Origin of the sequence: Bacillus sp. FDAARGOS_1420 (assembly GCF_019344915.1) — a bacterium.
Lineage (GTDB): Bacteria > Bacillota > Bacilli > Bacillales > Bacillaceae_G > Bacillus_A > Bacillus_A mycoides.
Genome location: NZ_JAHWJB010000005.1, coordinates 173,015 through 230,685 on the forward strand (window position 1 = coordinate 173,015; position 57,671 = coordinate 230,685).

42 protein-coding genes and 15 pseudogenes (1 of these 57 cut by a window edge) are annotated in these 57,671 nt (G+C 32.9%); 41 read left to right on the top strand and 16 right to left on the bottom strand.

Annotation, left to right across the window (positions count from 1 at the left end):
* The first annotated feature begins 38 nt into the window (after positions 1-38).
* From I6L50_RS35400 to I6L50_RS33310, 4 genes are all read left to right on the top strand, one after another.
* The gene (locus I6L50_RS35400) at positions 39-500 is read left to right on the top strand and encodes an IS6 family transposase (RefSeq protein WP_257475525.1); all 462 of its coding nucleotides are present in this window, start codon (positions 39-41) and stop codon (positions 498-500) included.
* On the top strand, positions 397-690 hold the full coding sequence (locus I6L50_RS35405) for a DDE-type integrase/transposase/recombinase (RefSeq protein WP_257475526.1): 294 nt from the start codon (positions 397-399) through the stop codon (positions 688-690). Before I6L50_RS35400 ends, I6L50_RS35405 begins: the two co-directional genes overlap by 104 nt.
* Before the next feature lie 820 nt (positions 691-1,510).
* Positions 1,511-2,218, top strand: a complete 708-nt coding sequence (locus I6L50_RS33305; RefSeq protein ID WP_219304687.1) for a response regulator transcription factor — start codon at positions 1,511-1,513, stop codon at positions 2,216-2,218.
* Positions 2,218-3,213: a sensor histidine kinase gene (locus tag I6L50_RS33310; protein ID WP_219304689.1), complete on the top strand. Its 996-nt coding sequence runs from the start codon at positions 2,218-2,220 to the stop codon at positions 3,211-3,213. The genes I6L50_RS33305 and I6L50_RS33310 overlap by 1 nt, the downstream gene beginning before the upstream one ends.
* 641 nt (positions 3,214-3,854) lie before the next feature.
* Here I6L50_RS33310 and I6L50_RS33315 read toward each other — a convergent pair.
* A complete protein-coding gene (locus I6L50_RS33315; RefSeq protein WP_219304691.1) occupies positions 3,855-4,898 on the bottom strand; it encodes a tyrosine-type recombinase/integrase in 1,044 nt (347 codons plus the stop codon).
* A 230-nt stretch (positions 4,899-5,128) separates the two neighbouring features.
* On the opposite strand from I6L50_RS33315, the gene I6L50_RS33320 reads away from it, so the two are divergent.
* The 3 genes and pseudogenes from I6L50_RS33320 to I6L50_RS35750 all read left to right on the top strand — a co-directional run.
* Positions 5,129-5,479, top strand: coding sequence for a zinc-finger domain-containing protein (locus I6L50_RS33320; RefSeq protein WP_219304693.1), 351 nt, complete (start codon positions 5,129-5,131; stop codon positions 5,477-5,479).
* A gap of 21 nt (positions 5,480-5,500) precedes the next feature.
* Positions 5,501-6,013: a helix-turn-helix domain-containing protein gene (locus tag I6L50_RS33325; protein WP_219304694.1), complete on the top strand. Its 513-nt coding sequence runs from the start codon at positions 5,501-5,503 to the stop codon at positions 6,011-6,013.
* Between the two features lie 446 nt (positions 6,014-6,459).
* Positions 6,460-6,585: pseudogene (locus tag I6L50_RS35750) on the top strand (ankyrin repeat domain-containing protein); the annotation flags it as partial.
* 556 nt (positions 6,586-7,141) lie between these two features.
* Here I6L50_RS35750 and I6L50_RS35410 read toward each other — a convergent pair.
* Positions 7,142-7,807 carry a DUF4046 domain-containing protein gene (locus I6L50_RS35410; RefSeq protein ID WP_257475527.1) on the bottom strand — a complete coding sequence of 222 codons (666 nt, stop codon included), beginning with the start codon at positions 7,805-7,807 and terminating at the stop codon, positions 7,142-7,144.
* Complete coding sequence (locus tag I6L50_RS35415; protein ID WP_257475528.1) at positions 7,795-8,100, bottom strand: DUF4046 domain-containing protein; 306 nt, start codon at positions 8,098-8,100, stop codon at positions 7,795-7,797. The genes I6L50_RS35410 and I6L50_RS35415 overlap by 13 nt, the downstream gene beginning before the upstream one ends.
* Before the next feature lie 911 nt (positions 8,101-9,011).
* On the opposite strand from I6L50_RS35415, the pseudogene tnpB reads away from it, so the two are divergent.
* From tnpB to I6L50_RS33345, 3 genes and pseudogenes are all read left to right on the top strand, one after another.
* Positions 9,012-10,024: pseudogene (gene tnpB / locus I6L50_RS33335) on the top strand (IS200/IS605 family element RNA-guided endonuclease TnpB); the annotation flags it as partial.
* A gap of 212 nt (positions 10,025-10,236) precedes the next feature.
* Positions 10,237-11,076: a peptidylprolyl isomerase gene (locus I6L50_RS33340; protein WP_219304695.1), complete on the top strand. Its 840-nt coding sequence runs from the start codon at positions 10,237-10,239 to the stop codon at positions 11,074-11,076.
* A 353-nt stretch (positions 11,077-11,429) separates the two neighbouring features.
* Positions 11,430-11,723, top strand: a complete 294-nt coding sequence (locus tag I6L50_RS33345) for an ArsR/SmtB family transcription factor (protein WP_219304696.1) — start codon at positions 11,430-11,432, stop codon at positions 11,721-11,723.
* Positions 11,724-12,145: 422 nt separating this feature from the next.
* Here I6L50_RS33345 and I6L50_RS33350 read toward each other — a convergent pair whose 3' ends face one another.
* Entirely contained in the window at positions 12,146-12,532 is a 387-nt protein-coding gene (locus I6L50_RS33350) for a MerR family transcriptional regulator (protein ID WP_219304697.1), read from the bottom strand.
* A gap of 978 nt (positions 12,533-13,510) precedes the next feature.
* Here I6L50_RS33350 and tnpA point away from each other — a divergent pair.
* The gene (gene tnpA, locus I6L50_RS33355; protein WP_219304698.1) at positions 13,511-13,909 is read left to right on the top strand and encodes an IS200/IS605 family transposase; all 399 of its coding nucleotides are present in this window, start codon (positions 13,511-13,513) and stop codon (positions 13,907-13,909) included.
* An 11-nt stretch (positions 13,910-13,920) separates the two neighbouring features.
* A pseudogene (locus I6L50_RS33360) lies at positions 13,921-15,007 on the top strand (RNA-guided endonuclease TnpB family protein).
* A 204-nt stretch (positions 15,008-15,211) separates the two neighbouring features.
* On the opposite strand, the gene I6L50_RS33365 reads toward I6L50_RS33360, so the two are convergent.
* The 3 genes from I6L50_RS33365 to I6L50_RS33375 are packed head-to-tail and all read right to left on the bottom strand — an operon-like array spanning position 15,212 to position 18,827.
* Positions 15,212-16,303, bottom strand: coding sequence for a Ger(x)C family spore germination protein (locus I6L50_RS33365; RefSeq protein ID WP_219304242.1), 1,092 nt, complete (start codon positions 16,301-16,303; stop codon positions 15,212-15,214).
* A complete protein-coding gene (locus I6L50_RS33370; RefSeq protein ID WP_257475483.1) occupies positions 16,303-17,376 on the bottom strand; it encodes a GerAB/ArcD/ProY family transporter in 1,074 nt (357 codons plus the stop codon). Before I6L50_RS33370 ends, I6L50_RS33365 begins: the two co-directional genes overlap by 1 nt.
* Positions 17,376-18,827 carry a spore germination protein gene (locus I6L50_RS33375; RefSeq protein ID WP_219304244.1) on the bottom strand — a complete coding sequence of 484 codons (1,452 nt, stop codon included), beginning with the start codon at positions 18,825-18,827 and terminating at the stop codon, positions 17,376-17,378. Before I6L50_RS33375 ends, I6L50_RS33370 begins: the two co-directional genes overlap by 1 nt.
* 496 nt (positions 18,828-19,323) lie before the next feature.
* Here I6L50_RS33375 and I6L50_RS33380 point away from each other — a divergent pair, with 496 nt between their 5' ends.
* The 3 genes and pseudogenes from I6L50_RS33380 (at position 19,324) to I6L50_RS33390 (ending at position 22,797) form a co-directional block, all read left to right on the top strand.
* Positions 19,324-20,172, top strand: a complete 849-nt coding sequence (locus tag I6L50_RS33380; protein WP_219304249.1) for a LysR family transcriptional regulator — start codon at positions 19,324-19,326, stop codon at positions 20,170-20,172.
* Positions 20,173-20,493: 321 nt separating this feature from the next.
* Positions 20,494-21,279 (top strand): annotated as a pseudogene (locus I6L50_RS33385) (RNA-guided endonuclease TnpB family protein); the annotation flags it as partial.
* 222 nt (positions 21,280-21,501) lie between these two features.
* Complete coding sequence (locus I6L50_RS33390) at positions 21,502-22,797, top strand: VanW family protein (protein ID WP_219304252.1); 1,296 nt, start codon at positions 21,502-21,504, stop codon at positions 22,795-22,797.
* Positions 22,798-23,103: 306 nt separating this feature from the next.
* On the opposite strand, the gene I6L50_RS33395 is transcribed toward I6L50_RS33390, so the two are convergent.
* Both I6L50_RS33395 and I6L50_RS33400 read right to left on the bottom strand, forming a co-directional pair.
* Positions 23,104-24,540: an IS4 family transposase gene (locus I6L50_RS33395; protein ID WP_219304254.1), complete on the bottom strand. Its 1,437-nt coding sequence runs from the start codon at positions 24,538-24,540 to the stop codon at positions 23,104-23,106.
* Between the two features lie 158 nt (positions 24,541-24,698).
* Positions 24,699-24,890, bottom strand: coding sequence for a hypothetical protein (locus I6L50_RS33400; RefSeq protein ID WP_002090657.1), 192 nt, complete (start codon positions 24,888-24,890; stop codon positions 24,699-24,701).
* A gap of 1,894 nt (positions 24,891-26,784) precedes the next feature.
* Here I6L50_RS33400 and I6L50_RS33405 point away from each other — a divergent pair.
* Both I6L50_RS33405 and lepB read left to right on the top strand, forming a co-directional pair.
* A complete protein-coding gene (locus I6L50_RS33405; protein WP_219304256.1) occupies positions 26,785-27,807 on the top strand; it encodes an ETX/MTX2 family pore-forming toxin in 1,023 nt (340 codons plus the stop codon).
* Positions 27,808-28,036: 229 nt separating this feature from the next.
* The gene (lepB, locus tag I6L50_RS33410) at positions 28,037-28,588 is read left to right on the top strand and encodes a signal peptidase I (RefSeq protein ID WP_219304259.1); all 552 of its coding nucleotides are present in this window, start codon (positions 28,037-28,039) and stop codon (positions 28,586-28,588) included.
* Positions 28,589-28,783: 195 nt separating this feature from the next.
* Here the strand turns inward: lepB and I6L50_RS33415 are convergent.
* A pseudogene (locus I6L50_RS33415) lies at positions 28,784-29,410 on the bottom strand (SH3 domain-containing protein).
* A 390-nt stretch (positions 29,411-29,800) separates the two neighbouring features.
* Here I6L50_RS33415 and I6L50_RS33420 point away from each other — a divergent pair.
* The 10 genes from I6L50_RS33420 (at position 29,801) to I6L50_RS33465 (ending at position 40,816) form a co-directional block, all read left to right on the top strand.
* Positions 29,801-30,154, top strand: a complete 354-nt coding sequence (locus tag I6L50_RS33420; RefSeq protein WP_219304261.1) for a hypothetical protein — start codon at positions 29,801-29,803, stop codon at positions 30,152-30,154.
* Between the two features lie 394 nt (positions 30,155-30,548).
* Positions 30,549-32,048: a nitrate/nitrite transporter gene (locus tag I6L50_RS33425; protein WP_219304263.1), complete on the top strand. Its 1,500-nt coding sequence runs from the start codon at positions 30,549-30,551 to the stop codon at positions 32,046-32,048.
* 183 nt (positions 32,049-32,231) lie between these two features.
* A complete protein-coding gene (locus I6L50_RS33430; protein WP_257475484.1) occupies positions 32,232-32,663 on the top strand; it encodes a hypothetical protein in 432 nt (143 codons plus the stop codon).
* 39 nt (positions 32,664-32,702) lie between these two features.
* A complete protein-coding gene (locus I6L50_RS33435) occupies positions 32,703-33,014 on the top strand; it encodes a hypothetical protein (protein ID WP_219304267.1) in 312 nt (103 codons plus the stop codon).
* 17 nt (positions 33,015-33,031) lie between these two features.
* Entirely contained in the window at positions 33,032-33,328 is a 297-nt protein-coding gene (locus tag I6L50_RS33440) for a hypothetical protein (protein WP_219304269.1), read from the top strand.
* A complete protein-coding gene (locus I6L50_RS33445) occupies positions 33,309-36,989 on the top strand; it encodes a nitrate reductase subunit alpha (RefSeq protein ID WP_219304271.1) in 3,681 nt (1,226 codons plus the stop codon). The genes I6L50_RS33440 and I6L50_RS33445 overlap by 20 nt, the downstream gene beginning before the upstream one ends.
* Positions 36,979-38,481, top strand: coding sequence for a nitrate reductase subunit beta (gene narH, locus I6L50_RS33450; RefSeq protein WP_219304273.1), 1,503 nt, complete (start codon positions 36,979-36,981; stop codon positions 38,479-38,481). The genes I6L50_RS33445 and narH overlap by 11 nt, the downstream gene beginning before the upstream one ends.
* Entirely contained in the window at positions 38,478-39,080 is a 603-nt protein-coding gene (gene narJ / locus I6L50_RS33455) for a nitrate reductase molybdenum cofactor assembly chaperone (RefSeq protein WP_219304275.1), read from the top strand. Before narH ends, narJ begins: the two co-directional genes overlap by 4 nt.
* 194 nt (positions 39,081-39,274) lie before the next feature.
* Positions 39,275-39,985: a respiratory nitrate reductase subunit gamma gene (narI, locus tag I6L50_RS33460; RefSeq protein WP_219304277.1), complete on the top strand. Its 711-nt coding sequence runs from the start codon at positions 39,275-39,277 to the stop codon at positions 39,983-39,985.
* A gap of 669 nt (positions 39,986-40,654) precedes the next feature.
* Positions 40,655-40,816 carry a Spo0E family sporulation regulatory protein-aspartic acid phosphatase gene (locus I6L50_RS33465; protein WP_219304279.1) on the top strand — a complete coding sequence of 54 codons (162 nt, stop codon included), beginning with the start codon at positions 40,655-40,657 and terminating at the stop codon, positions 40,814-40,816.
* A 124-nt stretch (positions 40,817-40,940) separates the two neighbouring features.
* Here the strand turns inward: I6L50_RS33465 and I6L50_RS36075 are convergent.
* A pseudogene (locus I6L50_RS36075) lies at positions 40,941-41,033 on the bottom strand (IS6 family transposase); the annotation flags it as partial.
* 303 nt (positions 41,034-41,336) lie between these two features.
* Complete coding sequence (locus I6L50_RS33470; RefSeq protein ID WP_219304281.1) at positions 41,337-41,741, bottom strand: YobA family protein; 405 nt, start codon at positions 41,739-41,741, stop codon at positions 41,337-41,339.
* A 192-nt stretch (positions 41,742-41,933) separates the two neighbouring features.
* On the opposite strand from I6L50_RS33470, the pseudogene I6L50_RS35425 reads away from it, so the two are divergent.
* The 9 genes and pseudogenes from I6L50_RS35425 to I6L50_RS35430 form a co-directional block, all read left to right on the top strand.
* Positions 41,934-42,249 (top strand): annotated as a pseudogene (locus tag I6L50_RS35425) (DDE-type integrase/transposase/recombinase); the annotation flags it as partial.
* Between the two features lie 600 nt (positions 42,250-42,849).
* On the top strand, positions 42,850-43,221 hold the full coding sequence (locus I6L50_RS33475) for a MerR family transcriptional regulator (RefSeq protein ID WP_219304283.1): 372 nt from the start codon (positions 42,850-42,852) through the stop codon (positions 43,219-43,221).
* Positions 43,222-44,394: 1,173 nt separating this feature from the next.
* A complete protein-coding gene (locus I6L50_RS33480; protein WP_219304285.1) occupies positions 44,395-45,243 on the top strand; it encodes a HesA/MoeB/ThiF family protein in 849 nt (282 codons plus the stop codon).
* Positions 45,230-46,123, top strand: a complete 894-nt coding sequence (locus tag I6L50_RS33485) for a HesA/MoeB/ThiF family protein (protein ID WP_374108452.1) — start codon at positions 45,230-45,232, stop codon at positions 46,121-46,123. Before I6L50_RS33480 ends, I6L50_RS33485 begins: the two co-directional genes overlap by 14 nt.
* A 14-nt stretch (positions 46,124-46,137) precedes the next feature.
* On the top strand, positions 46,138-46,575 hold the full coding sequence (locus tag I6L50_RS33490; protein ID WP_219304289.1) for a DUF441 family protein: 438 nt from the start codon (positions 46,138-46,140) through the stop codon (positions 46,573-46,575).
* Positions 46,576-46,589: 14 nt separating this feature from the next.
* Positions 46,590-47,653, top strand: a pseudogene (locus tag I6L50_RS33495) (alpha/beta hydrolase).
* Positions 47,650-49,038 (top strand): homocitrate synthase/isopropylmalate synthase family protein, encoded by a 1,389-nt coding sequence (locus tag I6L50_RS33500; RefSeq protein ID WP_219304291.1) that lies wholly within the window; start codon positions 47,650-47,652, stop codon positions 49,036-49,038. The pseudogene I6L50_RS33495 and the gene I6L50_RS33500 overlap by 4 nt, the downstream one beginning before the upstream one ends.
* Before the next feature lie 462 nt (positions 49,039-49,500).
* Positions 49,501-50,691: a C1 family peptidase gene (locus tag I6L50_RS33505; protein WP_219304293.1), complete on the top strand. Its 1,191-nt coding sequence runs from the start codon at positions 49,501-49,503 to the stop codon at positions 50,689-50,691.
* 813 nt (positions 50,692-51,504) lie between these two features.
* Positions 51,505-51,984: pseudogene (locus I6L50_RS35430) on the top strand (N-acetylmuramoyl-L-alanine amidase); the annotation flags it as partial.
* Positions 51,985-52,204: 220 nt separating this feature from the next.
* On the opposite strand, the pseudogene I6L50_RS33515 reads toward I6L50_RS35430, so the two are convergent.
* The 3 genes and pseudogenes from I6L50_RS33515 to I6L50_RS35435 all read right to left on the bottom strand — a co-directional run.
* Positions 52,205-52,364: pseudogene (locus I6L50_RS33515) on the bottom strand (IS4 family transposase); the annotation flags it as partial.
* 77 nt (positions 52,365-52,441) lie between these two features.
* On the bottom strand, positions 52,442-52,813 hold the full coding sequence (locus I6L50_RS33520; RefSeq protein ID WP_219304283.1) for a MerR family transcriptional regulator: 372 nt from the start codon (positions 52,811-52,813) through the stop codon (positions 52,442-52,444).
* A 600-nt stretch (positions 52,814-53,413) separates the two neighbouring features.
* A pseudogene (locus I6L50_RS35435) lies at positions 53,414-53,729 on the bottom strand (DDE-type integrase/transposase/recombinase); the annotation flags it as partial.
* A gap of 192 nt (positions 53,730-53,921) precedes the next feature.
* Here I6L50_RS35435 and I6L50_RS33525 point away from each other — a divergent pair.
* Positions 53,922-54,326: a YobA family protein gene (locus I6L50_RS33525; protein ID WP_219304295.1), complete on the top strand. Its 405-nt coding sequence runs from the start codon at positions 53,922-53,924 to the stop codon at positions 54,324-54,326.
* A 420-nt stretch (positions 54,327-54,746) separates the two neighbouring features.
* On the opposite strand, the pseudogene I6L50_RS33530 reads toward I6L50_RS33525, so the two are convergent.
* A pseudogene (locus I6L50_RS33530) lies at positions 54,747-54,998 on the bottom strand (zinc ribbon domain-containing protein); the annotation flags it as partial.
* 220 nt (positions 54,999-55,218) lie between these two features.
* Here I6L50_RS33530 and I6L50_RS33535 point away from each other — a divergent pair.
* From I6L50_RS33535 to I6L50_RS33550, 4 genes and pseudogenes are all read left to right on the top strand, one after another.
* A pseudogene (locus tag I6L50_RS33535) lies at positions 55,219-55,992 on the top strand (HesA/MoeB/ThiF family protein).
* A gap of 50 nt (positions 55,993-56,042) precedes the next feature.
* A pseudogene (locus tag I6L50_RS35440) lies at positions 56,043-56,465 on the top strand (tyrosine-type recombinase/integrase).
* Positions 56,466-56,535: 70 nt separating this feature from the next.
* Positions 56,536-56,664, top strand: a pseudogene (locus tag I6L50_RS35445) (N-acetylmuramoyl-L-alanine amidase); the annotation flags it as partial.
* A 101-nt stretch (positions 56,665-56,765) separates the two neighbouring features.
* Positions 56,766-57,671, top strand: partial view of an NTTRR-F1 domain gene (locus tag I6L50_RS33550; protein WP_219304299.1) — the 5' portion only. It continues 405 nt past the right edge of the window; only the first 906 of its 1,311 coding nucleotides appear in the window; its start codon is at positions 56,766-56,768; its stop codon lies beyond the right edge, outside the window.

Consider the following 57,671-nt stretch of genomic DNA (forward strand, 5'->3'; position numbering starts at 1 on the left):
AGGTGTGTGCTCAGTATGAAACAAGAAAATATATTCAAATGGAAACATTATCAACCGGACATTATTTTATTAACAGTGAGATGGTAGAAATGATGGAGGAAAGAGGAGTATCCTTAGCTCATACAACGATTATGCGATGGGTTCATCAATATGGAACAGAATTAAATGAGCGTATTCGAAAACATTTGAAACCAACGAATGATTCTTGGAGAGCTGATGAAACCTATCTGAAAGTAAAAAGGGAAAAGATGTACCTATACCGTGCGATTGATTCCGAAGGAAACACAATTGATTTTTACTTGAGTCAGAAAAGAGATGCGAAGGCAGCCAAATGCTTTCTAAAAAAGACCTTGGCTTCTTGTCATGTCACAAAACCTCGTTCAATAACTGCTGATGATGATAAAGCCTATCCTGTTGCCGATACGCGAACTAAAGGAAGAAAAGTGTACACCACACGGTACACCACTTCGTGTGAAAAAATATTTAAACAATATCATTGAACAAGATCATCGGTTTGTTAAAAAACGAATTCGGAATATACTTGAATTGAAATCAGTACTGACAGCTACCAAAATGATTGCTGGAATAGAAGTTATGCATATGATCAAAAAAGAACAAACTCTCCAAGGGAAGAAGTCTGTTCAAAAACAGATATATCTTATTCATGAACTCTTTGGTTTAACAGCATAACATTCAATTCCGCTAGGAATCTTTTTCTTTTTTCATAGTCCACTGTTTTTGCACCAGAGCCATTTTAGCTCATTGTGCATTTGATGTATTAATAGAGGATAAAAAGAAAATACTCAGAAAAGAAGTAAACGATTTAATAAAAAAGGAGTATAGAAAAACCGAATTTTAAATGGATGAAAATTCTCTTAATGAAAAGCAATCTTATAAAATTGAATCACGGCAAGTTAATTGTTACAAAATTTAAGAATATGTAGATAAAAAAGGAATGTTGGGTGAAGTGTTACGGCGTGTTATTTAGAGCTTATTTGTTTGTAAAATAGACAAATAAGCGCTTTTTAAATATCAATTGGCGGTCTACAATTGCTGTATCATTTTTTGGAATAAATTTGATGAAAAATTAAGAAATAGCTGTATTTTTCATTTTTATTTCTCAAAACGATACAATATCATAAAAAACAAGGTGATTTTGATATGGATATTATTAATGTTCTGCAATTATTAAATTTTAATAATCATATTCATTCCTTAAAAATCAAAACTGAACCATATAACCGTCGGAATCTATTCTTTTTAGAGTGTGATGAAATGAATAAGGTTATCATATTTTTTGAAAATAATAATTTTCTTTTTATTAATAGTAATGAGATAGAAAAAATAACGTTGTTCCAATACTAAAAATATTAGTAGTTTTTTTACAATCGAATCAAATTTCAATGCTCATAAGAGTACATTATTATAGATTAATGAAATCAAAACAAACTTATATAAAAATAACTATCTCACCAGTTTTAAGTTAGTCTAAGAGAAAGGAAAATAGTATATGTATAAAATTATGATTATAGAAGATGACGAAAAAATTTCAAAATTACTCGAAAGTCATATCAATAAGTATGGATACAAGGGGGTTAGTACTAATAATTTTGATCGTGTCTTTGACCAGTTCGTAGAGGCTCAACCTGATTTAGTATTATTAGATATAAATTTACCATATTTCGATGGATTTTATTGGTGCCGCCAAATTAGAACGATATCTACTTGTCCAATCATTTTTATATCAGCTCGTCATGGAGAAATGGAACAAGTTATGGCATTAGAACATGGGGCAGATGATTATATTACAAAACCATTTCATTATGAAGTTGTAATGGCTAAAATTCGAAGTCATCTTCGTCGGATTTATGGAGAATATGCACCAAGAGCAAAAGAGAGAACCGTACAACAATCAGGATTAATACTATATCCAGAAAAAATGGAATTAAAACTAAAAGATAGGACGAGTATACTGACAAAAAACGAAGCGCTAATAATAGAAATTCTCCTACAAAGGTGTCCTAACATTGTAAGTCGGGAGAAAATTTTAGAAAAAGTTTGGGATGATTTTACATATGTAGATGATAATACACTACGTGTAAATGTTGCACGTGTTCGAAAAAAATTAGAAGAACTGGGAATTAAAGATGCACTGGATACAGTCCGAGGGGCTGGATATCGTCTGAAAATAAACTGGGACAGCGATGGAGCAATATAATGAAGTTATTTTTACGTGAGCACATACCTTTGATTATAACGATAAACCTACAACTCATTACCACTCTTATGGTGTATTGGCTAGATGGATACCATTATATATTAACTGCTTTATATAGTGTATTTTTAGGGGGATGTTTTTTAATTGGGTATTTAATTTATCGTTATTATAGTCATTATAGATATTACAATGCATTGTCCCATCCTAATCAGAAATTCCAGGAATCATTACGAAAGATTGAGTATACGCCTATATCTATTTTTTTAAAAAATTTATTAGAAGCGCAATATAGCCAATACCAAAAGCAATTAAAGATATGGGAATACAAACAAAAAGATCATTTGATATTTATGAATCAATGGGTACATCAAATGAAAACGCCTGTATCGGTAGTGGAATTAATCATACAAGAAGAGCATGGAGAGGCGTTTGAAAGTATAGCGGAAGAAATAGATCGTATGAAATATGGGCTAGATATGGTGTTACACATGGCACGATTAGAAGAACTTGAGCAGGACTTTTGTGTGGAAAGAATCGCATTAAAAACACTTGTCCAAGAGTTAATCCATGAAAATAAAAGGCTTTTTATTAGGAATTACGTGTATCCAAAAATAAAAATTGTCCAAGAATACACTGTAGAATCTGATAGAAAGTGGCTTAGGTTTATTGTCAATCAAATTCTGTCTAATGCGATTAAATATTCTGCTGGAAGTAGGACGAATATTACAATTGCTGTTTTTGAAAAAGATAAATCGGTTGTTTTGGAGATACAAGATTATGGCGTAGGGATTCCAAAGGAAGACCTTCCAAGAGTCTTTCGCCCATTTTATACAGGTGAAAATGGGCGGAAATTCAAGGAATCTACAGGTATGGGATTATACCTAGTAAAAAATATTATAACAAGATTGAGTCACAAAATTGAAATAGAATCTGAATTCGACAAAGGAACAAAGGTTCGGATTGTTTTCCCGTATGCAATTCGTGAATCCCATTGAGTTAGAATATTCAGTACCCTTACGACATTGTTATGAAGTTGTAAGGGAAATAGCGGAAATGGTGGACCAAGAGTCAGATAAATATGGTTTTACTCAAAGCATTTATGCCAAACCAAAAGCAAATTTGCATGATTTGGAACATGTTATTTTATTAGAATAAAAAATAATTTCTAATTTGACAAAACAAGCATTTAAAAAGATATAAAAATTGCGTACAGACATATAATATTTTATTTCGGCATCATTTTCTACAAATTTTAGAGGGAATTGGCGGATGGCAGGGGTATATACGGAGGCCCGTCTTATCGCTATCAATTTAAGAAATTATACGTTCCCCAAAACGAAAAAATGGACTGAATTTTCATGGGTATGTATGAAAAGACCCCACTTTCGGTTTGGGGGTACTTCAAAATGTTAGCCTGAGGGGCATGGGGTAGTAAAGAGCAACCAAACAATTTAGTAAAAATATTCTGAACACTTATTAGCTAGAATAGGTGACCACTGGAAGTGGAATGGGTTAATCCTTAAATAATTCGAATGCGATTGTCTTATTAGAGGCAATCGCATTTGTTGTTTTTAGGGGTATTTCAACCCCTAAAACCGACACATCGTATCGAGATTCTTTCTATTATATATATTTATTAAAATAATGAATTTCCTATGTTGATTGTGGCCAAGTTTTGACGTCTTGTACGTTCTCTTAAATATCGTTCCGTCGTCATAATAGATTCATGCCCTAAATAGTCACGTATTTTTTTTAGCTCGATACCTTTTCCCATCAAATAATTTGCAAAGAAGTGCCTGCAGGTATGGGGAGTAATTCTGTCTTTTCGATAACGTAGAAATGGTAAGTTTGTTTCTTCAATTTTTTCTGCTACATATTTTGATAAATAGTCGGCTCTATAATGGGAGCCATCCGCTTTAGGTAGAAAAGCGGATATACTCGATGTGTCCAATGTACTTGTTTGCTTACGCAATTGACGAAGATAAAATATATCCTCAAGTAAATCCTCAAAGATACGAACTTCCCTCGTTTTATTTCCTTTTCCAACTACACGTAGGAGATAGACATTTAAAGAAGGATGGAACGCAAGGTCAGCCCATTTTGCAGTTGCAACTTCCTCAATCCGGAGTCCAGTAGTCGTAAGAAGGAAAAACAATGTATACATAAAGAAATTTGTTTTCTTCAGTGCATCTAGTATTTCATTTACTTCTTCAGGAAAGAGGTCACGATTGACCAGCTCTTCTTTTTTTACAGATACTTTTTTGAGACGACTACTATAGTCATCTGAGAGACCATTGTTATCATAAACGTATTTTAGAAACTGCTGGACTACCGTTTTCTTTCGACGTAATGTAGTGGCAGCATACTTCTTACTTAGTTGATAGAAGTAGATTTCCATCTCATTATGGGATAAATCGTGAATGGTTCCGATTGTTTCTTTTATGTAGCGAAGAAAATGAGACAGATCATGCAGATAAATCTTTTTTGTTCGTTCACTTCTTTTTTTCGTTAAAGAAGGTTCATCGTGTAGAAATAAATAAACCAATGATTCTTCACTTAATTTAGAATAGTCAATATTTATGATGCCCATACCCATAATTTTTTCAAAATGACTGCTATCAAAAAAATCTGATTTTGATTGTACCAGTTGGCTGCTATGTCCGTAATTTATAATATTCAAATTCACACACAACCTTTAATAGAATGAAATAGTAAACATATATTTTTATATAAATTTTATGATTCTAATTATACCACAATAAATAGGTTATTTATTGTGGTGTAAAATGAAATGTTTAAATATATATATTTATCTTAGTGTTTAACGTTTCTATTTAGATGATTTATAATGGAAATGTTTAATTTGTTTTTTTGTACATTTCAATCCAAGTGCGGTAGGAGGAGATTTTTTTGACTAATCTTCGTCGGGAAATTTTACATGAAATCTATAAGTTAGAAGATACCCATTGTTCAATTTGCCCTCTGAACAACCTATCGGTGAATTGTACAGATGAGCAAGAACAGGCAAAACAAAGAAACTACAAACATTGCAAAGGTTGTCCCATTTTCGATTCCATCCGAGAGAAAGGAGAGCAATTGAATTCTTTATCGAAAAAGAGTACATTTAATAAGGTACGAGAACGTTATATGGAAAATCCATTTAAGTATCTGCAGTATAAGGAGTACTCAATCACAGATGTAGTAAAAGAAACAGGTTTAACAAAGTATCAACTAAGAAAATGTAAACAACAGCTAGAATAAAAGTTTCGGATGAGGTGAGAAATGGACTATTTATCTTTAGAAGAGGTATGCGATAGGGTAGGTTTAACAAAAAATCAATTAGGCTATTTAATTAAGTATAAACACATCGAACCTATCAATCTGGATACCTGGAAAGCAGATGGTGGATATCGTTTTGAGCAAGAAGATGTAAAAAGGTTAGAGGAATTATACAAAGACTCTTTAACATTAAAAGAAGCGGCTGAATTTCTAAATAAATCTAAGACTTACGTTCATAATGCAGCTAAAGATGGGATATTGCCCTTTAAAGAGATTGCTAAAGGGAAATCTACTGAGCGATTGTACTTAAAAAACGATCTAGTAATTTTTAAACAAAAAATTGAAAATACCTCAAAAGAGGATTCGAGAGAAAAAAAGCAGCATTTGAGTCTATATCTTGATCCAAAGGTAGTAGAAGTAATAAAGAAAAAGGCCTCAAAAAAAGGATGTAATGGCTACAAGAAGTTTGTAGAACAAATTTTATACGAAGAAGTAAAAGAAGACATAGAAGAATAGAACTCCCGACAAAAATAGATCTCGAAAATGATAGAAGCATTTTAATGGTTCTATTTTTGTTTTTAAGGACTTTTTTAACTATCGAATCTAATTGTATTAATCAAGTTGTTAAGATGGATTGTGAGTGGATTTGAGAGGTCGTTTTTTGGGATTTACTTTTGGAAAAATGTTAAATTACAGAAAAAGGAAAAAATATCAGGTTTATAAAATTAACCATTAGATGATAAATAAATTTAAGGAGGGTCTATTTTGGATAAAAATGTAAATAAAGAAATAAGAAATGCTATTAAAATTGGCACTCCCACAACAGACCATATAGGTTCGTGGACTTTCACGCATCTTACCATTCTGTAAAATAATTAATAGGAGGATACTAAGATTATAAATACAAAGGCTTCATTTGAAACCTAATTATATATAGCTGTAAAAAAGGAGTTCTCGATATAGTTGAATTTCTAATTGAAATAGATATTTCAATTAAATATACAGGAGAAAGCATTAATAACATGAACTCATATGAATGGGCTAGAGAATTTGGGCAAAGAGAAATCGCTGAATATTTAATGCGGTAGATGATGGAATACATTCAAACTTACATCATCAGAAGATAGCGAATGAAAATAAGATTTGATATGAATAAATCCTTAAATATAGTATACATAATTTTATTATAGTAAACTAAAATAAAATTATATTCCTAAACTAGCAGATTATGAATAGGCTAAAATTGGACGATTTTTCTATTCTAGAGAGTAGAAGAAGTATAGCTGCATATGTGTGAAGGTGGGCATATTATTATTCGTTCTTTCCATTTAGAGGGAAAGAATGAATAATAATATGGGATTTTTGAAAAATCCTAAAGTGTAATAATAAATTTTGACAATGAATTCTTCTGTGTATTTTTTATGACCTTTTTTTAGATCTATATCCCTTTAAAATCTTTGTAGAAAATAGATTTGGGTATAAATCATTTAACATAGCATAAGGGTTTGAATTCCTATATTTTTCCACTGGTGTTTTTAATCCATTTTGATTTAACCACTTGTGAGTATCTATTTTTAATAGCTCTTCCTCCTTAATTTGTTCTTTAACTTCAATCGTCCATTAATTATTAGGAGAAAGTAATTCCTATTCTTTGAATTTTTCGGGGTATAAACTATTTAAATATGCATATGGACTACCTTTCCAAAATTTAATTATAGGTGTTCGTAAATTTTGTTGTTTTAACCAGCCTATACCATATGAATTTCTTATGTCTGTTTCTGATAGTTTTTCTTTGACTTCAATTGTCCACTTGAGTGCCTCTAAACTTTTTTCTTTTGTCCAAAAATTCATAGGGACTTTTTTTAATTGCCATTCTTTGAAGCGGTTAGGATATAGTGTATTTAACATAGCATACGGACTATTTGCCCAGTAGATTTTACACGGGGATGATAAACGATATGTTCTTAGCCATGATTTACTAAAAACATTTAATAATTGTTTATCTGTTAACTGTTCTTTTTCCTCAATCGTCCATTGTAATATTTCTAAAGCTTTTTGCTTTGTCCAAAATCTTTTAGGGACAACTGACAATTGCCATTCTTTAAAGCGTTTTGGATATAATTCATTCAAATATGCATAGGGGCTACCATTCCAATAGATACCACAAGGTGAACTTAATTTATGTTTCTTTAACCACTTTTCTCCATAAACAAGATGTAATTGTTCATCCGTTAACTGTTCTTTCTCCTCAATTGTCCATCTTAAAGCTTCTAAAGCGTTCTCTTTTGTCCAAAACTTCAAAGGTGCCATTCTTTTAATTCCCATTCTTTTATAGAATTAGGATAAGCATCATTCAGCATAGCGTACGGACTTGAGTTATATCTAGAAAGAACGGTTGATAATTTCATTTTAATGATTAGTCTTTGGTTCCAACCTTTTCTAATAGCATCCCAATCCCATAGTAAAACGTGTTCAATTAAATATTTTGTAACACGTTTTGAAAGTTCAAAATTTATATCTTCAGTCCATGTAAATGGAGGAAATCGTTTTCTTTTTCCGTCTAAAATGTCTTGATATATCTGTTCAATGGTAATGGATTTCATTTTCTTTTTCCCCTTATATAATGAATAAATGTATTTTTAAAAAAAGAACATGGGTAATAGAATATCTATTCTATATTTTATAATGATACGTCACCAACTAATAAATTATAATTTGTCTAGACGGAAGACAAAATTGACAAATTAAAAAAGAGGATAGATTCCAGATTAATTTCATATCTTTTCACTATTTAAAGAAAAGGATTTTTCCAAAAAATAATAAATCAACTAAAAACCAATAGAAAATATATAGAATGATAGATTGTTGTTGTACTTAAAAGACATTTTGAACGTTAGTTATCTACTGTTACAATTTGTGGATTTCCCCTACCGAAAAACAGGGATATAACCATGTTTAAACACCTAATTCATCTGAATAATAGACAAATTAGGTGTTTTATTAATATACGGGAATTACTCGTATAATTCATAAGAAAAAATATTAATACAATAAAGGATGCTAGCATGCAATCGCCTTAGATTTCCTTTATTTATAAAATCGAATAGAATTCTTTGCACTAGGGATTTTTTTAAAGTCCTTAAATCTAATTATGATAGGATTTGAAATTACTAATAAGAGAGCACCCGTATAGGGTGTTTTTTATCTACCACTATTCGTGTCTAGTTCACTGTAAGTGTTAAACAGAGAAAAATATATATGAAGCAAGACTAGCCCTAATATGTTTCCTAGAATGAGCATGTGAAAAAATCGATCCTTTGTGTCTTTATAGAAGACACAAAGCACCTTGTTAGTGGCAGTGGGATAAAAGAGAATTAAGTTAAAGGAGATATGATATTGTTATATTTTTAATAACATAACAAAATGAAAGCTCGAATGAATTTGTAGAGAAATGTATGTTAAATAACTTTCCACAAGAATATCCAAATTTAAGAATTATACATAAACGTTCATATTCCTATTTATATGGGATCATGCATATAAATAGGAAATGGTTTGACATATGGTACATGCTCTGCCAAACTTCCTGCCATGAAGAAAGAGTTTGTTTGGTTCAAAGAAGTGGATAGTATTGCGATTCAGTCATCTATTCGCAACCTTACGGATGCTTATACACGCTTTTTCAAAAAACAAACGAGTGCCCCGCGTTTCAAATCTAAGAAAAACAACGCACAATCTTACACCACAAAACAAACAAATGAAAACATTGCTGTTGTAGGAAACAAAATGAAATTGCCGAAACTAGGTCTTGTTCGATTTGCCAAGAGTCGGGAAGTAAAGGGATGTATTGTAAATGCTACGGTTAGAAGGAACCCTTCTGGTAGGTACTTTGTGTCATTTAGTTGAAACAGAAGTGCAATAGCTTCCAAAAACACAATCTTCCATTGGAATGGATGTGGGACTAAAAGATTACTCCATTTTGTCAAATGGAGTAATCTATAAAAATCCGAAGTTTTTTCGATCATTAGAAGAGAAGCTGGCAAAAGCACAGCGTGTTCTTTCTAGAAGAACAAAAGGATTTACTCGCTGGAATAAACAGCGAGTAAAAGTGGCTAGAATTCATGAATACATGGCAAATACTAGACAAGATTGCTTGGACAAAATCTAAACTGAAATCACCAAAAACCACGATGTTATTGGTATAGAGGATTTGCAAGTATCGAATATGTTAAAGAATCATCAGTTAGCAAAAGCAATTAGTGAGGTATCATGGTCACCGTTTCGAGCCATGTTGGAATACAAAGCAAAATGGTACGGTAAACAAGTCATTGTCGTATCAAAAACATTTGCTTCCAGCCAATTATGTTCTTGTTGTGGATATCAAAACAAAGACGTTAAAAATCTAAACCTACGTAAAGGGACTGCCCTTCTTGTCGTACACATCATGATAGGGATAGTAACGCAAGTATCAATCTAAAGAATGAAGCTATAAGGCTTCTAACCGCAAGGACTGTGGAGATAGCCTAAGTAAAGAGTTCGATGGAACTCTTTACTTAGGAATCCCCCTCTTCTAAACAAAGTGAAAGTGGGGGTAGTTCAATAGATGGAGGCATTTATTTTAGTTTATATGTAGTTATTAAAATTAGTTTTTATATTTAATAATTGATTTTCAGTGTTAATTTAAGAAAAGAATCTTGTTTATAAACAATAAAATTGAAATTGGAAAGAGGTAAGATAAATTGAAAAAACGTCAATTATTCTTAGGGACTATAACAAGCGGAATATTGATACTCGCGGCATGTGGTAACTCAAATAATATGGTTACATCTAAAGCCGGAGATATATCAAAAAGTGAATTTGAAGCGGCATTAAAGGAACAAGCAGGAAAACCTATATTAAAACAAATCATGAAAGAAAAACTTATACTTAATAAATATAAAGTTTCAGATAGTGAAGTAATGGACAGAATAAAAGAAATAAAGAAGGAAACAGGTAATAACTTCCAGGTTTATTTATCACGAAACGGTGTTAAAAATGAAGATGAATTGAATGGTAGGTTAAAACCACAAATTGCTTTTGAAAAAGCTGTAAAAAAATCGATTACGGAGGAAGAGATAAAAAACTACTATAAACCTAAGATAAAAGCTAGTCATATTTTAGTAAAGGATGCGCAAGTTGCAAAGGAAATAAAAGAGAAATTAAATAATGGAGAAGACTTCGCAACCTTAGCTCGACAATACTCAGAGGATGTGGATTCAAAAGAAAAGGGTGGAGAAATATCTGAATCTGCGTTCATAGAAAAAACTCCTGAATTTAAGGAAACTACTTATAAATTAGATGCTGGACAAATAAGTGAGCCAGTAAAATCTCCTTCGGGTTATCACATCATTAAAGTAACCGAAAAAGAAGAGTTGAAGCCGTTTGATCAAGAAAAAGAGAATATTCGAAAGGAACTAGAATTAATTCGTTTACAGAACCCAAAATGGGAGCAGAAATTCTTTGAAGAATTAATTAAAGAAACAGATTTGAAAATACTAGATAAGGATTTAAAAGATACATTTAAAGACGTTAAGTTGTAAAATAATCGGTATTCTAAGTGAAAATTATTAGAAGATTTACAACGTTATTAACCGGTTCCTTAAAATAAAAGGTACCGGTTAATTTGTATCTATAATGTATTTGATTGTGCAATTTTATTTTAGGATGTGTTGGATATCTTTTCTGTATAAAAATTACTAGGCTTAATGACTGGTCTGTCTGCTACTGAAGATGGATTATTACTATTTTATGATGCCAAACTTTCGAACATTTTACATAGAAAATGTTGAGTCATTAATTATTAAACTTCTAATTAAATGATTTGAAATAACAAAAGGATGTTCTATTTAAATAGTCGAATAAAAGAATATTTATCCAAAAAGGAGAAGATAGTATGCCAAAAGCTTTTTATATGAATATGGATTATAACAGACCTGCGGATATATTGCGAATGCTTGGACATCCTATACGTTTGATGATAGTTCGAGAATTAATTGCTAAAAATCCATTAAATGTATCTGAGTTACAAAATTTAATAGGTGTTCCGCAATCCACAGTGTCACAGCAGTTAATAAAGTTAAAAGATTTTAAGATGGTTTCCTATGAGCGCAAAGGAAATGAAATTTATTATATAGTGAGTGACAAAAAGGTTATTGAAGTTATTGAGTTTTTGAAGGGGATGGAATAGAATGTTTGCAGCAGTGGACGTAAGAAGACGTTGAGAGTATTATGAAGGACCTCTAAGTTTCTATGTAGTTTGTATAAGGAAAATCGTCAGAAATGGCGATTTTTTTGTTTATAGATGGTAGGGGCAACGCCCCCTTATTTTTGGGTCCATGCGTATCAACTTATGAATTTTATAACACCCCGAAATGAAAATTCCATGTATTTTTTACAGAAAACGGCTTATTTTTTGTTACAAGTTAACGCAAAACTTTGTTCTAGGAGCGCTGTAAAATTTTAACATGATATCGATGATGTATGATGAGTCTTTAGATGTAGTATAGCCATTTTACATCTAAGGGCGTTATTAAAATTACAAAAAAATAATAGACTGATGAACAGAATGCTGTTGGTATTTCATGACATGGTGCAGATAGAAAAATGTCGTTAAATAATAACCTTTTTTTTATTTAATTGAGCTTCCAATGTATCATATACAGCTGATTTGTAATTAATTTTTTCTAAGTGCTTATATGTTTGTGTTATTTCGTTTTCTACTCTTTTTTTATGTTGAAGCATCATTTCTTTTCGATCATTAAGTGTGCTAATACCTTGATAAAATAATTCTATATATCTTTTAATCTCTTTTATAGGCATACCAGTTTGACGTAATGCTAAAAGTAAATTAATCCACTCAATATTATCTTCAGTATATAAGCGATTTCCATTATTATCACGTTTTATAACAGGTAATAATCCTTCATTTTCATAATAGCGTAGAGTAGATGAAGAAACGTTTGTTATTGTGCTTATTTCTTTAATTGTAAATGTCATTTTGTCACTTCTCCTGTTTATATATATTAAATTATAGTTACTTAATGTATGAATCTGCTGTTATTTTTATTTCAACAGAAATTATGCTAAATACTCTTCAACTTAATAATAAATTAATACTAAATGAAACAACAATGGAAATTTATTACACATAAAGGGGTTATTATGCAGAAAACATGTACATTTGATTCGCTATTACAATGTTTTGTCTAGATTCCCTTTGAAAAAATGCTGATAGTGTTGTGATAGAAAGCTTCTCTGGCCATCAAAAAACGACGTATTCTATTTGTAAAATACAACAAAATATTCAAAACAACTGTAAAACAGATTGTACTAGAATACTTTTATTACTACAATGGTGTGCTAATTTAAGAAAATTAAACCATGTATCCCTAAAACCAACGTTTTTGTTACAATATTTTATTTGGTGAATATACACTGCGGTCTCATATATCCAGTTACATATATGCAAGTGGATTTTTTTAGATGAGAGTCAGCTCTCGATACGATTCTCATCTAAAAACTAAAAAAGAAAAATACTTCAGAGCAAAAATTATTAGCAACTTTAATAGAAAGTCGATTGTTTTATCGAATATTTGGAGATGCTATAAAATTTCAGCTTGATTCCGATAACTGTTACTGGGTGTAATGACTGCTCTAACTAATGCGATAAATTTAAGAGGAAATAAAAGTTATTAACAAACTAGATATGGGAGAATAAGAATTATCAATTGGACCACCTATTACACCTTGTAAAATCGATGAACAATTAATAATCGCAATAGATAATATCTTAAACATTTATCAAAATCTCCCTTTAACGAATTCCTCGAAAGAATTCTCCTTCCTCAAGTGCGTGAAGGGCGTAGCCCAACGGTAGGTGAGAGATGAATTTCGGTTTGGCGTAGCCAAAAGGCTTTGCTTTTTATTTCGCCTCTGATATAATCAGCCTTATAAAGTATAAAGGTTGGTATATCAATGAAATTAGACAGCAATAATCATTCAGTGTTCTTGTTGTATTATCATCTTGTGTTGGTCGTAAAATACAGAAGAAATGTGTTCGATGATGATATATCAGACTATGCAAAAGACATGTTTGTCAGGTTATCCGAAAATTACAACATAACACTGATAAAGTGGAATCATGATGTAGACCATGTTCATATTTTGTTCAAGGCACATCCGAATACAGAAATGACAAAATTTATTAATGCTTATAAAAGTGCAAGTTCTCGACTAATCAAGAGAGACTTTCCACAAGTGAAAAAGAAACTTTGGAAAGAGATGTTTTGGTCAAGAAGTTTTTGCTTACTAACAACTGGTGGTTCGCCAATAGACGTAGTAAAGAAATATATTGAAAATCAAGGTGAAAAGTGAGGTGAAATGATATGACAAAGCAGAATAAAGCATATAAATTCCGTTTGTATCCAACAGAAGAACAAGCATATCTTATGATCTTATGCGTAAAACCTTCGGTTGTGTACGTTTCGTGTATAACAGAAGGTTAGCTGAACGGAAAGAAGCGTATGAAAAATACAGAGATGATAAGGGACAACTAAAGAAACAAAAGCTTCCAACTCCTGCGAAATATAAAGCAGAATTTGAGTGGTTAAAAGAAGTTGATTCATTAGCTTTGGCAAATGCTCAACTAAACTTGCAAACTGCCTATAAGAATTTCTTTAGTGGTCAAAATGACTTCCCAACATTCAAAAGTAAAAAAGACAGAAAGTCTTATACAACGAATGTAGTAAACGGAAATATTATGTTGCTTACTGGTCATATCAAATTGCCAAAACTGAAAATGGTACGTATCAAACAGCATAGAGAGATACCACAAGATTATATGATCAAGTCATGTACGATTTCTATGACACCTACTGGTAAATACTATGTGTCCATCTTGACTGAATACGAAAAAGAGATTGTACAAAAAGAAGTAGAAACAGTTGTTGGATTAGACTTTTCGATGGATGGATTATACGTTAGTTCTGAGGATGAGAAAGCCAATTAGCAAAGGCACAACGAGTATTATCAAGCAGAACCAAAGGTTCTATTCGTCGGAATAAACAATGTATCCGTGTAGCTAAGTTACATGAAAAAGTAACGAACCAACGTAAGAACTTCCTTCATCATAAGTCTAAAGAGTTAGCTACTCATTTTGATGTTGTAGCTATTGAAGACCTAAACATGAAAGGAATGTCGCAAGCACTTCATTTTGGAAAAAGTGTCGCTGACCATAGTTGGGGAATGTTCACTTCTTTTTTAGCTTATAAACTATACGAACAAGGAAAACAACTTATGAAAATAGACAACTGGTTTCCTTCCACAAAAGCATGTAGTAGTTGTGGAAATGTGAAAAATATGACATTGTCTGAACGAGTATATTCTTGCATATGCGGTGTAAATCTCGATAGAGATTATAACGCAGCTATCAATATCAAAAATGAAGCAACACGCCTATTAGCGTTAGCATAAATAGCAATAAAATAACCTTTGGAACAAGGGAGTTAGCTCGGCTGTCTTAGGACGAATTCGTTAGCTATCAAAAGTAACGACTAACCGAGAAGCCCCCACTTCAAACGGTCCGTTAGGACGTTAAGTGGCGGGTAGTTCACTATCAGGACTAAATGTTATCTTTATGATATTGTTTTTTGAATTCATACTTCTTGACTACTATAGTTATTTAATACTCCCTACATCTCTTACCTTTATATTTACTTTTATATTTATTTGTGATTTCGATAACTCATTGCCCCAATTTTGTCTATGAGATACCCAATTTTTATATTGAAATGCACGAGCATATAATCCTAAGCCAATGGGATCTATTTTCGCTTGTTTAAATTTTTTTATAAGTTGTGTTATTTCTTTTGTTAATTGCTTCGAAATAGCGTTTTCTAATTCTCTACCATCCATTGATGTGTCTGAATAAGGAAATTCCTCGATAATTTCTGTCCCCATATCAATTTGTATATTAAAAATAAAACGGTTAGTATATGATACTTTTTGGTCAACTTCAATTCTTTGTGCAGAAATACTAAGCCATTGTTTATTTATTGGATTATTTATTGTAAATGGATAATCGCCTTGGACCTTACCCTGTAATAAGGTCAATAATTTATTTTCATTTGGATTTAAGGTTGATTGAAACAAATTTTGAGAATCTAAAAGCATTGTTCCTGTAATTTTCACTTTGTTATTTTCCATTTTTTTTATACTAGAGATACTGGGAGTTATCCCCTTATCCTTAACTTGTCTATGTAGTTCTTTAAAAGTTGTTTTAACAGTAACGTTTCTTGCATTTCCTGTTCTAATTAATTTAGTCAAATAATCTGCAAGAAAGTTATTTTTATGGGAGCGAGAGTAGATAATATCAGAAACTTTTCCTTCTACACCAATAACTTTGGCAGTCATAGTATTTTGGGGATCACGATAAAAGGGTTCTAGGTATCTTATCCAATGTTTTTTTTTGAGAAGGTTTTTTCCCAAAAGTATAATCTGTATTTTACTGCCAGAAATAATTCCTGGATCTACAGTATCAAACTTATCTCTAGCCTTTCGAACTGTAGTATCTGAGCTATAATGTTTTTCCTCATTTCGTTTCTGATCTTTATTTATTAAGGGGTTTACTACGTATATTTGTAGATTATTTTGTTTATCTAAATCAATTCCTACAATTAATGTTGCGGCAACATCCTCAACATATATTTGATCGTAGCAACCCGTAAGCAATATTAGACATGAGAGGAAATATATTATTTTTCGTATCATTAAGCATCCCCTTTTAATTTTATTACTACAAACATGAACATAGGAAATAAATAAGCTGTTACTAATCCTATATATGAAATTAAGTTCTTCCAACTTTGTGCCTGACTCCATGATGGATGAATCAGAAAAACACTTAAAATAATAAGAGAAAATAAAATAGAGATATGAATATTGTTTTGTGGTTGGTTAGTTAAATTACTGATACATAATAAATTGACATAAATATATGGAGTCCATGAAGTAAAAACCACAAATAAGTATAAAGTTATAATGATTAAGTCAAATCTTTCTAAAAAGCTAACTTCAATAATTTTTAGTATACTTAGTACAGGTTGGTTATATGATGTTATTTCATCCGGACTAAAAAATATAAAACATGAAATTGTCATGAAAATATAAAAAAACATTGTTATACTGTTAGCAATTATCACCCCTTTAGTCGCATCCTGTTTTCTTTTTAAATATGGATACATAAAAAATACTATTTCAAATCCTGTAAACGGAAAGATAGCCTGAGGAAAAGACTTCAAAATTCCACCAATACCATTTTTAAAAAGAGGCAACATATTTAGTGTGTTCCCTTCTTTTAAGGGAATTAAAAATAATATTAAAATCCAGATTGTAAGATAAAATACAACCTCACAGTAACGTCCTAATACATATACATTTTGAGAAACGACAAGATAAGTAGGGACTAAAAATAATAATATTATGAGATAATCCGGTGTTTTAGGAAGTAAATTACCCTTGATGTAGAGCATTCCGTTTAGTAACACCACCCAAGCATAAAATGAAAAATATGCAGTATAGATAAAGGTGAAGCATATCCTTACAAAATTATTTATTCTATTATTCATCAGCTGTCTGGAGTATCTTTGAGCTATTTGAACCCAAGCTATACTGGCTAATGTAGAAAATAAAAAACAAAGAGGCAGCACTAGCCATCCGTCAGTACCCGATTTTTCTGCTAATGTACGGGGGAGAAAAAGAATTCCCGTTCCAACTTGAGCTCCATGAATAGTAAATATAAATTGGCCTAAAGAAAGTGTACCCGCATTATTGATTTTAGACATTATATGTCACCTTTTGCTCTATTTTTATATTTAATAATGAAATCTTTAAGCTTACAAATATTTATGGGTAAAAATGAAACACCATATGGGGTACCTATAGAACGAATACTTAACATATGTGCTAGTAATGTCATAAGACCTATAATAATACCTACAACTCCAAACCAAGTGGCTAACAGCATCATAGGAAAACGTAAATATCGAACTGCTAAACTCATATCATAATTTGGGACAGTAAACGATGCAATCCCTGTTATAGAAACGATGATAATCATGATGTTGCTTACAATCCCTGCTTGTACAGCGGCTTGTCCTATAATAATACCTCCAACTATGCCCATGGTTTGTCCAATAGGAGCAGGTAAACGTAAAGCCGCTTCTCTCATCATTTCTAAAGTTATTTCCATAATCATAGCTTCTACAATAGCAGAAAATGGTACATTTTCCCTAGATTCTGCTATAGATAAAAATAAAGGGACAGGTATCAGACTAAAATTAAATGAAATTAGAGCAATATATGCAGCTGGTAAAATAAGTGCTAAGAAAAAAGCGATTATGCGTAATATTTGAAGAATAAAATTTATCATCCACCTAGTACTGCGGTCATCTATATTCCTAAAAAAACTAAGAAAATTCGTTGGTCCAATTAATACATTCGGAGAATGATCAACAACTATTACAAATTTCCCTTCTAATAGATGAGATACTGCAGTATCAGGTCTTTCAGTTAGTAAAAGTTGTGGGAAAGGAGAATACGGGTTATCTTCAATGTGTTTAACGAGTTCTCCAGTATTCACTATAGAATTAACTTTAATATTTTTCAATCTACTTTGTATCTCCTCAGTAATTTCAAAATCAACTTTTTCTATTAAAAAAAGCACATAAATTTTTGTTTTTCCTTCTTCACCAACTTCTGCAGACTTTACATTTAATTTAGCTGTTGGCAAATAATTTCGTATTAAAGCAATGTTTTTAGTCGCAGCTTCTACAAATCCTTGATGTGTCCCTTTTATAGATATTTCATTTTTAGAATCGGAAGGTTCTCGATTGGGTCCACCTTTAATCTCGAGTTTATATGCAATAGGGGATTTGTTAACAAGAAGAATTGCATTTCCCTCTAATAGACTTTCTTGAATTTGACTAAGATATTGAACCTTAGAAATATTCCCAAGAGGTATAATTAGCTCTAATTCAGCTTTTAAATCCTCCTTTAACAGAGGTTTAAGAATATTATCATTAACGTCTTTTTTGTCAGTCAATTCCGATAAATAAACCAATGCTAGGGTTTGATTATTTTCTTTCCGAATTCTTCTTATTACAAGATCCGGAGCATCCCCTAATTGATATTTTATAAACTCAAGGTTTTTATCCAAAGAAGAATTTATTTGTACACTAATACAATTTTTCTGATTAGTTTTAGATTCTTTATCTAGAAATGTAAATGTTTTCATAAACCAATCCCTCATAATAAATAAATTTATAGACTTATTATTAAATAACTACGCATAAATTATGTACCGAAAATGTCTATTTTTAAGACAAAACACCCTTATACAATAACGCTCATTTTTCCTTATAATTGGTGAGGCCCACAATAGCCAACGCATTCTACAATAGAACTATACGATTTTAGAAGTTGAAACAATTATTAGTACAAAGGAGTACAGATAATTATCATCATCTATTAGCATATTTTCTCTGTTACAGGGTGTTTTAGTATTCTTAAGACCCATTTTAAAGGTCTAAGGAATGATAATCTATCTATATATATTTAAATAACTGTATAAATATATATAATTGTCACGTAAAATTCACGTGTATTTAAATGTTTAACTTTTCTCTATTTAACATATTCTAAGTATATATATTTTATTATGTTAAGAAATAAAGAATAAACATATAAATAATTTCAAATACAGTTAGAACATAATCAAGGTGGAGATAATTTTGGAGTTTAGAGATTTAAAAATTTTTCAAACAGTAGCTAGAATTAAAAATATTACCGCGGCTGCAAAAAGTTTGAATTATGTGCAATCCAATGTAACTGCACACATAAAACAATTAGAACAAGAACTAAATACAATTTTATTTCATCGGCATGCTAGAGGCATTTCTTTAACAGGAGATGGACAAAAATTTCTTGAAAAAGTGGATAAAATTCTTAAAGAATTTGAAGAACTAAATAATATGTTTAAGGACGAATATTCTGTTGGGATTTTAAACATAGGAACAGTAGATACTGTACATCCATTACCTATGATATTAGCAGGATATTATGCGAAATACCCTAATGTGGATATAACACTAAAAACCGATGTGAGTAATCAATTGATGTTAGATGTACTAAATTACAAGTTAGATGGTGCTTTTGTAACAGGACCTATAAAAGATTCCTCATTTGATCAATATGAGGTTAGCAGCAAGACACTCACTTTGGTTACAAATCAACCTACATTTGAAATAAAAGATTTAAATCATGAAACATTTTTAGTATTTGGACAAGGCTGCGGCTATAGAAAAATGTTAGAAAAATGGCTTGAAAACGAAGGTTTTTTCAATAATAAGTTTATGGAATTTAATATGCTGGAAATGATTTTACACAGTGTGTCCCTCGGATTAGGCATTACACTATTGCCTGCAACAGCTGTGGGCTTATTTTCTAGTATTCCCAATATTTATTGTCATGAAATCCCAAAGGAATTTCATAAAATCACAACCATTTTTATTAGAAATAAAAGCATAAATGTGGGACTTACCATGAGGAATTTTATAAAAGAAATTCAAGTATATAAATAATAAGGAAGACCTATTTGTGTACCGTATAAATTAGTGGTTAAGTCTATGTCTGAATATAGATTGAAATCCATATCCAGACATAGACTTAACTTTTTATCATTTTTAGCCCAGAAGACTCCTTCCTCAAGGAACATGAAGGGCCACGGCCCAGTGAGTAGGTGGGAGCTGAATTGGCTTCGAACAAGGGATGGCATATTGCCATCTCAATTGTTCGACATATACATATATCTTATTATTGGATAATTTGTCATCATCATTTCACTACATACCGAATGTACGTTTGTTGTATAATGGAGATATATCGAAATGGGGGTGAAAGAAATGATGATCAATCGAGCATATAAATTTCGTATCTATCCAAATACAGCACAAGCAATTTTAATCAATAAAACCATTGGCTGTTCTCGTTTTGTATTCAATCATCTCCTATCCCTATGGGATAATACATACAAAGAAACAGGAAAAGGTTTGACATATGGTACATGCTCTCCCAAACTTCCTGCCATGAAGAAAGAGTTTGTTTGGCTCAAAGAAGTGGATAGTATTGCGATCCAATCGTCTGTTCGCAACCTTGCGGATGCGTATACACGCTTTTTCAAGAAACAAAACAATGCCCCACGTTTCAAATTTAAAAAGAATCCTGTGCAATCTTACACCACAAAACAAACGAATGAAAACATTGCTGTTGTAGGAAACAAAATGAAATTGCCGAAACTAGGTCTTGTTCGATTTGCCAAAAATCGAGAAGTGAAGGGACGTATTGTAAATGCTACGGTTAGAAGGAACCCTTCTGGCAGATACTTTGTGTCCTTGTTAGTTGAAACAGAAGCGCAAGAACTTCCAAAAACACAATTTTTCATCGGAATGGATGTGGGACTAAAAGATTTTGCCATTTTGTCAGATGGAACAATCTATAAAAATCCGAAGTTTTTTCGGTCATTAGAAGAGAAGTTGGCGAAAGCACAGCGTGTTCTTTCTAGAAAAATAAAAGGATCTTCTAGCTGGAATAAACAGCGAGTAAAAGTAGCTAGAATTCATGAATATATGAAGAATGCTAGAAAAGATTACTTGGACAAAGTCTCAACTGAAATCATCAAAAACCACGAGTTCAATCAAAAAAACTATATGCACTTATTAATAAATTTCACATAAGGTAATAACTAAAATATTTACTCTGATCCATTTCATAATGATACAAACCATCATTTTAATTGATGGTTTGTATCATTTGTTTGAATTTTACACTGTATCCTCATTTAAGTAGAATGAGATAGGAATCGGTTCCGAATCCTCTTATTTGAGAAATATTGTGTAAGGATAGTGATCAATATGCCAGAGAAAAATAGTACTTTGATTTTAAAAAAGAAAATAAAAAGAACCAAGTTTTTAATTTTTATTTTCACAATATTATTAATAATACTTATTAGTTTGAAAATAATATTTTATATTTCTGCTGTTAATCAGCTTTTAAATGAAGTTGTATTACCAAACACTCAAATTGAGGCAATAGATGTAGGGGGATTAAATAGAAAACAGTTAGAAAATACAAATCAAAAACATATCAACTCTTTAATGGAAAAAAAGTTAACATTTATATTAGAGAAAACCAAACAAACTTATACTTATCAGGACCTTGGAATTATGTATGATTCTAATTATGCAATACAAGAAATTTTTGATCAACAAGTGGAAAATAAATGGAGTGGATGGCTCAAAGAATTAACAGCAGAGATAGGCTTTCGAAAAATAAATTATAAGTTAGAACCTAAAATTAATAATAATAAATTACAGAATTTAATCTCTAACCAATTTACTAAATTTCAAGAAAATCCCACTAATGCATCAATAAAGATGAGTGATACGAATTCTGGAATATATTATGTAGATGAAAAAGTAGGTAAAAAAGTTAACATAACTATGTTACAAAAAGATATAATTGAAGCTATTTATAAAGGAACAGATAGCGTAGTCGTAAAATATACAAATATCTATCCTGATATTTCCAATCGAGATTTTAAGAAGATAAACATGAAAAAACCTATGTCTGAATTTAAAACAGATCTTATTGGTCGTAGTGAAAATACAAGAGAAAATATAGAAAAAGCTGCTAATAAATTGAATGGTGTAATAATACCTTCAAACAAAGAATTTAGCTTTAATGAAATTGTCGGAATTACCGATCAAATCCATGGCTATAAAAATGCACCGGTTATTCTAAATAACAAGTTAATTCAGGCAGCGGGCGGCGGGGTATGTCAAGTTTCCAGTACCTTATACAATGCCGTTTTGTTAGCGAATTTGGATATAGTATCTAGAATAAATCATAGTCATCAAGTAAATTATGTACCTGTGGGGTTAGATGCGACAGTAGCTGATAATGGTCCAGATTTTAAATTTAAAAATAATACTGATACACCGATATATATCAAAACAATATTACAAAATGACCAACTTATTGTTAGATTATTCGGAAAGACGAGTGATGATATTGTTAATATATACACCAATACTATACAAAAAACAGATTTTATAGTAAAGGTAAACACTTACCGTGAAGTGAAAAACAGAGACAATACTTTAAAAGCAAGGGAATTGATTAGTACTAGTACGTATAAAAATAAATAAATTAGCACTTCAAGATGGCGTACTAATTTAACGATTAGATTGCTATTTAAAAGAAAATTAGTTTATCGAATTGTTGTTTGTAACCATTAAAGATCATATTGTGTTTAGTAGCCTTGGGACAAAACAAGTTTCCCCTTTCAAAAAAGTTAATATATTAGCTGTGTTAGGGGTACAGCCGCATGCCCATCAACTTAAGAACCCAAACAAAATGAACTTTCGTTCATATGAACGGAAAAACTCTTAAAATACTTTGTGTCCTTAAAAATGAGCATACTAAATAAACCTCAATCGACCCAATTTTAAAAATCATGCAATTTCCCTTTGTTTTTCCAATCCACTATACTCATAAATAACACCCAGGATATCAAAGACTGTTTTCTTCTCATATCGGTGAGACTTTCTTCCATTTTTCAGTAAGAGGTTGAATAGACGGCACAAGATTTTGGTTATTTTTTGAGTGTTTTGTTGTATTGCTTGATACAAGATGTATAGATGATCTTGTATCATTCCAATGGCTTTATATTCGCTTAATTCCTTTTGTTTCTTTTGTAAAATTAATTGTCTCATCTTAAACATAGTAGAAGAACATAGAAAAATAGCGATGAGTTTTCCATAAATGTGGCATTCTAATCGCTCTCGTTTGATATTTTGCCAATTATGAATTTGAAATAAGGATTTCCAAGTTTTAAAGATAATTTCAATCTGCCAACGAAGGGAATAAAAATCATGTATTTGTTCCATCGGAACCCATTCCAAAGGTGTATTGGTGACATAAATATTCATACCAGCTAATCGTTTGCTTTTCTCTGAGTACGTAATACCCTTTTTACTTTCCTTATACACTTGTTTTTTCTTACGTTCTCGAAGTTGCTTTTCAGTTAACCGATATATAATAACGCGTGTAAATAGTTTTTTATCCTTTTCAATATAAGGATCTGCTATTTCATAGACCTGTCCCGGTTTTAAGGTATTCATAATGTTTTCTAAATCAATCTTGATGTACTGAGATTGTTTTTTAGCTGTCCCATTTCGAAAGTATTCAGGAAACTCATTTTTGATATACACCATATTATTTAATTTCAGCCGCGATATATAATATCCCCCACATTGATCCATCTGATCTAAATCGTCCAGTGAATAATAACCTAAATCTCGAATACATAGGTCGCCAGGCCGTAATGTCGCTAAACATTCTGTTCCAAAGGTTTTATCATTATTCTTCCCTGGTTCAACTTGAAAATTTAAAAACTGTCCACTATGTAAATCATATTCTAATTGAATCTTTATACCTGCTGTTTGTGCACAACCACCCGAGCCAGGATACACACTAGCTAAGTGTTTTGGTACTTGAAAAATTGTTGCATCTAAAATGCGAATCCGTTGAAAATGGGTAAGTGAAGAACTGGGAATCACTGAGGTTTCACAAACTTTATTTTTTAATAATGCAGAGAAAACATGTTTTAAAAAGCAAACAGCTTTTTTATTGAAGCGTTTATTTAGTCCTTCTGGACTAATAAGAGTTCCTGTAGCTGCATGTAGTTGACTACACAGTCTAACTAAAGAATCACTCGCTATCCGTTGACTCACCCAAACACAGATAGTGGCTAAGTCATGCCCTGAAAACTTACGCTTTCTTTGAACAAAATCTAATTCTCTAGCAAGCTCCTCTAAGAATGAAGGAGTAAAATATTGATATAATTCCTCAGCAAATAATTGGAGTTCATCTTGAATCGAAAGATTCATAAAAAATGCCATCCTTTCTGTATATTTCTACAAAAAGAATAGCGATTTTTTTGCTATATGGATACAAATTTATTTTAATTTGATGGTGATGGATGGTGACCACTATTAAAAAGATACTAACATACTTTATAAAATATAAGCATTTAAGAATCAAATTTTTAATTTGAATTACGCCCTTTTCCCTTAAGGGTCTTTACTATATTAATAAAGAAGATTAGTCCTACGGTAAAGAATGTAAGTGGATGTAGCCATGTTCTAAAATTAACCAAAGTTACAATAATCATTATTATAGAAGCTATAAAGCCTATAATATCAATGCTAGAAGATAGTTTCCCTTTTGTTGTTTTCATTTATAACATTTCCTCTCCAAATACAACTTTAATTTTAAATTCCCTATATAATAATAACACGGGCTTAGATTTTTAACTATTTTTTACATTAAATTACTTTCGTTGGTTCTGGTGCAAGAAATACTGTCATTGTGTACACTGGGGTATCTACCACATCGCCATCAACCGGAAATTTTATAGTACCCCCAGAACGAAATTTTGTGCTAACTTGTCATTTTTTCGTTTTGGGGTAATTCTAAATTCTTAAGTTGATGGGCATGGGGTACAGCCGAGATACGTGTAAAAATAGGTCATAGATTCACTTTTATTTCCATGTTTGATTTATTGAGTTTGTAGATATTGTTTCTGTTGTTTCGTCTATTTTTAATAAGGAAATTGTCTATTATGGGTTAACTCTAATCATTCATTGGTTAGTTACTGAAATACTTTATTTCGATTGTGGGTGTAGTAATAAGTTCAAAAAGAAAAAGCTGGATCAATGCCAGCTTTTTTAACAATTATAATTATCCATAAATATAAAATATTATTTTTGATGTTGTTTTTCTCTTTCATCTACAACCCAAGCTAATAGTAAAATAGAACTAGTTGCTAACAATGATGTAAAAACTCCCATTGAACATTTCTCCTTTTTACAAACAGAATTATCCATATTATACCACATCAGTATAAGGCTTAACTGTAACAACAAGGAACATTTATGTTGCAAATGTCCCGGGAAAATAAATTTTGGTAAAACAAAGAAACTCCATGCATACTGGAAAATACGCATGGAGAAGTATAAAAAAGATAGTGAATCTGGAGTTGATATTGATTTTAAAACGTTTAATGAGATGCTAACTCCAAACTCTTAATATCTATTTCTCAAAATAAAATCTCTGCCGCCTTGTTCAAAAAAATGACACTGACAAGGCTTGTTGTCATGCTTTCATTTTATCTATATCTTCGAGTTCAATTATTCAAGTAGCTAAACTTAGTCGTTAGCCCGTTATCATCCTGATTTCAATCCAAATCATCCGTTTATTATTACTCTATTGAACAAGAAATTGAATAAGAAACAATCTCGAATACCTTGTGATTGAAGGTAAGATGTGTCAAAAATGAGTTCTAATATATTTAATGGTTTAAATTTTTTAAAACAGGGTTTTGTTAAAGAAAAGCATTCTTATTCTTAATACAAATGAATCCGTATTAAAAACACGACAGCCCATCTTATCAAGTTGATAAAGGCTTTATTCACTGTCTTGTTCCCATATCTTATTCGTTACTAACGTTTGATTCCTGCTTTGATTCAAACGTTAGTAACGAATTGTTCTATAACCCTGTAAATATTGCTAAAAGGACCTCCAACACATAAGTACGAGCATAACGGGAAATCGATGAGAAATCCGATTAGCTACTTTACAAGAACATTCGAAAATATGGGCTATAACTAGATCGATAGCTTTAGAGAGATACATATTATGGTACGGCGTAGGGAAAATGCATGCACTAGTAGTTTTATATAATTTATTGATGGATAAATTTATCTTTTAAACAAATAAAACACTCGATATTCATTATCGTTTTCACAACATAAATATTACTTTAAACCTTAAATATATGTGACGTTTACTTAGATTGTAATATACCTAAAAACAATCAAGAAAACAGACATCTTAAATATTCATAATAAAATTGATACGATCCCTTAATTTATCGAATTTTGACTTTCTAATTTTTACAGTTATAATCCTTCAAAAACATATTAAGCCCCAAACTAAAATTACCGCACTAGTCAAAGTCATTTTTCGTTATATGCAGCATATTCATACCACCTATAATTAAACCATCATTTCTTTACTTGATATGATACAAATGTTGACAAAATAATGTAATTGGAAAGGAAGAATTACGTATGATGTACAAAAATCGAAAAGATGCAAAGCGCAAATACAAACAAGCGCTTCTTGCAACAACTACAGCCTTTACCTTAGGTCTTACTGGTTTAGGAACGACAGGAATTCTACAGAAGCCAACTGCCGCGCATGCTGCTAATGCTGATCATTATAATTCTGATAACATATGGAATAACACTTTTAGTTCTAGGGGAGATATCGTTACTGTTGTTGAAGATGTAAAGGCTAATCCAAGTAAATTTGAGAGCCTAGATACAGCTGTATTAAACAATACTTTAGACCATGAACAAACACTTTCAACACAAGGGAAATCTTTTAAATTAACTGATTCTGTCACAGCCGCAAATTCCACAGAATTTACATTTGGATATAAAGCCAGTCTGGGACTCGAAATCCCAGGAATTGCAAAGGCAAGTGGCGAATGGAACACTGGATTTAAATTTACTAACACAAATACTCGACTGAACTCTACAGAAAAAACACTTACATATGGAGGAGATAAGATCACTGTCCCTGCACATAAAAAATACAAAGTTGAATATCAGTATGTTAATACTACATTTACAGGTAAATACCAAAATATACAGGAGATAAAAGGTAAATCCACTATTCAGAAGGTAGGATATTGGTCCTCTACTCTTGGCTATAATACTTTAATGGGCGCTGGGCTCCATAACTCCGAGCAGGATGGGGATATATCTGAGAAATTTGGTCAGAGAGGTGGAGAAACAATGTATGACCTGTTGAAAGCAATAGATTATGCATATAAATGGTCTGCTCCGTATAAGTATGTATGGTTAGGGTGGGACAATAACGAAAACTATTACTTGACACGAGAACAAGTGAAACAGGACATTTTAGATTGGGTACGCTTCGATGATATTAATAAAAAAGTTTATTTATTAAAGGATTCAATAGGATTTTCAGGTAATAATGCTGGTAGTGATATGAAGATAATTGTGACTGATATAACAAATAATATGAACAAAAAAGTTCTAGAAGCACCTGTTTCTGCAAAGTAAAAGCCCCCAATGAGGGCTTTTACTTTTTTGTAATTATATAAATCCCTGTTTATATTTTTGATATCATAATCTCGTTTTTAAAATACTTCATAAATCGTGAGGACTGGCATTCAAAAAAATTTAGATATGATGAATTTCTAAAGAGGATTTATATATAAGTATTATAAGCTTTTTCATACCTACTATATTCAAATCCAAGAAAAAATCAAAAGAAAAGGAAAAATAAAACATGAAAACAGGAAAAGTATTCATTGCATATGGCATGATTTTATTTCTTAGTTTCATAATTACATTAATGTTTAATATATTTATTTTTCAAACCTATACTGTAGAAGGTGAATCGATGGACCCAACCTTACAAAATCAAGAATTACTATATACTTCAAAATTAAATTATTGGCTTGATTCCTTACCAAAATATAATGATATTGTTGTCATTGACAGTCATACGGATAAAAAACGGACGTTTTGTAATGATATCAAAAATACAAATTTAATTGAACTATTTATAGAATCTCCAACAGAATTTTTTATTGTAAAAAGGGTCATTGGGAAACCAGGAGATATATTAGAAATTAAAGATCACAACGTATACCGAAATGAAAAACAACTAACAGAACCCTATATCAAAGAAATGATGTATCCTTCTATGGATCATAAATGGAAGGTACCTAAAAATCATGTGTTTGTAATGGGTGACAATCGAAATCATAGCACGGATAGTCGTGTTATAGGATGTATTCCCATTGATCATGTTTTAGCTAAAGTAATTTTCAGATAGATACAGTCGTATACGGGATAACTTTAAATATTACTACTCAACTACTATATAAGTCCCATTTATAATTTCATCCAAAAAAGTAATCATGACGATTTTCTAAAGAGGACTTATATATGTTATTTTACGATATTATGATCTTACCTCATAATATCTCCATTCCTACTTCCCCCTCCCTAACATAGACTTCACTTGCTGTTACACAGTATATAGCTCATCTCCAAACCTCACATACTCCCCAGAAACCCATTGATCTTCACCAACGTTGTACCAGCCATTTTGAATCCTCCAAGATTGATATCGTTCTCCGCGGTACACCTTTTTCACAATGTCATAGTTTGTTCCTGGTCCCGTACAAACGCGTAATACATCTGCTGTAATTGTCACTACACCCACTGATCACCTCCGAGGTTTAACCAGCCGTTTAATTGTCCCGATACTTTGTAGGACTCACCTTTCCCTAATTGACGAATAACTCCGTATCCAGTACCTGGACCTTTACGAAGATTAATATTATTCTCCTCAATATAAGCAATATCTTTTTCATTATTTGAAGATTAAGGTGCTGGTGTTACAGGATTACCTCCACCGTTATATGTATTTTGCACTCTTTCAATAAAGCTATTCCAACGTCCTTCTGCCAACATACGATGAGGACAGTACTTTCCACTCCATGATTGATGTGTACGAACTTTACTAATTAGAATATTGTACTGTTTCATTAGCCTGGCTACAATGATAGCTGTATTTCTTCCGCTTTATAATATCTATCTCCTCCGGTGCGTCATTGTACGTATTGTGAACGGTGATAAATTCCGGATTCATGGTATACGGAAACTTTGTACCCCAAGAATGGAAGATTCAAATTGAAAATATATATAAGTAAAGAATCATTATGTATAGACAAAACGAACCTAAGTGAAAATGGTTCTCAATAATATTGATGTAGTAATTAAATATCTACTTTTATATACTAGATTCAGCTTTAAAATATAATAAAAAAGGGAGGAATTACGTTGATTAAATTCGAAAAAGTCAAAAAAAATGATATTAGCAAGTGTAATTGGAGGAGGTAGTCTTGGTATCATTCCCCTGCAATCTCAAGCTGCTCAAGAGCGAATAGGAGGTGAAAATATACATCAGATTTCATCATATGATAACACTATCAAACAAATAAATATCGATACACTAGCACCGACCACAAAAAAATGAAAAATGGACGTTTATACAGATGCATTAGGCATAACTTCAAAAATTAATGATGTACTTCAAAATACAGTATTTCAGAATATTACAAGAGAACTCACTGATTCAACATTTTCTATTGCAAATAATCGGTATAATGTAATTATGTTTACTTCGCAATCTAATTATGAATATCATCTTCAAGGTACAAAATTCCAAGCAAAAGTAAATTTTAGAGGTAACCAATATGATTTATATGTATTTGAAATTGGTAAATTTTATAAAGACAATCCAAATTCAGATAAGCCAAGGTCTTGGGGCTATAAGGGGTGGACGATAAACCAAAATACACCTACATCCTATATACACTTTTATTTACCTTAAAATTATATAAATGTACTAATACGTTCACTTTAAAATATCGTATATTTAATTCTTAATTTGCTACTGTCTTTTTAATTTTTGAAAAACATGAAGAAAGTAAAATCCAACTCCTTCATAATTAGTACTAGGTTTAAAAATCCGGAAATATTTTACTATAAATCGTAAAAAATATATAACTATTAAAAGGATTGTTGCGAAATATAAATATATAAAAAGGAGATTACTCTAAACAAAGTGATTTCCTTTTTTGTTTGAAAATTACCAATTTTTTCACTCGAGAATTCATGTTATTTATAGAGTATGGAGATCGAATGAATTAAGGTATAAATCCATGATGTTGTCAAAAACTAAATATTATTCATATTAATAGGATTTTGGAAGGAGCAAAATTATAATGAATAAACAAAAATGGCAATTATCCCTTCAGACTTCTAGTCTTATTGTTGGATTTATGGTTTGGGTATTAATCTCTTCCTTAATGCCGAATATAAAAAAGGATATTGCGTTATCTGATAATGAGATTGCATTAATTACAGCAATCCCTGTGATATTAGGTTCATTGATGAGGGTCTTATTAGGGTATTGGACAAACCGTTTTGGGGCAAGACTCAATTTTGTTATTAGTTTTTTGATATTACTCTTCCCAGTTTTTTATATTAGTATAGCTAATTCGATTGTCGATTTAGTCATTGGTGGATTAGTACTTGGAATTGGTGGAGCAACTTTTTCTATAGGTGTAACGTCACTTCCAAAATATTATCCAAAAGAAAGGCATGGGTTTATAAATGGAATTTATGGTGCTGGAAATATTGGAACTGCAATTACTTCATTTGCAGCTCCATTATTAGCAAACTCAATTGGATGGGTTACAACCGTAAGGCTTTTTATAATACCCCTTCTTATTGTTGTTATTTTAAATTTTTTTCTTGGTGATCCACTGGAGCCTAGAGATAACAATTCTTTAAGAAAACAAATTAAAGCTGTCTACCGAAATGAAAAACTTTGGTTTTTAAGCTTTTTTTACTTTATTACATTTGGTTCATTTGTTGCATTTACTGTCTATCTCCCAAATTTTTTAGTTTCAAATTTTCAATTGACTCCCGTAGATGCTGGAATACGTACAGCTATTTTTATTACAATTGCAACTTTTTTGCGACCAATAGGAGGTTTACTAGGAGATAAGTTTAATCCATTACTTATTTTATTGTTTGTTTTTGGTGGATTAACATTTTCTGGTGTAATGTTATCTTTTTCACCAACAATTATATTGTATACAACAGGATGTTTAATTGTTGCATTCTGTGCTGGAATTGGAAATGGTGCAATCTTTAAGCTTGTTCCATATTATTTTTCAAAGCAAATAGGAATTGCTAACGGAATTGTATCAGCTACGGGAGGAATAGGCGGTTTTTTCCCACCATTGATATTATCATTGGTTTTTAATATTACAGGGCATTATGCAATAGGTTTCATGGCATTAGCACAATTTTCACTTGCAAGTTTTGTTATTATTGTTTGGCTGTATTATCTTGAAAGATTGAGCTTAGAAACAAAAATTATTGAAAGTGTCGGACAAGGATTAATGGTTACCGATACAAAAGGAATTATTACAAAAGTAAATCCCGCTTTTACGAAATTAACAGGATACCAAAATAATGAGATTATCGGAAAAAAAACTAATATTTTGAAGTCAGGATTACATGATGAGAATTTTTATCATAAAATGTGGGAAAACATTCGCGCTACTGGATATTGGCAAGGAGAAATTATGAATAAAAGAAAAAATAATGAAATTTATTCAGAGTGGCTTACCATTAGCGCAATCCAAAATGAAGCTCGAGAAGTAAAATACTATGTGGGCTTATTTAGTGATTTAACAGAAAAGAGAAAGTGACTTGTATACGTAAAGAACTTATGTTTATTTTAAGTTCTTTACGTATTTTTTATATTTATTGTTTAACCAGAACAGAATAAACAAGTATACGAAAAAACACATGTGGATAAACTTGTAAAATGTTATTCAGGATTTATTAATTACTTTGTGTATGACTAGCTATTCTTAATAATTAGAGAGGTAGTGAAGCAATTGTCAGGACCTAGTTTAAAAAAGCGTGATGCACATTCATCTATTCATGAAGCGGCACTTAATGAAGCAAGGGAATTAAGAGAATTTTTTTGCAAATATTTACATAAAAATCAAAAGGAAAAGGCAGTTCAGATTGCTGAAATAATAATTGAACATTGGGAATCAAGGACATTAAAACATGCGGAGTCTGAGGAAGAAGGATTATATAAGGAGATCGTCAAGGAAAACCAAGAAATGGAGAAAACCGTCATTCAACTTACTCGTGACCATGATCTTATGCGCCGTATTGTGGAAGGAATGAAAGAAAGATTGCAAACAAAAGAGCCGGATGAACGAATAATTATGTTAATAGATAGTCTTATTATCATTGATGAAATACATAATGAAGATGAGATGAATAATCTCCTATCCAATAGTGAATGAGCAAGAAGGGAAATAAGGCGAGTTAGGGTGAAGATTGGCATGAATGAAAATAAAAAAGTAGAAGAAAGATTATTACGTTTTGAGCTCCCAACATTATACAAACAGATGCTTGGAGTATTTAAAAAGTATCATATTCATCCTTATGACATTCAAGGAACAATACTAAAAAAAGAAAATGGTTATGAAGTCATATTAAAACTTTCTCAATCTTTTTCACATGTAGCAACAACATTTGTAGACTTTGAGCAAGTGATGCACCCGGATGAAGAAGTTATTCATTTTTTTGAGGAAACAGCAATGCAATGCAAGACGCAGTTAATGCAAGATTATTATAAAATGATCAAACTGTAGAAGGAGCTGGAAAATCAATGTTTTCATTTGAAGCGGATGCGATGTTGATTGATGACCGTGAGGATTTGATTGCTGTGTTACGTATGAGATTTGGAGAGATATCCGGAGAAATTATAGAAAAAATTTATGATATCAATGATATGAATTCCTTACAGCGTCTTATTTTAGCTGCTGCAAATGCTATGAATTGGAATGTGTTTCTAGAAGAATTGCAAGCTGGTAAAGACTCATTTCGACTTTTGGGAGAAGATTTTAATCCAATGGGTGATAACCTGAAAGGAAAGGGACACATAGATGAAAAAGAAGAAAAATAACTTTCTACAATCACTTAAGCATTTAAAGCGTGGTAATCGAATTAATGACGGTTGGACAGAAGAAAGTCCTCGTCCACGTGAGTGGGAAGACGTATACCGTAGACGATGGCAGCATGATAAAGTAGTGCGTTCAACACATGGCGTAAATTGTACGGGATCTTGTAGCTGGAAAATTCATGTGAAAGACGGGATTATCGCATGGGAAACTCAACAAACTGATTATCCGTCAACAGGCGATGATTTCCCTGATTATGAGCCGAGAGGATGTCCTCGTGGTGCGAGCTTTTCATGGTATACATATAGCCCAACTCGTGTGAAATATCCTTATGTACGCGGAGATCTTTATACATTATGGAAAAATGAATTAGCACATACGGATAATCCAATTCAAGCCTGGGAAAATATTGTCTCCAATCCTAAAAAGCGTGAACAATATGTTAAAGCACGAGGAAAAGGTGGATTTGTCCGCGGATCTTGGAAAGATCTTTGTGAAATGATCGCCGCTTCTACTATTTACACAATCAAAAAATATGGTCCTGATCGAATTGTTGGTTTTAGTCCAATACCAGCTATGTCAATGGTTAGCTATGCTGGTGGTACGAGATTTCTTTCATTAATCGGAGGTACAATCCTCAGTTTCTATGATTGGTATGCTGATTTACCTCCCGCTTCCCCGCAAGTATGGGGAGATCAAACGGATGTCCCTGAAAGCGGTGATTGGTATAACTCCAAGTATTTCATTATATGGGGAACGAATATTCCACAAACTAGGACACCAGATGCACACTTTATGGTTGAATCAAGATACAACGGAACGAAAGTAGTAGGGGTTAGTCCGGACTACGCAGAATATGAAAAGTTTGCTGATATATGGCTACCAGCAAAGGCAGGAACTGATGGTGCACTTGCAATGGCCATGACACATGTCATATTAAAAGAATTTTATGTTGATAACGAAACACCTTATTTTATAAATTATGCAAAGCAATATACTGATTTACCTTATTTAGTCATATTGAATAAAAAAAATGATAGTTATCGTTCAGATCGTTTCTTGAGAGCATCTGATTTTTCTAATCAACATGAATTGGGTGAGTGGAAAACAGTTGTGTGGGATGATAATACGAATGGTTTTTCTGTTCCGAATGGCAGTCAAGGCTCACGTTGGGATAAAGGTAACAAATGGAATCTTGATTTAAAGAATGAAGATGGAATTGAAATTAATCCAAAACTAAGTTTTCTTAACGAAGCTGAGGAAATTGCTATGGTAGAATTTCCTCATTTTGCAGAAAAAGAGGGTGGAATTGTTGAACGTGGTGTTCCAGTTAAACATATAAAGGATAAATATGGTAACGATTTAACAATTACGACTGTTTATGATTTGATGCTAGCACATACTGGTATCAATAGAGGATTAAAGGGCGATTATCCTTCAGATTATAATGATTCAAATAAACCTTACACACCCGCTTGGCAGGAAAGCATAACAGGTGTGAATAAATCTCATGTTATCCAAGTTGCCAGAGAATTTGCTGATAATTCTGCCCGTACGAATGGTAAATCAATGATTGCTATGGGTGGTGGCACGAACCATTGGTTTCATAGTGATCAAATTTATCGCGCCATTTTAAATCTCGTTTTACTAACCGGTTCTCAGGGTGTAAATGGTGGAGGCTGGGCTCATTATGTTGGACAAGAAAAGGTACGCCCTTTAGAAGGCTTCTCTCAAATTGCATTTGCGAATGATTGGGTAAAATCTCCACGCTTTATGAATGGCACATCGTTTTTTTATTTTGTTACGGAGCAATTCCGCTATGAATATGAGAAAAACGAGGAAGAAACAGAGTGGGGAAGTAAATACACGAATAAACACCCTGCTGACTTTAATGTCCTATCTGCACGTTTAGGTTGGTTACCAAGCTTTCCACAGTTTTCACAAAATTCATTAGACGTCATGAAAGACGCTCGTGCACGTAATAGTAATGACAACGAACTTATAAAAGATATAGCAAAACAGCTTACAGATGGAACTTTAGATTGGGCTATTGAAAATCCAAATGATCCACGGAATTTTCCACGCATCTTTTTTAACTGGCGTTCAAACCTTTTAGGAGACAGTGGAAAAGGTCATGAGTACTTTGTGAAGCATTTAATTGGTTCCGATGATTCGGTGCTTTCAGATGTGGAACTGTCGTGGCAACCTGAGGATGTCAATATTACTGAAAAACCACCTGAAGGCAAAACAGACTTATTTGTTTGTATGGATTTTCGTATGACTGGTTCCGGTCTTTTCTCAGATATTATCCTACCCGCAGCTACCTGGTATGAAAAATATGATATTAGTAGTACTGATTTACACCCGTTTGTTCACCCATTCAATGCAGCTATTTCCCCCCCGTGGGATACAAAAAGTGATTGGGACTGCTTCCGAGAAATTGCCAAATACTTTTCTGAACTTGCAAAAGAGCATCTTCCTGCACAGGAAGACCTTGTTATGTCACCACTCGCACACGATACGATTAATGAAATTGCACAGCCCTTTGGAAAAGTCAAAGATTGGCGAAAAGGGGAAGTGGATGGAATTCCAGGTAAAACGATGCCAAACTTCAATATCATAAAACGTGATTATCCAAATCTATTTGATATGTGGACAACTGTTGGACCGAATATCAAAAGCGGTTATGGAACGAAGGGGGTTCGAATACCAGGAGAGAAAGTCTACAAAGAATTACTTGACCGTCTGGGAATATCGAGGCGTGAAGGGATTGGAAAAGGTAAGCCGGATTTGCATTCAGACAAACAAGCAATTAATGCGATTCTTCTCATGTCTGGCGCAACAAATGGTAAACGTGCTGTTGAGGGATGGAAATCAATGGAGGAAAAGACAGGAAAGTCATTAGAACATATTTCCGCAGGACGGGAAGAAGAGGATTATACGTTGGATGCTTTAACAGTTCAACCGCGTCAGGCAATATCAACACCAGTTTGGAGTGGTTTGGAGAATGATAACCGCCGTTACTCTCCGTTTACGGTAAATAAAGAGTTTCATATACCATGGCATACACTAACAGGCAGACAAAGCTTTTATCTTGATCATGAAGTAATGTTAGATTTTGGCGAAGGACTTCCTTTATATCTACCACCTATTTCAAAGGGCCCTTTTATTAAAGGTGAAAAGGAAGTGAAAAATACCGAGAAATCACTAGTCCTTCGCTATTTGACCCCCCATCAAAAGTGGGGAATTCATACGATGTTTACTGATACAACTAACATGACGCAATTATTCCGAGGATGGCAGACTGTATGGCTTAACGAAAAGGATGCAGCGTCAGTTGGTATTAAGGATAATGATTGGATTGAAGTGTACAATCGTAATGGCGTTGTTGTTGCTAGAGCTGTCCTAACATACCGTATGCCTCAAGGTGCAGCTTATATGTATCATGCACAGGATCGAACGATGGGAGTACCAGGAAGTACGATTAATAAAAAACGTGGGGGGACACATAACAGTGTCACGAGAATTTATCCAAAGGCGACACACATGATTGGAGGGTATTCACAACTAAGTTATGGATTTAATTACTACGGACCAACTGGAAGTCAGAGGGACACGATGACAATTATCCGACCACTAAAGGAGGTCGATTGGCTTGAAAATTAAAGCGCAAGTTGCGATGGTTATGCACCTTGATAAATGTATTGGCTGTCATACTTGTTCTGTAACGTGTAAAAATACCTGGACAAATCGACCAGGTATGGAATACGTATGGTATAACAATGTCGAAACACGTCCAGGACCTGGTTACCCAAAAGAGTGGGAAAATACGAATCATTACAAAGGTGGTTGGATATTAAAAAATGGAAAGCTGCATTTAAAAGCAGGGGGACCTATTTCAAAATTGGCTAACATTTTTTACAATCCAAATATGGCCGAAATTACTGATTTTTATGAACCATGGACATATGATTTTGAGCATCTTCATCAAAGTCCAAAGAAAGAGATCTTGCCTGTTGCCCGTCCCAAATCACTAATTACTGGTAAATATATTGATAAACCAGAATGGGGGCCAAATTGGGATGATGATCTTGCGGGTGGTAGCGCAATTGTCCCGATGGATCCAAATGTAAAAAAGCTTCAGGAACATATTTCGATGGAATATGAAAAAACATTTATGATGTATTTGCCAAGAATTTGTGAACATTGTCTCAATCCATCTTGCGTGGCATCCTGTCCTACAGGAGCTTTGTATAAAAGAGAGGAGGACGGCATTGTTCTTGTTGACCAAGATTCATGTCGTGGCTGGCGTTTTTGTATGAATGGGTGTCCTTACCATAAGGTATATTATAATTGGAATACACATAAAGCCGAAAAATGTAATTTTTGTTATCCAAGAACTGAAGCAGGGCTACCCACAGTTTGTTCTGAAACATGCGTCGGCCGTATTCGTTATATCGGCGTTGTTTTATATGATACAGATAAGGTGAAAGACGCTGCGTCTGTTGAAAATCCCACAGACCTATATGAATCACAACTCTCAGTATTTTTAGACCCATTTGATCCTGAAGTTATTGAAAAAACAGAAGAAGCTGGTATCAATCAAAGCTGGATTGAAAGCGCGCAGCAATCTCCAGTATATAAAATGGCAATGAAGTGGAAAATTGCTTTGCCACTTCATCCGGAATATAGAACTTTACCAATGGTATGGTACGTACCGCCTCTAAGCCCGATTATGAATCATATTACAAATGAGAGTGAGCTCAGTGCAGATGGATATATTCCAACAGTTGATCAAATGAGGATTCCAATGGAGTATTTAGCTTCGTTGTTGTCGGCAGATGATACTGATGTAATTCGCAGAGTATTATTAAAAATGTCAGCTATGCGTGTTCATATGCGTTCACAAACAGTAGGTGGTATTGATGCGATGAAAAAAAGTAAGTTGTTAGAAGAAGCTGGTACTACAGTAGAGGAACTAGAAGATATGGCTAGATTACTTGCCGTTTCGAAATATAATGAACGTTTTGTTATTCCAACAGCAATGCGCGAAATGGATGAGGATCTACCTTATAAACAGGGATCATGTAGTATCGAGAGTTTAGCACCATCAGAAGGAATGACAACTTATCCATTTGAAAGAGGTGAAAATCAATGACGAATGAAGTATCAGCCATTCTAGTTATAATGTCTAGAGTTTTTGACTATCCGGATAAGACCTTTTATGAGAAATATTCAAGTATCGAAGAGTACCTGAAAAATCAGGTTTCAATATTGGAAGTACAAAAACAAATTCTCAGGAGACTAAAACCTCTTTTTAAAATGCCGTTTAAAGATCTTCAGGAACTTTACGTTGAAACGTTTGATTACCAAGAAAAAACCAGTCTTTATTTAACTTCCCACGAATTAGGAGACAGCCGTAAACGTGGTGCTGCACTAATTAAATTACAGAAAATGATTTGTGAAGCTGGATACGAAAATGTTGGTAAAGAGTTAGCTGACTATATTCCGATGCTATTAGAGCTTTTAGCGGTAGCACCAGAGAGTGAAAATATTATTCGGCTTAAGAGCCGATTATCTTACGCAATTTATCGAATCATAAACCATCTTCCTAGTAGCAATCCATATCATAAAGTGATGGAGATTTTGATGGAGTTTGTCTTCGAGGTACCAAAATTAGAAGAGATTACTTTGTTAGAAAATCAGCGCGAAGAAGCCGATTTGGAACCGTTACCGTATCCTATGATATATCAATAAGATGTAATTTTTATCAGTGGGGAATTCTTCATCCTCGTTGATAATCAGCCTTCAATAATTGAATTTTTGCGGGCAGTTATTCCTTACCTCTCTTCTCTTTTTCGCTCTAACTCTTGATATGGGAGCCTTACGGCCCGTAAATAGCGCGATAAAATGAACGAAAGTAAGTTTATGATTTACTAAGGAGGTCAGATATGGAAGAGAACTTTTGGTGGGTTATTTTCCCTTATATTTCAGGCACAATTCTTGTATTAGGTTCTATTTATCGTTTTGTATTTCGAAGGATGTCCTGGTATGCACCATCAACAGAAATTTTTGAAAAAAAGTGGTTAAGGTTCGGTTCAGTCAGTTTCCACTTTGGAATTTTTTTTGCTTTGGTTGGACATGTAATGGGAGTCTTAATTCCGAAAGGTGTATATGATGCATTAGGCGTTGCAGATCATAAATATCATTTTTTTGCCATTATAGGTGGTGGATTTGCTGGACTTATGGTTTTATTTGGCTTGTTTGTTATGATAATTCGTAAAATAGCATTTTCAAAAGTCCGTGTACATACAACATCCGGAGACTATTTTGTGATTGTAATGTTAATAATTATTGCTGGATTAGGAACATATATGACACTAATTTATAACACAACTGTTGTAGCTTATGAATATCGTACATCAATCGGTCCATGGTTCAGAAGTTTATTTACACTTCACCCTCGGTACGATTTAATGTTAACGGTACCATTAATTTTTAAAATCCATGTTATTCTTTCTTTTTTCTTGTTTATGATCATTCCTTTTACACAACTGATACATATGTTCAGTTTTCCCGGACGCTATCCAGCAAGAGCACCCCAGCAATATCGATCTCGTAATGAATATAAAAAAGCTAATAATAAAAATTCTATAAAATAGTATGAATTTGTAAGGTGAAAAAATATAGGTTCTAGTGCAAATAAAGGATATATTCTAATGATCAATGAAGACTTCTATTGAAATCGTTCTTTATAGTGTTAATCCAAATTATTGAGGTATGCATTTTTTTGATTTTGAATAGACTGATTCAGTAAATCACTCTGTTCTTTTTTAATCATATGCACACGGTTACTATATATGTGCTCATCAAGTTGAGAATATTCAACACCAAAAACGTCCCCCTTTCTAAATAAGCCAAATTATTAGAAGTGATAACGTTTTTTATATTTTGGGCTCTTAAGTCAATGAGCATGTATGATAATCACTATTAGCTTCATGTTTGAATGCAATAAACAAAAGATATATAATTAAGCAAGTCTTTTTCCTCAATGGAAAAACACAAATCTCAAACGATATTAGGGCTTTAAAGAACAAACAAATTAATTTTAAAAACAGAAATCCTAATATTAATCAAATAAGATCAGCAATAGTTTATTACAAATATAATTTAATTGGTAAATAACACGAATTTCACTATAAAAGAGTTTGACTAATTTAAAGTTTGCAACTAAGAATATAAATTGCTGGTATATAATCAATAGAACTAATGCATTGATTACATTAATCTTATTAACTATTAGCCAGAAAACTTAGGAGTGAATATCAACTATGCTTACTTATCAAAAGTTAGATCAAATTATACAAAAACAACAAGAATTAATATTACTTGTAAAACAATATGGTTTAACACATGAAAAGGTTCTTGATATTAGTAATGAAGTAGACTCTTTAGTATATGAAATGTTAAAGATAGATGAAAATAAAGACTAAACGTAGCATATGAATTTTTCAGAGGGAGTATATAGTGGATTGGTAACTTTGATCCTGCTGCAAATTTGAAAAAAGCATAACAAGATTGGTAAATGAGCGACAATGTTTAGGCAGTAGCGAGTAATTAATTAAGTTCATTGTACGTTGAAAAGATGAAATCTCTTTGAAGGTTTCATCTCTGTTTATATGTATCCTGAATTGTTTCAATTCCTTTGATGTTACAGTCTCCGGTACTTGTCTTGTTATAAATTTTTTAATGTAAAAAAATCTGGGTATAGCGTACGTACGCTATTTATCATAAGTGTGAGATATGTTTCAAGAGGAGAGTTTTTATTTAAGACAGTGGATTACAGCTCTACAGAAACGAAATCTCAACATGTAAAAGAGTTTAATGAAGTGGGCATTGTACTAGATAGTCATACTCGGTATATGTTCAGTGGTAGAAGCGTGGATATAACATAAAAAAGGCTTAGCTTCTATTAGGAGAGCTAAGCCTTTTATTAATTAACAGACTAATATATTATACATCGATTTTTTCAATAGTAGGCATAATAGCGATTGGTGGAATCGAGAATGTCCATCCCGCTGAAAATACATTTAATTTATCGCCCACTAAATAATTATCACTATTAGAGGTAGGAACTCTTAAAATTTTATTTTGAGTAACTAATTCCCACCAATCATTTTGATAAGAAAGAGCTTCTTCCTTTGTAGCAGTATTAGCAATAATTAAATAATTATCGTCTGTCGCAATCACGTATCCGGTGAAAGGAACTTGTACTCGCACTTGTTCTTTCTTAACGGAAGTAGTTTTCGTAGAATTGTCGTTTAAATCTGCAAAAGCAGGTGCGGAACTAAAAGTAAATCCGCATCCTAATGTTAGAGCAGTTGCCACAGTAATTAGTTTTTGTTTTGTTGTAAACATAATAAATATCCCCTTTGTAATTTATTTATTCTGTACATAACATATTCTAGGGAATAAAACCTTTAGTGTCTACATGTTGTAGATTGATAAATACTTTCCGGAAAATTCCTTTAAATCTAATGTATATAAATAATAATTTGAACTGTACAACGAGTAAGATAATGAAAAATCAAGATAGATAAAAGCAGGAAATATCCTACAACCATCATGCGGTAGGTTCATGAATATTACAATTTGATTTATCAAATTTGAAAGAGGGAAAATAAGCATGTACATATATCTTGGAAATTAGATGAAACGGATATCAACGTTAAGAGAGATTGGTGTTACCTGTAGAGCGCACTTTGGATATCCAACTTCGAAAAAGGCGAAATCATCAGGATGCTTGTGATTTTATGAAAAGACTTGTAAAACGTTTGGAGAACCAATGGTTCTCACAACAGACAAAGTTCCAGCGTTACTTTGCGCATTTAACAAATTAAAAGAATACGGTTTTCTCAAAAATACCATCAAATTTGAAAAACATTCACAATGTAGTAACACGACAAATCGTATTCTTTGATGAAATAAACATGATTAGTTATAATAAATTTGAGAAAAAGTTATTTGAATAGTGAGAAAAATATTTTATTGATTTTTATTTCATCGTTTTCATAAAGGAGGGAAAGCAGAATATTTCGTTTATTATAGCGGTCTGGTTTTAGAATGGTATAATCTCACATAAAGAATTTCAAATATAGAATAGTGCTATTTTAACATGTATGAGTTACATTCCGTGTTGGTCCTAATTGAGCAAAGGTAGGATTAGGTTAATTCTTAAAAAACGTTCAAAATATGATAACCATATGCAGAATGATACCTAATACGTGTTACTTTGAGGAATATATCACCATGGAATAGTATACGTATTCATACAATGATGAGAAAAACACGTTGAAGAGGCGATAATTGATAACGCTTGTACTCTCTTGATACATGCGAAAAATTATAGAATAAAGACAACCATACGGTGTACTTTTAAATGTCTGAATTATCTTATCGAATAGCAACATAGGGACGCATTCGTTTTATTCTATAAAAAAGATGTTGAGATAGGAGCGTCAACATAATGTATACAATTAGAGATATAAGTGTGAAAACAGGTCTTTCTAAAGCGACCTTACGTTATTATGAAAAAGAAGGGCTACTCCCTTTCGTGAAGCGCGATTGTCATGGAAGTCGCCTCTATAATGATGAAAATGTGGAATGGATAAAGTATATCTTAGTATTACGTTCAATAGGTATGTCAATTATCCAAATTAAGAAATATGTAGAATTATATCAGCAAGGAAATCATACAATTCATGAACGCAAACAACTCATATTAAGTCATAAAAAGCATGTAGAAGATGAAATAATGGAAAGATACAGCTATTTTCAAAAGATTAATTATCAATTAATTCTATATGATGTATTGGAAACGCTAGTACAAAAACAATAGATGAACAATAAAAATTCCAGAAATCGCTCATCTCTATTTCTGGAATTTTTATTTCTATTTTATTATTTTAGCCAAGAAAACTCCTTCCTCAAGGAACGCGAAGTGAGTAGGTGGGAGATGAATTGCCTAAAATGATAAAGTGATACTCTTCTGTATTCTGGATATATGGTATCAACGATTTAGATGGTTAATTATACGAATTGTTGATTTTACAAACGAATAATTATGCAATAAAATCAGAAGAAGTATATTATATTGATAAAATGTTATTTTTTGACAGGTTCGTATTTAAAGGATTTCGTCAATCATGAAAGATAAAATGGATATTTATATTTAAAAATTATGCGATATATATACGCAAATTAATTGTTTCCCTCATACGCATATCTCCGTCTCAAAAAATTGTATAAAGCCACCCAAACTACTAGTGAGTATATTTCCCCTATGCTGTGCAATAATATGTTTTTCTTTTAAGTTATCGATGTAATCATAGACCATCTTTTTAAATGTTCGTGTAAATTAGCCAATTGGATTTTTCATCAAAGTGCTGTTATGCTCGTATTCATGCCTATTTTTACGTAAAATAGCTGAAGTGGTCTCAAGAATAATATTAAATATATCTTTATCTGCTAGTAAACTACACTTTTTAGCGATATTTATAGCATTTATGTATGTCTAAGACTATGCGTCAGTCCATCTTTTGTTGAAACTTGTTCTAAAAGTGGTCTCACCTGTTAATCCATTGCTTGTCTGGTCATTTTTTTCTTATGAGGGGGAAGTAAAAGGCTGTGCTATCAATAAAATGTCTACAAACATCCAGCTTCCCACCTTTACCTTCACGAATGGTAATAGTCCCTACACTACCCATTTTTCTATAATCCTCTATATGTCGATTGACAACCTCACTGATTCAGAGACTTGCTTATAACATTAAACGAATCCTAACCATATCTCTTTTTCGTTTCCCTTCATTTTTTAAACTTGTTCCGTAAACAATATCTACTATATTAGGTTTAAGAAAACTTCTGTTAACAAAAGATAAATAACTTAAAAATTTTAATTATTTTTACAAAAAACTCACAAAATTAACATATTTTAAATTTATTGTTATATGTGTTGATGATTTTATATGGACAGTTTTTTTATAAATATTACATCACAGGAGGTTTTTCAATGGATATGGATACTTATTATTGGGAAATGGTTAAAAAAAACATTGGTGTCTATTCAAAAGCTGAACAAGAATGTCTTAAGAATAAAAGAGTAATTATCTTTGGCCTAGGGGGCGTAGGAGGGTATGAAGCCATCCTTTTTTCTAGAATGGGGATTGGGCATATTACAGGCGTCGATCCAGATGAATTTGAAATATCAAATATAAACAGACAAATGTTAGCGCTTTCTAGTGTGATAGGAAAACCAAAAGCAAAAGTTGCTGAACAAGTTGTAAAAGATATTTATCCTTATATCTCAACAAACTTTATACAAACAAAAGTAGATGAAGACAACGTGGTGGAATTAATGAAGGAGCATGATATTGTAGTAGAAGCTGTGGATGATATGCCCTCTAGGTTCATTATACATAGAAAAGCTAGAGAATTAGGGATACCAAGTATAGGTATGTCAGGGAGTCCCCCTACAAGAGGTTTCGTTTCTACATTCTTTCCAACTGGGATTCCATATGAAAAGGCATTGAATATTTCTGTTGTAGGATCCATATTAACAGATTCAAAGTTAAGGCAGCAAATTACTGATATTAAGAAAAAAAGAGCATGGTATTCGGTTGATAAGGGAGCGCCTGAAGAGTGGGCAAAAGATTTTTGTGAGGGAAAAGTAGGTTGGATAATTACCCCTATGCGAGCACATCTTTTATCTTTATTTAGCTTTCATGAAGCGATACAAGTGTTAACTGGTCGTGAACCTTTGGCTAGAGCACCAAAGGGCATTGTTATAGATGTAGATAGTCTCACTCCTGTCCAGATAAAAGATGCACCAGAAAACGGTTGGGATTATGCAACATTATAGGGGGGAAGTAAAATTGTTTACTGAAAATTCAAATACGAAAAATATATATGAAGACAGCTTTACACGAAATATTGGTGTAATTTCTATAGAAGAACAGAAAAAATTAAAGAATGCTCGTGTAACTGTAGTTGGTGCTGGAGGAGTAGGGGGGATTACTCTTATTCAGTTGGCACGAATGGGCATAGGAAATCTACATGTAATTGATCAAGATGTTTTTGAAGCGAGTAATATTAATCGACAAATGCTTAGTTCTATAAGTAAGTTAGGGAAGCCAAAGGCACTTGTGGCTCTAGAAACCTTAAAAGACATTAATCCCTTACTACAGGTAAAAATAACACAAGAGTTTGTTACAGAAGATAACGCAAAAAATCTGTTAGCAAATACAGATATAATTATAGATGCAACTGATAATTTAGTAGCAAGGGTTATTATTCACCGTATGGCTCAGACTTTAGAGATTCCTTCTATTTGGATTGCCGTTACACCTCCCTTTAGAGGTGGAGTCATGTCATTAACTCCTGAATCTGTACCTTATGAAATTGCATTAGGGTATCCATCTTACCAGCAAGAACTAACACCTGAAATGCAAAATAGAATTCATAGTTTAAAAGATGGACGTGCTCTGTATTCTATCAAACATGGCGCAGATGAACAGTGGGCGAATAGCTATGTAAATAAAGATCGACCATGGGCTGTACTATCTCCTGTTGCAAACATTATAGGAATTTTAGCAAGCTTTGAAGCATTTAAGTTTATTGTAAATCGAGAAGATTTACAACCTATTATCAGTCCAAATCTTATACAGATTAACCTTTCACATCCAAATATGGTACAGGTATGCGAACCCGAAAACGGCAGTTGGGATTATACAATTTTATAGAAGAGGTAAAATATATGATTTCTTTTATATTGTTAGGAATTATTTTTATACTTGCTTTGGTTGTTAAAGATTATGCACTAGCTGTTGCAGCGAGTTTATTAGGCGTGTTATTGGTTATGGGACAAAAAGCTATCTTGTATGCTATTCAGCAATATACTTTTCCAATTGGAATTTTCTTTTTCATGTTATTTCTTTTAGTTCCCATCACATCAGGGAAGATTTCAAGCGATAACATAATGAAGTTAATGACTTCTCCAATTGGATGGGGCTCGATTTCAGTGGGGTTTATCGTGTCGTTTATAGGAGGAAAAGGAGTAGGGGTACTACCTATGAACCCAACTATATTATTAGGTGTTTTAATAGGTACTCTGATGGCTGTATTGTTTACAAAGGGGTTACCGGCGGGAATAATTATTGCAGCTGGAATCATAGCCATCATCTTTATGAAATGAAAGGGATTTCAAAAATGAAAATAAGTTGGAAATCTATTAGTTTAATGGGTGTTTTTTTCATTATTTTACTGTCTAGCTGTTCAAATCATCCAGAAGTTCCAGAGGGGACAAAAACTTCTAAAATAATAAAAGAAGAATATAAAATCCCACAAGGAGACGAAACATTATTTACACTTCATAAAAGTGTAAATATAAAAAAGCAATATACATCAGATGAAATCATTTTGTTTTTAGAACCATTTAGTGTTCCTACTGCAGAAGCTTTTGATGTTTCAAAATATTCGTGGATGGATGAGTATGCAAAAAAAGGATATGATACGTGGGCAATGGATTTTAGAGGATTTGGACAATCTTCAAGACCAAAAGAAATGTCAGAAGCGCCTAACCTAAATAAACCAGTCGTTCATTTAAATAATGCAACAAAAGATTTAGAAACGGTTGTGGATTGGATTAAAAGTAAAAGGAATGTAAAAAAAATTCATCTTGTCGGCTGGTCATACGGGGGAGTGGTAGCTGGAAATTATACAATATCACATTCTAATGATGTTAATACACTTGTTTTATATGGATACATGCATGGATTTACGCTTCCAATGATGACAGAACCCTTTGACAATCCGTTACAGCAAGGGGAATTCAATCCTCATGCTCCCTCTTATCAAACTGTAGACTTTGATAAAGGGATGCATCACTGGCATATGATGATGGGCGAAAAAAAATTGTTACAAATGAATCTATGGATTCTGTAAAAGAAGTATTTCTTCACTCAGATCCAATTAGCGAGAAAAATAATGACATCATTCGTCGACCAATGGGGCCTCTTGAAGATTTATATTCTATTTGGAATAACCGTCCTTTATATGATGCTTCTCAAATTACTTCTCCTGTACTAGTTATTTATGGAGAAGATGATTTATTTGCCGATAGAGATATGCTATCAAAATTAACTGGGACCAAACACAAAAAGGAAGTTGTGATTCCTGATGCAACACACTGGGCAGTATATGAAAAAAATCATGATATTCTATTTAAAGAAGTATTGAATTTTATGGAAATGAAGGAAGGAAAACAAGGATGAACAGGGATATAACAATCTTAGATGCTACTTTACGAGAAGGGGAACAACAATGTGGTGTTCGTTTTTCAAAGAAAGATAAAATTACGCTGGTTCATATGCTTGAGGATTATGGCATTCGGTTAATTGAAGTTGGACATCCTGGAATTTCTCGTGAAGAAGAAGAGGTTTGCCGAGAAGTAGCGGCTGCTGCAAAACAAGCTGATATTTTAATGCATGCTCGAGCGAAAAAAGAAGAAGTTCATGCTGCATATCGAGCCGGAGCGGATTGGGTAGGGATTTGGGCATCTATTAATTCGATTTCTTTACAAACCAAGTATACAAATCGATCAAAAGATTATGTGATCAATCAAGTGCAACAAGCGATTGAAGAAGCTCGTTACTTAGGGATGAAAATCCGATTCACAATTGAAGATGCTTCCAGAACTACTTGGGAAGATATTTCTTACCTTGGAAAAATTGCATATCAAGCTGGAGCAAATCGAATTAGTTTAGCAGATACAGTGGGAATTTGGGAACCTAATAAGTGTGCAACAATAGTCAAACAAGCGGTTGAAACATTCACCTGTGAAATCGAAGTGCACCTACATAATGATTTAGGGTTAGCACTAGCGAATGCACTTGCGGCTATTGATGCTGGGGCATCTGTCATTGATGCAACTTTATGCGGGATAGGTGAACGGGCTGGGATTGTTGATGTACTAAATTTATCTGTTCTGTTATCACAAAAATATAATCAATACTTTCAATTAAAAATGATTCCAGAATTAACACAATCTCTTCAATTGGCTACAGGTTGTAAAGTCGATCATTGGAGACCTATCATCGGGAAAAATATTTTTACACATACTGCCCCTTATCACGTAAAAGCTGTGGATCATAATGTTTTAGCATATGAAGGAATTCAGCCTGAAATGATAGGAAGAGTGAGGAATATGCAACAAAAACAAGTAGAACGAAAAGGCCCTCGCCTTTCAAAGTATTTACGCGTTAGTAAACCATTTGCGAAAGGGGCATCTGAACTGTTGCATCATAGGGATGGTCCAGGAAAACGATGGGTACAAATGGATTATAGAACAGATGAGCGTGCTTCATTTTATGTAATACAACGTATATTTTTTAATCAACATATGGACGAAAATTTGGACGGTCATGTGGATTATCATGCACATCATTGTGATAGTGCTTTTGTGTTTTGGGGTAATAACACAGATGGAACAGGGCTTATATGTGAAGTGGAAATCGAAGGAGACGTACAAATCATTGAAAGTCCTGTATCTGTTTTTATTCCATCCGGTTTCAAACATAAATACAAGTATCTTTCAGGTGTAGGAACATACACAAACATTGTACTAGCCCCTAATTATAATTCAAGTTTGTTAAAATAAAATCATTCGAAATTATATATGTATTAACAAAGATTAAAAACAGCTAGGATTCAATTGATTCTTTGAATCTTAGTTGTTTTTTGAATGGTTCCAAAAAGAAGGAAGCGTTGCCGTGCTCAATGTCCATCAACTGAAGAGCAGAAATACAACGAACCCTCGTTCATATAAACTAAAAAACTCTTGAAACACTTTTCCTCCTACAAGGTAGGGATATTTAGGTATCGATAAAATCTACATAATACCTATTATGGATAACTGCGCAAACATAAAAATAGTCTAAAAGAATTCTTTATTAATTTGAAATTATATAATCGTTTAAAAAGATGTACCTTTACGAACAGGAACTTCAACAACATTTATCAACCTATATAATCTAGTCAATGTATATAATTTGGTATATGTTTAGTGTACAAACAAAGTTTCAATTTGTACAAATATAATAAAATTGGAAAGGAGAATACAATGAAGTATAATGCGTCTACCCTTTTTATGATTACCTTAGTGGGGATTATTGGATTTTTATTTGGCCCGACTGTAAATGCTGAAACTGAGAAACCATTTCAATCCAATGATTTTTCTACATATGGTCTTGGTTTAAAGGATAATAAAGTGAGTGAAAATATACCAGAATATACACCGTCTACTTCTTATCTTACAAAACAAGAAGCATCCAAACAAAAACAACAGGGAATTCCAAATCCAAACATTTTTCCGAGTCAAATTGATTTACGTGAATATTTTCCTGAGGTACGGAGTCAAGGGAAATTTGCGACTTGTGTCCCATTCGCTATAACAGCTTTAAGAGAATACTATATTGCGAAAGATACAGGCGCACGAGGATCAAACATTACATACCTATCTCCCTCTTATATTTATTATCCGAATGGACCTAAAGATGGTATGTATTTCAATTCCGCGTTTCAAATTTTAAAGCAAAAAGGCGTGCCACCTGAAACAGAACGTTTATATGATTTGAATCCAGAAAATACAAACCAGTTTAAAGAACCTCTTACCGCTGTACAACAAAAAAATGCAGTACCGTATAAAATTAGTTCCTATCAAGCTATACGTCAAGATAATTTGATTGCTGATATAAAACAGGCATTAGCTAATCAGGATCCTGTTTTAGTAGGGATAAATGTATATCCAAATTTTGATGCAACTCCTACCTCAGGAATTGTCCCACCTGTTACAGAAAAGAAATCAAGAGGGGGACATGCTCTTGTTGTTGTGGGGTATGATGAAACAAACAAATGGTTTATTGTAAGAAATAGCTGGGGTACAAAATTTGGAAAGCAAGGATATGCATATATGCATTATCAGACATTATTAGATATGTCAAATAGTGTTGCGTATGTGATTAAGCCCATTCAAAAACAATATCCGCCATTTGGTGTGCAAATGACAACTACGGATATAAGTTCTTTTGGAATTAAATTCAATATTTCAGCGAAAAATGCAACTGAATACGCTTTGTATAAAAATAATCAAAAAATCCAGACTTTCACGACAAATACCATTACAGATTTAAATATCATGCCAAAGCAATCTTATATGTATCATGTGGTAGCAAAAAATGCGATTGGGGAAACGCGTAGTTATTCTTTATCTATTCTGACTCCATCTTTCATACAAATAGGTAACGCCAGCTAGAATTATTCACATCGGCACCGTAAACACGCTTTGTGAACATTGGTGAAAAAAGCATAGATGTAAGAAGAAGGACCTGTATATATGTGCCAGATTGTTTATATCACGAAAAATGTAAGTAGGTACAAAGGTGTGCTTTTTACATAGAATTCTAAGCAGAACTCATATATACTAAATGAATGGAGAGTAAGATGTACTTGTTTTCAATTTAAGAAAAATCCATTGCCATTAATGGATTTTTTATTTTATCATACCTAAAAACACTGAAAATTCATTCTGTTATTCGTTGAGAAAGTATTCATCTTACAAAAGAAAGTTATGTTTATGATTGAACTACTCCCACTTTACATAAAGCGACTTTAATTACGGTTTAGGAAAATCTTCAAAAAGGGATTAAAAACTTTACATTATCCTATTACCATAGTGTTTCTTCGAAGAGAACTAGTAATAATTTAGTACTTATGTATGATTTTTGTTATATAAGAATACTGTCACAGGATATATGCAAAAATCAGCTTTTTATCGAAATGTAATTTTATTTTCAATACTGTTTTCTTATAAACCTCTAATATCCCTAAAAAAATTTCCTATTGGTAGGAAGAGAGGGGCAATCGTTACAAAAGAAAAGGTTGTTTAAAAAAAGAGGGAAATTCAAGATGAGGAAATTTTAAATATAAAACCTCGACATTTAGGTAAAGGGATTTTCATATTATTTCAAGACAAAAATTTTAGTTGTTTCAAAATTTAAAGTATATTAAAATTTTTCTTAAATACATTTTAAATATGTAATGTTCACTTCAAATTGCGTTCAATCATGATATCCGTAAAAATTCGGACGGTACAGACCATGGAGATCCGCTTCCTTATCTAAAAAGTTATGGTCAATTCCGAGCAGGGGGACAACGTGAGTATACTAATGTTTCTGTTACGAACAAGCCTTCCAAGTCTGGCGAATCGACTTCAAATGTTGAAGGAATTGCATATGTTTTAGGATACCATGTGAATCTCCGTAAAGGATCGGTTACCAATTATTCGGGTGTTCGTCAATTGAATAAAGCAGAAGCATATCAAGTGGGGGGAGAAAAAGACGTTTGGCTAAATCTTGGTGGAGACCAGTGGGTATATAATAACCCACCTTGACAAGTTAAAGATGTCGCTGGTACCTTAAACGCAGGTGAAGGGTTTATAATTGATGCGAAGGTAAGTGTAAATGGTTCGATACAATATAAAGTATACAATAGTAAGGGCGAAACATTCTATATTACAGCTAGTGAGTTTTATGTAGGGGTGAGGTAAAGTTGAGTCTTCGTTACAAAAGGCGAGATTTATGAACTGTATCTAAGTTGAAATTATAAAAAGGTTCACGGATATATGGTGAAGGGGGAATATTATTTAGTACGTATTTTTTGTATAAAAGTATTGAAATAATACAGACTATATATAGACAACAGAGAAACCAATTAAGACTTCTCTGTTGTCTATATATTTTTAATATCATTTTAACGTGTATATGTTATAGATCTTTCAAATGAAAATAACCTAAGTCTCGAATACATAAATTATCCGCTGTTACTGTCGGAACACACAAAAAAACAGTAAGTTCCATTATGCTGTTTATCAAGACCTATATGAATATGTAGGAACTTTCCACTTAATACATCATACTCAAGTTGAATCTAAAATAGTGTGTCTATAATGAAAATAAAAATTCCAGAAATAGAGATGAGCGATTTCTGGAATTTTTATTGTTCATCTATTGTTTTTGTACTAGCGTTTCCAATACATCATATAGAATTAATTGATAATTAATCTTTTGAAAATAGCTGTATCTTTCCATTATTTCATCTTCTACATGCTTTTTATGACTTAATATGAGTTGTTTGCGTTCATGAATTGTATGATTTCCTTGCTGATATAATTCTACATATTTCTTAATTTGGATAATTGACATACCTATTGAACGTAATACTAAGATATACTTTATCCATTCCACATTTTCATCATTATAGAGGCGACTTCCATGACAATCGCGCTTCACGAAAGGGAGTAGCCCTTCTTTTTCATAATAACGTAAGGTCGCTTTAGAAAGACCTGTTTTCACACTTATATCTCTAATTGTATACATTATGTTGACGCTCCTATCTCAACATCTTTTTTATAGAATAAAACGAATGCGTCCCTATGTTGCTATTCGATAAGATAATTCAGACATTTAAAAGTACACCGTATGGTTGTCTTTATTCTATAATTTTTCGCATGTATCAAGAGAGTACAAGCGTTATCAATTATCGCCTCTTCAACGTGTTTTTCTCATCATTGTATGAATACGTATACTATTCCATGGTGATATATTCCTCAAAGTAACACGTATTAGGTATCATTCTGCATATGGTTATCATATTTTGAACGTTTTTTAAGAATTAACCTAATCCTACCTTTGCTCAATTAGGACCAACACGGAATGTAACTCATACATGTTAAAATAGCACTATTCTATATTTGAAATTCTTTATGTGAGATTATACCATTCTAAAACCAGACCGCTATAATAAACGAAATATTCTGCTTTCCCTCCTTTATGAAAACGATGAAATAAAAATCAATAAAATATTTTTCTCACTATTCAAATAACTTTTTCTCAAATTTATTATAACTAATCATGTTTATTTCATCAAAGAATACGATTTGTCGTGTTACTACATTGTGAATGTTTTTCAAATTTGATGGTATTTTTGAGAAAACCGTATTCTTTTAATTTGTTAAATGCGCAAAGTAACGCTGGAACTTTGTCTGTTGTGAGAACCATTGGTTCTCCAAACGTTTTACAAGTCTTTTCATAAAATCACAAGCATCCTGATGATTTCGCCTTTTTCGAAGTTGGATATCCAAAGTGCGCTCTACAGGTAACACCAATCTCTCTTAACGTTGATATCCGTTTCATCTAATTTCCAAGATATATGTACATGCTTATTTTCCCTCTTTCAAATTTGATAAATCAAATTGTAATATTCATGAACCTACCGCATGATGGTTGTAGGATATTTCCTGCTTTTATCTATCTTGATTTTTCATTATCTTACTCGTTGTACAGTTCAAATTATTATTTATATACATTAGATTTAAAGGAATTTTCCGGAAAGTATTTATCAATCTACAACATGTAGACACTAAAGGTTTTATTCCCTAGAATATGTTATGTACAGAATAAATAAATTACAAAGGGGATATTTATTATGTTTACAACAAAACAAAAACTAATTACTGTGGCAACTGCTCTAACATTAGGATGCGGATTTACTTTTAGTTCCGCACCTGCTTTTGCAGATTTAAACGACAATTCTACGAAAACTACTTCCGTTAAGAAAGAACAAGTGCGAGTACAAGTTCCTTTCACCGGATACGTGATTGCGACAGACGATAATTATTTAATTATTGCTAATACTGCTACAAAGAAAGAAGCTCTTTCTTATCAAAATGATTGGTGGGAATTAGTTACTCAAAATAAAATTTTAAGAGTTCCTACCTCTAATAGTGATAATTATTTAGTGGGCGATAAATTAAATGTATTTTCAGCGGGATGGACATTCTCGATTCCACCAATCGCTATTATGCCTACTATTGAAAAAATCGATGTATAATATATTAGTCTGTTAATTAATAAAAGGCTTAGCTCTCCTAATAGAAGCTAAGCCTTTTTTATGTTATATCCGCCTTTAACTATATTATATGCTACTTTAAATTATGAGCACGCTTCTACCACTGAACATATCCCAAGTATCTGCAATTGGGATAGTTTTATCCCAATCGACCGCTAAATGTTAATAGTGCTCGGGATTTTTAAATGGATTTTGGGAGTAGTTAGAAAACTATCCTGTCTGTAAAAACTCTCGTAGAAAGAGAGAATAAGGGAAATAACATAACGAAGTGACTCAAATAGACAGAAAATTATTTTAATTTATCCTGAAACATATCTCACTCCTATGTTGAACTACCCCCACTTTCCCTTCGTTTAGAAGAGGGGGATTCCTAAGTAAAGAGTTCTAACGAACTCTAATTGATTAGGCTATCTCCGCAGTCCTTGCGGTTAGAAGCTTTATCGCTTCATTTTTTAGATTGATACTTGCGTTACTATCCCTATCATGGTGTGTACGACAAGAAGGGCAGTCCCATTTACGTAGGTTGAGATTTTTAACGTCTTTGTTTTGATATCCACAACAAGAACATAATTGGCTGGAAGCAAATGTTTTCGATACTTGCAAATCCTCTATACCGATAACATCGTGGTTTTTGATGGAATCATGGCATATCTCTTTTTCGTTTCCCTTCATTTTTTAAACATGTTCCGTAAACAATATCTACTATATTAGGTTTAAGAAAACTTCTGTTAACAAAAGATAAATAACTTGAAAATTTTAATTATTTTTACAAAAAAACTCGCAAAATTAACATATTTTGAATTTATTGTTATATGTGTTGATGATTTTATATGAACAGTTTTTTTATATTTATTACATCACTGGAGGTTTTTCAATGGATATGGATACTTATTATTGGAAAATGGTAAACAAGAACATGGGTGTCTATTCAAAAGCAGAACAAGAATGTCTTAAGAATAAAAGAGTAATTATCTTTGGCCTAGGGGGGGGCGTAGGAGGGTATGAAGACATCCTTTTTTCTAGAATGGGGATTGGAAATATTACAGGCGTCGATCCAGATGAATTTGAAATATCAAATATAAACAGACAAATGTTAGCGCTTTCTATTGTGATAGGAAAACCAAAAGCAAAAGTTGCTGAACAAGTTGTAAAAGATATTTATCCTTATATCTCAACAAACTTTATACAAACAAAAGTAGATGAAGACAACGTAGTGGAATTAATGAAGGGGCATGATATTGTAGTAGAAGCTGTGGATGATATGCCCTCTAGGTTCATTATACATAGAACAGCTAGAGAATTAGGGATACCATATGAAGAGGCCTTGAATATTTCTGTTGTAGGATCTATATTAACAGATTCAAAGTTAAGGCAGCAAATTACTGATATTAAGAAAAAAAGAGCATGGTATTCGGTTGATAAGGGAGCGCCTGAAGAGTGGGCAAAAGATTTTCGTGAGGGAAAAGTAGGTTGAATAATTACGCCTATGCGAGCACATCTTTTATCATTATTTAGCTTTCATGAAGCGATACAAGTGTTAACTGGTCGTGAACCTTTGGCTAGAGCACCAAAGGGCATTGTTATAGATGTAGATAGTCTCCAGATAAAATATGTACCGGAAAACGGTTGGGATTACGCAACATTATAGGGTGGGGAAAGCAAAATTGGTTACTGAAAATTTAAATACACAAAATATATATGGAGAAAGCTTTACACATTGATTTACAGCAAGACCTGCGTCTCTCTTCATCAGAATTAGTTATTCGTTCGGGGAAAGGCGATAAACAACGAACTGTTTTATTAAATCAAAAAGTAATACAAGCATTAAAAAACTATTTAGTAGAACGAAACTTACACAAATATAAAAAGAGCCCTTATTTGTTTGTATCAAATAAAGGACCAAAATTAAGCCGGATGACTGTAAACCACATGTTTAAAAAATATAGTAAATTAGCTGGATGAGCGATAGACTTAAAGCCACATGATCTAAGACGTTATTTTTGTTCACACGCACTAGAAAATGGTCTTGATGTACATGAAGTGGCACATATAGCTGGGCATTCTAATATACATACTACATTACTGTATACAAACCCATCTAGAACAAAAAATGTTAGATAAATTATCTGATGGACTAGAGCACGAACCGTCTCACTAAGAGGTCATGGCAGGTTAGCGCTGTAGCGGGGACATTGGATTTATAATCGATGGGAAGGTAATTGTGGATGGCTCTCCACAATTTAAGGTGCACAATAGCAAAGGACGCACATATTATATTACTGTTGGCAATTATTATATTTATGTACAGTGTGCCAGTTAATTCTAATTTAGGGAGGTTAGATATATCGTATAAACGCAACGATTATTTATAAATATATATTAATACTAACATAATTACAATTTGAAAGGATGAAATAATGCATGCCTAATCCTAATTTAATTCAAAATAGTTCGTTTGAAACAGGAACATTACCTCCATGGGTTGGTAGTAATGCAGAGATAACGAACTCGTGTTCACATACAGGCTCTTTTTCTGCCAAATTAACAGGCGGAAATGTAACTTCTTATATCGCTCAATTTGTACCTGTTACAGTAGGATCTACCTTTCAATTTTTTGTTTCACTAGCTAAAGTAGAAGCAGGAATCGCAGCTCCCGTTCAATTGCAAGTCATTTATTTAGACAGTTCGTTTAACTCACTTGGAAATGGTCTATTCATTAATATACTCGTAGATGGACTTCCGACCTGCGATGTTCATACATGGTTAACCGTGTATGAAGCGGTCACTGCTGCCCCTGCAGGAACCACACAAGCCTTTGTCCTCATTAATAGTTTACCGCAAGTAGGAACGGTAGACCTATTAGTGGATGATGTAGAATTTGTTACTATTCCAACAGGAAGTACAGGCGCTACAGGGCCGACAGGAGACACTGGGCCGACGGGAGCTACAGGGCCGACAGGAGACACTGGGCCGACAGGAGACACTGGGCCGACGGGAGCTACAGGGCCGACGGGAGCTACAGGGCCGACAGGAGACACTGGGCCGACAGGAGACACTGGGCCGACGGGAGCTACAGGGCCGACAGGAGACACTGGGCCGACAGGAGACACTGGGCCGACAGGAGACACTGGGCCGACAGGAGACACTGGGCCGACGGGAGCTACAGGGCCGACAGGAGACACTGGGCCGACAGGAGACACTGGGCCGACGGGAGACACTGGGCCGACAGGAGACACTGGGCCGACGGGAGCTACAGGGCCGACAGGAGACACTGGGCCGACAGGAGACACTGGGCCGACGGGAGCTACAGGGCCGACGGGAGCTACA

Excerpts from the sequence above, each read along its gene's own strand:
- I6L50_RS33420 (WP_219304261.1), top strand. The coding sequence starts at position 29,801 with ATGGACGTTTATACAGATGCATTAGGCATAACTTCAAAAATTAATGAT.
- I6L50_RS33310 (WP_219304689.1), top strand. The coding sequence starts at position 2,218 with ATGAAGTTATTTTTACGTGAGCACATACCTTTGATTATAACGATAAAC.
- I6L50_RS33435 (WP_219304267.1), top strand. The coding sequence starts at position 32,703 with ATGAATGAAAATAAAAAAGTAGAAGAAAGATTATTACGTTTTGAGCTC.
- I6L50_RS33370 (WP_257475483.1), bottom strand. The coding sequence starts at position 17,376 with ATGTCTAAAATCAATAATGCGGGTACACTTTCTTTAGGCCAATTTATA.
- I6L50_RS35405 (WP_257475526.1), top strand. The coding sequence starts at position 397 with ATGATAAAGCCTATCCTGTTGCCGATACGCGAACTAAAGGAAGAAAAG.
- I6L50_RS33345 (WP_219304696.1), top strand. The coding sequence starts at position 11,430 with ATGCCAAAAGCTTTTTATATGAATATGGATTATAACAGACCTGCGGAT.
- I6L50_RS33325 (WP_219304694.1), top strand. The coding sequence starts at position 5,501 with ATGGACTATTTATCTTTAGAAGAGGTATGCGATAGGGTAGGTTTAACA.
- I6L50_RS33400 (WP_002090657.1), bottom strand. The coding sequence starts at position 24,890 with ATGAAAACAACAAAAGGGAAACTATCTTCTAGCATTGATATTATAGGC.
- I6L50_RS33490 (WP_219304289.1), top strand. The coding sequence starts at position 46,138 with ATGATTTCTTTTATATTGTTAGGAATTATTTTTATACTTGCTTTGGTT.
- I6L50_RS33390 (WP_219304252.1), top strand. The coding sequence starts at position 21,502 with ATGCCAGAGAAAAATAGTACTTTGATTTTAAAAAAGAAAATAAAAAGA.
- I6L50_RS33480 (WP_219304285.1), top strand. The coding sequence starts at position 44,395 with ATGGATATGGATACTTATTATTGGGAAATGGTTAAAAAAAACATTGGT.
- I6L50_RS33405 (WP_219304256.1), top strand. The coding sequence starts at position 26,785 with ATGATGTACAAAAATCGAAAAGATGCAAAGCGCAAATACAAACAAGCG.
- I6L50_RS33475 (WP_219304283.1), top strand. The coding sequence starts at position 42,850 with ATGTATACAATTAGAGATATAAGTGTGAAAACAGGTCTTTCTAAAGCG.
- I6L50_RS33465 (WP_219304279.1), top strand. The coding sequence starts at position 40,655 with ATGCTTACTTATCAAAAGTTAGATCAAATTATACAAAAACAACAAGAA.
- I6L50_RS33395 (WP_219304254.1), bottom strand. The coding sequence starts at position 24,540 with ATGAATCTTTCGATTCAAGATGAACTCCAATTATTTGCTGAGGAATTA.
- I6L50_RS35415 (WP_257475528.1), bottom strand. The coding sequence starts at position 8,100 with ATGAAATCCATTACCATTGAACAGATATATCAAGACATTTTAGACGGA.
- lepB (WP_219304259.1), top strand. The coding sequence starts at position 28,037 with ATGAAAACAGGAAAAGTATTCATTGCATATGGCATGATTTTATTTCTT.
- I6L50_RS33440 (WP_219304269.1), top strand. The coding sequence starts at position 33,032 with ATGTTTTCATTTGAAGCGGATGCGATGTTGATTGATGACCGTGAGGAT.
- I6L50_RS33520 (WP_219304283.1), bottom strand. The coding sequence starts at position 52,813 with ATGTATACAATTAGAGATATAAGTGTGAAAACAGGTCTTTCTAAAGCG.
- I6L50_RS35400 (WP_257475525.1), top strand. The coding sequence starts at position 39 with ATGGAAACATTATCAACCGGACATTATTTTATTAACAGTGAGATGGTA.
- I6L50_RS35410 (WP_257475527.1), bottom strand. The coding sequence starts at position 7,807 with ATGGCACCTTTGAAGTTTTGGACAAAAGAGAACGCTTTAGAAGCTTTA.
- narI (WP_219304277.1), top strand. The coding sequence starts at position 39,275 with ATGGAAGAGAACTTTTGGTGGGTTATTTTCCCTTATATTTCAGGCACA.
- I6L50_RS33305 (WP_219304687.1), top strand. The coding sequence starts at position 1,511 with ATGTATAAAATTATGATTATAGAAGATGACGAAAAAATTTCAAAATTA.
- I6L50_RS33425 (WP_219304263.1), top strand. The coding sequence starts at position 30,549 with ATGAATAAACAAAAATGGCAATTATCCCTTCAGACTTCTAGTCTTATT.
- I6L50_RS33445 (WP_219304271.1), top strand. The coding sequence starts at position 33,309 with ATGAAAAAGAAGAAAAATAACTTTCTACAATCACTTAAGCATTTAAAG.
- I6L50_RS33525 (WP_219304295.1), top strand. The coding sequence starts at position 53,922 with ATGTTTACAACAAAACAAAAACTAATTACTGTGGCAACTGCTCTAACA.
- I6L50_RS33505 (WP_219304293.1), top strand. The coding sequence starts at position 49,501 with ATGAAGTATAATGCGTCTACCCTTTTTATGATTACCTTAGTGGGGATT.
- I6L50_RS33365 (WP_219304242.1), bottom strand. The coding sequence starts at position 16,303 with ATGATACGAAAAATAATATATTTCCTCTCATGTCTAATATTGCTTACG.
- I6L50_RS33350 (WP_219304697.1), bottom strand. The coding sequence starts at position 12,532 with ATGACATTTACAATTAAAGAAATAAGCACAATAACAAACGTTTCTTCA.
- narJ (WP_219304275.1), top strand. The coding sequence starts at position 38,478 with ATGACGAATGAAGTATCAGCCATTCTAGTTATAATGTCTAGAGTTTTT.
- I6L50_RS33485 (WP_374108452.1), top strand. The coding sequence starts at position 45,230 with ATGCAACATTATAGGGGGGAAGTAAAATTGTTTACTGAAAATTCAAAT.
- I6L50_RS33375 (WP_219304244.1), bottom strand. The coding sequence starts at position 18,827 with ATGAAAACATTTACATTTCTAGATAAAGAATCTAAAACTAATCAGAAA.
- I6L50_RS33470 (WP_219304281.1), bottom strand. The coding sequence starts at position 41,741 with ATGTTTACAACAAAACAAAAACTAATTACTGTGGCAACTGCTCTAACA.
- I6L50_RS33500 (WP_219304291.1), top strand. The coding sequence starts at position 47,650 with ATGAACAGGGATATAACAATCTTAGATGCTACTTTACGAGAAGGGGAA.
- tnpA (WP_219304698.1), top strand. The coding sequence starts at position 13,511 with ATGAAATTAGACAGCAATAATCATTCAGTGTTCTTGTTGTATTATCAT.